At 64.5% G+C, this 57671-nt stretch carries 49 protein-coding genes and 1 tRNA gene (1 of these 50 running past the window's edge); 29 read left to right on the forward strand and 21 right to left on the reverse strand.

Annotated features, from left to right (window positions below; genetic code table 11):
* From J5M67_RS03740 to J5M67_RS03760, 5 genes are all read left to right on the forward strand, one after another.
* Nucleotides 1–3169: Ig-like domain-containing protein (locus J5M67_RS03740; protein WP_207883442.1), on the forward strand; the 3169-nt coding region annotated here is incomplete at its 5' end.
* Nucleotides 3170–3266: 97 nt separating this feature from the next.
* Nucleotides 3267–4154 carry an OmpA family protein gene (locus tag J5M67_RS03745; protein WP_207883444.1) on the forward strand — a complete coding sequence of 296 codons (888 nt, stop codon included), beginning with the start codon at nt 3267–3269 and terminating at the stop codon, nt 4152–4154.
* A 208-nt stretch (nt 4155–4362) separates the two neighbouring features.
* Nucleotides 4363–6552 carry a type I secretion system permease/ATPase gene (locus tag J5M67_RS03750; RefSeq protein WP_207883446.1) on the forward strand — a complete coding sequence of 730 codons (2190 nt, stop codon included), beginning with the start codon at nt 4363–4365 and terminating at the stop codon, nt 6550–6552.
* A gap of 7 nt (nt 6553–6559) precedes the next feature.
* On the forward strand, nt 6560–7861 hold the full coding sequence (locus J5M67_RS03755) for an HlyD family type I secretion periplasmic adaptor subunit (RefSeq protein ID WP_207883448.1): 1302 nt from the start codon (nt 6560–6562) through the stop codon (nt 7859–7861).
* Nucleotides 7861–9498, forward strand: a complete 1638-nt coding sequence (locus tag J5M67_RS03760; protein WP_207883449.1) for a TolC family protein — start codon at nt 7861–7863, stop codon at nt 9496–9498. The genes J5M67_RS03755 and J5M67_RS03760 overlap by 1 nt, the downstream gene beginning before the upstream one ends.
* Before the next feature lie 273 nt (nt 9499–9771).
* Here J5M67_RS03760 and J5M67_RS03765 read toward each other — a convergent pair whose 3' ends face one another.
* Nucleotides 9772–10065 (reverse strand): hypothetical protein, encoded by a 294-nt coding sequence (locus J5M67_RS03765; protein WP_207883451.1) that lies wholly within the window; start codon nt 10063–10065, stop codon nt 9772–9774.
* A 359-nt stretch (nt 10066–10424) separates the two neighbouring features.
* Here J5M67_RS03765 and cyoA point away from each other — a divergent pair, with 359 nt between their 5' ends.
* From cyoA to cyoE, 5 genes are read left to right on the forward strand one after another with little or no spacing between them, the layout of a single operon-like run.
* Nucleotides 10425–11411 (forward strand): ubiquinol oxidase subunit II, encoded by a 987-nt coding sequence (gene cyoA / locus J5M67_RS03770; RefSeq protein ID WP_207883454.1) that lies wholly within the window; start codon nt 10425–10427, stop codon nt 11409–11411.
* A gap of 6 nt (nt 11412–11417) precedes the next feature.
* Entirely contained in the window at nt 11418–13397 is a 1980-nt protein-coding gene (cyoB, locus tag J5M67_RS03775; RefSeq protein ID WP_207883457.1) for a cytochrome o ubiquinol oxidase subunit I, read from the forward strand.
* 3 nt (nt 13398–13400) lie between these two features.
* On the forward strand, nt 13401–14030 hold the full coding sequence (gene cyoC / locus J5M67_RS03780; RefSeq protein WP_015475724.1) for a cytochrome o ubiquinol oxidase subunit III: 630 nt from the start codon (nt 13401–13403) through the stop codon (nt 14028–14030).
* On the forward strand, nt 14030–14392 hold the full coding sequence (cyoD, locus tag J5M67_RS03785; RefSeq protein ID WP_015475725.1) for a cytochrome o ubiquinol oxidase subunit IV: 363 nt from the start codon (nt 14030–14032) through the stop codon (nt 14390–14392). Before cyoC ends, cyoD begins: the two co-directional genes overlap by 1 nt.
* Before the next feature lie 11 nt (nt 14393–14403).
* Nucleotides 14404–15291: a heme o synthase gene (gene cyoE, locus J5M67_RS03790; protein ID WP_207883459.1), complete on the forward strand. Its 888-nt coding sequence runs from the start codon at nt 14404–14406 to the stop codon at nt 15289–15291.
* A gap of 313 nt (nt 15292–15604) precedes the next feature.
* Here the strand turns inward: cyoE and J5M67_RS03795 are convergent, their stop codons facing one another.
* The 3 genes from J5M67_RS03795 to J5M67_RS03805 form a co-directional block, all read right to left on the reverse strand.
* Nucleotides 15605–16903 carry an NAD(P)/FAD-dependent oxidoreductase gene (locus J5M67_RS03795; protein WP_207883461.1) on the reverse strand — a complete coding sequence of 433 codons (1299 nt, stop codon included), beginning with the start codon at nt 16901–16903 and terminating at the stop codon, nt 15605–15607.
* Between the two features lie 53 nt (nt 16904–16956).
* Nucleotides 16957–17127, reverse strand: a complete 171-nt coding sequence (locus J5M67_RS03800; RefSeq protein ID WP_152220482.1) for a DUF3094 domain-containing protein — start codon at nt 17125–17127, stop codon at nt 16957–16959.
* 82 nt (nt 17128–17209) lie between these two features.
* The gene (locus J5M67_RS03805; protein ID WP_207883463.1) at nt 17210–17839 is read right to left on the reverse strand and encodes a DUF1780 domain-containing protein; all 630 of its coding nucleotides are present in this window, start codon (nt 17837–17839) and stop codon (nt 17210–17212) included.
* Nucleotides 17840–17944: 105 nt separating this feature from the next.
* Here J5M67_RS03805 and J5M67_RS03810 point away from each other — a divergent pair, with 105 nt between their 5' ends.
* The 4 genes from J5M67_RS03810 (at nt 17945) to J5M67_RS03825 (ending at nt 19840) form a co-directional block, all read left to right on the forward strand.
* Complete coding sequence (locus J5M67_RS03810; protein WP_207883465.1) at nt 17945–18361, forward strand: GNAT family N-acetyltransferase; 417 nt, start codon at nt 17945–17947, stop codon at nt 18359–18361.
* 2 nt (nt 18362–18363) lie between these two features.
* Nucleotides 18364–18831: an FAD/FMN-containing dehydrogenase gene (locus J5M67_RS03815; RefSeq protein ID WP_368735916.1), complete on the forward strand. Its 468-nt coding sequence runs from the start codon at nt 18364–18366 to the stop codon at nt 18829–18831.
* The gene (locus J5M67_RS03820; RefSeq protein ID WP_207883470.1) at nt 18828–19517 is read left to right on the forward strand and encodes an energy-coupling factor ABC transporter permease; all 690 of its coding nucleotides are present in this window, start codon (nt 18828–18830) and stop codon (nt 19515–19517) included. The genes J5M67_RS03815 and J5M67_RS03820 overlap by 4 nt, the downstream gene beginning before the upstream one ends.
* Before the next feature lie 107 nt (nt 19518–19624).
* Nucleotides 19625–19840 carry a hypothetical protein gene (locus J5M67_RS03825; protein ID WP_207883472.1) on the forward strand — a complete coding sequence of 72 codons (216 nt, stop codon included), beginning with the start codon at nt 19625–19627 and terminating at the stop codon, nt 19838–19840.
* A gap of 173 nt (nt 19841–20013) precedes the next feature.
* Here J5M67_RS03825 and yacG read toward each other — a convergent pair whose 3' ends face one another.
* The 5 genes from yacG to pilB form a co-directional block, all read right to left on the reverse strand.
* A complete protein-coding gene (gene yacG / locus J5M67_RS03830; RefSeq protein WP_015475735.1) occupies nt 20014–20217 on the reverse strand; it encodes a DNA gyrase inhibitor YacG in 204 nt (67 codons plus the stop codon).
* The gene (coaE, locus tag J5M67_RS03835; protein WP_207883476.1) at nt 20214–20822 is read right to left on the reverse strand and encodes a dephospho-CoA kinase; all 609 of its coding nucleotides are present in this window, start codon (nt 20820–20822) and stop codon (nt 20214–20216) included. Before coaE ends, yacG begins: the two co-directional genes overlap by 4 nt.
* A gap of 64 nt (nt 20823–20886) precedes the next feature.
* A complete protein-coding gene (locus tag J5M67_RS03840) occupies nt 20887–21759 on the reverse strand; it encodes an A24 family peptidase (protein ID WP_207883478.1) in 873 nt (290 codons plus the stop codon).
* 5 nt (nt 21760–21764) lie between these two features.
* On the reverse strand, nt 21765–22982 hold the full coding sequence (locus J5M67_RS03845; protein WP_207883480.1) for a type II secretion system F family protein: 1218 nt from the start codon (nt 22980–22982) through the stop codon (nt 21765–21767).
* 3 nt (nt 22983–22985) lie between these two features.
* Nucleotides 22986–24689 (reverse strand): type IV-A pilus assembly ATPase PilB, encoded by a 1704-nt coding sequence (gene pilB / locus J5M67_RS03850; protein ID WP_207883482.1) that lies wholly within the window; start codon nt 24687–24689, stop codon nt 22986–22988.
* A gap of 225 nt (nt 24690–24914) precedes the next feature.
* Between pilB and J5M67_RS03855 the strand changes: the two genes are divergently transcribed.
* From J5M67_RS03855 to J5M67_RS03865, 3 genes are all read left to right on the forward strand, one after another.
* Entirely contained in the window at nt 24915–25328 is a 414-nt protein-coding gene (locus J5M67_RS03855) for a pilin (RefSeq protein WP_207883484.1), read from the forward strand.
* A gap of 168 nt (nt 25329–25496) precedes the next feature.
* Nucleotides 25497–27197: a Wzy polymerase domain-containing protein gene (locus J5M67_RS03860; RefSeq protein ID WP_368735917.1), complete on the forward strand. Its 1701-nt coding sequence runs from the start codon at nt 25497–25499 to the stop codon at nt 27195–27197.
* A gap of 104 nt (nt 27198–27301) precedes the next feature.
* Nucleotides 27302–27377, forward strand: a tRNA-Thr gene (locus tag J5M67_RS03865).
* 54 nt (nt 27378–27431) lie between these two features.
* Here the strand turns inward: J5M67_RS03865 and nadC are convergent.
* Nucleotides 27432–28280 carry a carboxylating nicotinate-nucleotide diphosphorylase gene (gene nadC / locus J5M67_RS03870; RefSeq protein ID WP_207883488.1) on the reverse strand — a complete coding sequence of 283 codons (849 nt, stop codon included), beginning with the start codon at nt 28278–28280 and terminating at the stop codon, nt 27432–27434.
* 285 nt (nt 28281–28565) lie between these two features.
* Between nadC and J5M67_RS03875 the strand changes: the two genes are divergently transcribed.
* The 4 genes from J5M67_RS03875 to J5M67_RS03890 all read left to right on the forward strand — a co-directional run bounded on the left by J5M67_RS03875 (nt 28566) and on the right by J5M67_RS03890 (nt 34577).
* Nucleotides 28566–30857 carry a DUF1631 domain-containing protein gene (locus J5M67_RS03875; RefSeq protein ID WP_207883490.1) on the forward strand — a complete coding sequence of 764 codons (2292 nt, stop codon included), beginning with the start codon at nt 28566–28568 and terminating at the stop codon, nt 30855–30857.
* Nucleotides 30858–30920: 63 nt separating this feature from the next.
* Nucleotides 30921–31484 (forward strand): 1,6-anhydro-N-acetylmuramyl-L-alanine amidase AmpD, encoded by a 564-nt coding sequence (gene ampD, locus J5M67_RS03880; protein ID WP_207883492.1) that lies wholly within the window; start codon nt 30921–30923, stop codon nt 31482–31484.
* Nucleotides 31481–32317, forward strand: coding sequence for a regulatory signaling modulator protein AmpE (gene ampE / locus J5M67_RS03885; protein WP_207883494.1), 837 nt, complete (start codon nt 31481–31483; stop codon nt 32315–32317). Before ampD ends, ampE begins: the two co-directional genes overlap by 4 nt.
* A gap of 226 nt (nt 32318–32543) precedes the next feature.
* Nucleotides 32544–34577 (forward strand): methyl-accepting chemotaxis protein, encoded by a 2034-nt coding sequence (locus J5M67_RS03890; protein WP_207883496.1) that lies wholly within the window; start codon nt 32544–32546, stop codon nt 34575–34577.
* 305 nt (nt 34578–34882) lie between these two features.
* Here the strand turns inward: J5M67_RS03890 and J5M67_RS03895 are convergent, their stop codons facing one another.
* Complete coding sequence (locus J5M67_RS03895; protein ID WP_207883498.1) at nt 34883–35662, reverse strand: TatD family hydrolase; 780 nt, start codon at nt 35660–35662, stop codon at nt 34883–34885.
* 4 nt (nt 35663–35666) lie between these two features.
* The gene (cra, locus tag J5M67_RS03900) at nt 35667–36659 is read right to left on the reverse strand and encodes a catabolite repressor/activator (RefSeq protein WP_207884137.1); all 993 of its coding nucleotides are present in this window, start codon (nt 36657–36659) and stop codon (nt 35667–35669) included.
* A 213-nt stretch (nt 36660–36872) separates the two neighbouring features.
* Here cra and ptsP point away from each other — a divergent pair, with 213 nt between their 5' ends.
* The 3 genes from ptsP to J5M67_RS03915 are packed head-to-tail and all read left to right on the forward strand — an operon-like array spanning nt 36873 to nt 42466.
* Nucleotides 36873–39749 (forward strand): phosphoenolpyruvate--protein phosphotransferase, encoded by a 2877-nt coding sequence (gene ptsP / locus J5M67_RS03905; protein ID WP_207883500.1) that lies wholly within the window; start codon nt 36873–36875, stop codon nt 39747–39749.
* The gene (gene pfkB, locus J5M67_RS03910; protein ID WP_207883501.1) at nt 39749–40684 is read left to right on the forward strand and encodes a 1-phosphofructokinase; all 936 of its coding nucleotides are present in this window, start codon (nt 39749–39751) and stop codon (nt 40682–40684) included. Before ptsP ends, pfkB begins: the two co-directional genes overlap by 1 nt.
* A gap of 36 nt (nt 40685–40720) precedes the next feature.
* Complete coding sequence (locus tag J5M67_RS03915; protein ID WP_207883503.1) at nt 40721–42466, forward strand: PTS fructose-like transporter subunit IIB; 1746 nt, start codon at nt 40721–40723, stop codon at nt 42464–42466.
* Between the two features lie 239 nt (nt 42467–42705).
* On the opposite strand, the gene J5M67_RS03920 is transcribed toward J5M67_RS03915, so the two are convergent.
* The 8 genes from J5M67_RS03920 to arnB are packed head-to-tail and all read right to left on the reverse strand — an operon-like array spanning nt 42706 to nt 51615.
* Complete coding sequence (locus tag J5M67_RS03920) at nt 42706–44088, reverse strand: UDP-glucose/GDP-mannose dehydrogenase family protein (protein ID WP_207883505.1); 1383 nt, start codon at nt 44086–44088, stop codon at nt 42706–42708.
* Nucleotides 44089–44128: 40 nt separating this feature from the next.
* Nucleotides 44129–44572, reverse strand: a complete 444-nt coding sequence (gene arnF, locus J5M67_RS03925) for a 4-amino-4-deoxy-L-arabinose-phosphoundecaprenol flippase subunit ArnF (protein WP_207883507.1) — start codon at nt 44570–44572, stop codon at nt 44129–44131.
* Nucleotides 44569–44913 (reverse strand): 4-amino-4-deoxy-L-arabinose-phosphoundecaprenol flippase subunit ArnE, encoded by a 345-nt coding sequence (arnE, locus tag J5M67_RS03930; protein WP_207883509.1) that lies wholly within the window; start codon nt 44911–44913, stop codon nt 44569–44571. The genes arnF and arnE overlap by 4 nt, the downstream gene beginning before the upstream one ends.
* Complete coding sequence (gene arnT / locus J5M67_RS03935) at nt 44910–46556, reverse strand: lipid IV(A) 4-amino-4-deoxy-L-arabinosyltransferase (protein WP_207883511.1); 1647 nt, start codon at nt 46554–46556, stop codon at nt 44910–44912. Before arnT ends, arnE begins: the two co-directional genes overlap by 4 nt.
* Nucleotides 46553–47437 (reverse strand): 4-deoxy-4-formamido-L-arabinose-phosphoundecaprenol deformylase, encoded by an 885-nt coding sequence (gene arnD / locus J5M67_RS03940; protein WP_207883513.1) that lies wholly within the window; start codon nt 47435–47437, stop codon nt 46553–46555. The genes arnT and arnD overlap by 4 nt, the downstream gene beginning before the upstream one ends.
* The gene (gene arnA, locus J5M67_RS03945; RefSeq protein ID WP_207883515.1) at nt 47437–49461 is read right to left on the reverse strand and encodes a bifunctional UDP-4-amino-4-deoxy-L-arabinose formyltransferase/UDP-glucuronic acid oxidase ArnA; all 2025 of its coding nucleotides are present in this window, start codon (nt 49459–49461) and stop codon (nt 47437–47439) included. The genes arnD and arnA overlap by 1 nt, the downstream gene beginning before the upstream one ends.
* Nucleotides 49458–50468 carry an undecaprenyl-phosphate 4-deoxy-4-formamido-L-arabinose transferase gene (arnC, locus tag J5M67_RS03950; RefSeq protein ID WP_207883517.1) on the reverse strand — a complete coding sequence of 337 codons (1011 nt, stop codon included), beginning with the start codon at nt 50466–50468 and terminating at the stop codon, nt 49458–49460. The genes arnA and arnC overlap by 4 nt, the downstream gene beginning before the upstream one ends.
* Nucleotides 50469–50475: 7 nt before the next feature.
* Entirely contained in the window at nt 50476–51615 is a 1140-nt protein-coding gene (gene arnB / locus J5M67_RS03955) for a UDP-4-amino-4-deoxy-L-arabinose aminotransferase (RefSeq protein WP_207883519.1), read from the reverse strand.
* Nucleotides 51616–51910: 295 nt separating this feature from the next.
* On the opposite strand from arnB, the gene J5M67_RS29735 reads away from it, so the two are divergent.
* The 4 genes from J5M67_RS29735 to J5M67_RS03975 all read left to right on the forward strand — a co-directional run bounded on the left by J5M67_RS29735 (nt 51911) and on the right by J5M67_RS03975 (nt 56374).
* Entirely contained in the window at nt 51911–53980 is a 2070-nt protein-coding gene (locus tag J5M67_RS29735; protein WP_207883522.1) for an aminotransferase class I/II-fold pyridoxal phosphate-dependent enzyme, read from the forward strand.
* Nucleotides 53981–54049: 69 nt separating this feature from the next.
* Nucleotides 54050–54835 carry a transporter substrate-binding domain-containing protein gene (locus tag J5M67_RS03965; RefSeq protein WP_207883524.1) on the forward strand — a complete coding sequence of 262 codons (786 nt, stop codon included), beginning with the start codon at nt 54050–54052 and terminating at the stop codon, nt 54833–54835.
* A gap of 65 nt (nt 54836–54900) precedes the next feature.
* Nucleotides 54901–55611, forward strand: coding sequence for an ABC transporter permease (locus J5M67_RS03970; protein WP_207883526.1), 711 nt, complete (start codon nt 54901–54903; stop codon nt 55609–55611).
* A gap of 13 nt (nt 55612–55624) precedes the next feature.
* Nucleotides 55625–56374 carry an ABC transporter permease gene (locus tag J5M67_RS03975; protein ID WP_207883528.1) on the forward strand — a complete coding sequence of 250 codons (750 nt, stop codon included), beginning with the start codon at nt 55625–55627 and terminating at the stop codon, nt 56372–56374.
* A gap of 52 nt (nt 56375–56426) precedes the next feature.
* On the opposite strand, the gene J5M67_RS03980 is transcribed toward J5M67_RS03975, so the two are convergent.
* A complete protein-coding gene (locus tag J5M67_RS03980; protein ID WP_243434500.1) occupies nt 56427–57044 on the reverse strand; it encodes a TetR/AcrR family transcriptional regulator in 618 nt (205 codons plus the stop codon).
* 95 nt (nt 57045–57139) lie between these two features.
* On the opposite strand from J5M67_RS03980, the gene J5M67_RS03985 reads away from it, so the two are divergent.
* Nucleotides 57140–57671, forward strand: the 5' portion of a protein-coding gene (locus J5M67_RS03985; RefSeq protein WP_207883532.1) for a succinylglutamate desuccinylase/aspartoacylase family protein. 482 nt of this gene lie beyond the right edge of the window; the window shows 532 of its 1014 coding nt (coding positions 1–532); it begins with the start codon at nt 57140–57142; its stop codon lies beyond the right edge, outside the window.

Raw genomic sequence — 57671 nt, forward strand, 5'->3', positions numbered from 1 at the left:
GATCAGCGGTACCGGCACTGCCGGCGACACCATCACCGTGTACGCCAAGGACAGCACCGGCAACCACAAGATCGGCACGGCTACCGTGGGCGCCGATGGCACCTGGTCGATGCAGCCGTCGAACGCACTGGTATCGGGTCTGAACGACCTGACCGCGGTGGAGTCCGATCCGGCGGGCAACGCCACTGAGCCGAGCGCGAAGTACAGCATCACGCTGGATTCATCCGCTCCGAGCAACCTGGCGACCATCACCGGTATCACCGATGACACGGGTATCTCTGACCACGACTTCATCACGCGCGATCAGACCTTGGTGATCAACGGCAAGGTGGACAGCGCTCTACTGCTCGGGCAGAAGGTGCAGTTCTCCGCCGATGGCGGTATTACCTGGAGGGATGCGGTGCTGAGCGAGGATCGTCTGCGTTGGTCTTATGACAACACCGCAGTGACCCTGGCGGCAGGTACTTATACCTTCGAAGCCCGGGTAGTCAGCTTGGCAGGTATTCCTGGTGAGGCCACCACTCAGCAGGTCATCATTGATACTTCAATGCCGACCAACAAGGTGACCTTCGACCTGGATCCAGCCAGTGACAACGGCGTTTCCAACACCGACAACATCACCTCGATCATGACGCCGACCATCAATGGTACGGTGAAGGCGGGCAGTCACAAGTTCGAAGACCTGACCATTACCCTGTTCCACGACAAGAACGGGAACAACCAGATCGACGAAGGCGAGGACATATACGGCCAGGGCATCAAGGTCGATAGCAACGGCAATTGGACAACCGATCTGTGGTCGCTGCACTACGGCGATTACCTGCTCAAGGCGGTGGCTACCACCACGGCAGGGGTCACGGGCTCGGCGAGCTACGTCGGCTCCCTGGATGACAAGAACGCCATCCTGACCATTACCCAGTCGGCTCCGCAGCACTACTACGGTCCAAAACAAGGGAACTTCGAGTTCGGTTGGGACGTGGTCAATATTGGTGACTTCAACGGCGACGGTATTGATGACCTGCTGGTGTCCGCGCGTAACTCCAATACCTTGGGACGTACCGATAACGGTGGTGCCTGGGTTCTGTTCGGCAGCGAGAACGGCTTGCCGGTGCTGGACCAGAACATCATCACCAACCTGACGCCGGAGCAGGGCATCTTCTTTGCGGGCGCTTACAGCAACGACATCATGGGTAGCGGCATTAACGCGCTGGGAGACTTCAACGGTGACGGTTACAAGGACGTCATCATCTCCTCGCACTGGCCGGACAAGATCTATGTGATCTTCGGCGGGCCGAACGGCAGCTGGGGCAATGGTACTGTGGACCTGGCAACTATCGATGCCGGCGACAACACCCATGGCTTCGTGATCCGTAACCCGGGTGTCAACCCCAACAACCCATCCGCGCCGGGCTACGACAGCTGGAACGGTATCGGTGTTGGTGGCGGCGGCGACTACAACAACGATGGCTTCACCGATCTGCTGTTCGGCAACCGCGAGGCGGGTGCTGGTAACAGAGGTGCCGGCTACGTTCTGTATGGCGGCGCTGACGTCAACAAGAACATCGTCATGGACTGGAGCAATCCGGCGACCGGCACGGGCTCCAGCCAGACCTGGGCGCACTTCCCAGCTGGTGTGAACGGCACCACCATCACCAACTCGTTCACGGGTTCGATCAACAAGATCTCGGCGAATGTGAACGGTGTCGACCTGGGCGATTCCATCAACAATATCGGCGACGTCAACGGCGACGGTATCGACGACTTCCTGATCGCCGACCCGCGTGCCAACAACGTCATGTCGGATGGCTATGGCGGTTCGGCCGGTACGGCTTACCTGATCTATGGCAAGCAGGGTGGTTTGGGAGCCTCGCTCGACCTCGCCACCATGACCCCGGATCAGGGCATCCGCATCCACTCGCAGCACTATGAGTGGCTCGGCTCGGCACGTCAGGACTACTCCACCAACACCATCACCGCTCTGGGCGACATCAACGGTGATGGCATCGATGACTTCGCCATCAGCGCGCCCTACTCGGAACCGGGCGATCCGGGCCGTGTGTGGGTGATCTACGGCCAGAAGGGCGGATATAAGAGCGACATCACGCTGGATGCGCTCAACACTGTTCCTGTGCCGGGGCAGTACAACACCAGCCCGATGTTCAACTCCAGCGTCGGCTCGTTGATCCTTAACGAGAAGGCGACCTACAACACGACCACTGGCAAGTGGACCCAGAGTACGGTGGATGAATGGTTTGGTGTGAGTATCCGTGCGGGTGGCGACATCAACGGTGACGGCATCAATGACTTCATTATCGGTGCTCGTTACGCCGACCGTCCCGGCAAGGGCAACAGCGACAACTCGGGCGCCGTGTATGTGGTTTACGGTACCGAAGAGGGGCTGCCGGGCATCTGGTCGATCAAGGATGTGGTCAACGATCCGAGCAAGGGCTATGCACTGTACGGTGAAGGTCCAGGCTTCGAATTGGGTAATGGCGTGGCGATGGGCGACTGGAACGGAGACGGCATGATGGATATCGCCACTGGTGCCTATAACGCCGATTTCACCGCCAGCGACTCGGGTGCGATGTACGTCTACTACTCGGCTTCCGATGCTTTCACCAAGAAATACACCAACGGTGACGATTACCTGGTTGCGGATGGCAAGGACGATCACGGCAATCCGGTGAACGACTATCTCGTTGGTGGTCGTGGCAACGACACCATTGTCAACATCGGGAAGCTGGATTACGCCAACGGCGGCGAGGGTAACGACAAGATCCACATCGTTAGCACCGACTTCCTGGCCGTTAACGGTGGTTCGGGTACCGATACCCTGGTGTTCGACGGGGCCGGTTTGGATGTCAACCTGGCGGTCATGAAGTCCAAGGTGATCAGTTTCGAGAAGTTCGACCTTGGAACCGGTGGCAACAGCCTGACCGTCAAGCTGGACGACGTACTGCGAATGGGTGAAACCGACCTGATGTTCAAGGATGGCAAGAAGCAATTGGTGGTCAATGGCGACTCCAGTGGCACTGTCTCCTTGGACAAGACGAACGTCACCTGGACCCAATCGAGCGCCACCAACGATGGCCATGGCTACAAAGTCTTCACTTCCGGCTCGGGCGAGCTGTGGGTAGAAGACACCGTCAAGGTCAACCTGATCGGCTAAGCACCGGCCGTGGGGCGGAAGACTCCACCCCACGGTACTACCCCCAATTCGTTAGTGAGCTTTGCCAGAAAGGTGGCAAGGCGATGGAGAGAACTTCATGGAATTTTCCATTTCCCAGGCTGTGCACAAAGTAGCCGGTTCGGTTGCTTTGGGGCTGGCCATCAGCTTTAGCGCTTTCGTTTTTGCCGAGCAGAACGCTTCCATCTATGGCGAGACCTACCAGAAGGTGGAGTCCGTCGTTAAGCAGCAGGCGCAGATCGTGATGTTCCGCGGCAATGACGGCGGCAAGCAAGCAGCTCATGTCTACATCGACGGTCAGTTGCAGAGTGCTCTGATGCCAGGCGGGTACACCGTGTTCTGTACGCCTGCCGGAGAGCACTCGCTGGAGACCTACATCGGTGACGCCCCGCTCTATACGGGCAAGCGCAATCCGCAGAGTTACGCCACGCTCAACGGTGGACAGACCTACGTGCTCGAAGCGCCGGTAGGGGCAAGTACGCCGGTCGTGCACACCGGTCGTGATGCTGAGCAGAGCCTGCAGGGCCTGCGTCGTCAGATCCACGTCATCAGCCGCGCCGCCGCCGTGGTGCCGTGCCAGACCGAAACCAAGCTGAGCCTGCGCAGCGACGTATTGTTCAAGTTCGGCAAGAGCGACTATCACGACCTGACCGCCGAAGGCCATGCCCAATTGCGCCAGGTGGTACAGGATATCGAGCAGAAGAGCGCGAACATCACCGCCATCCAGGTGGTGGGGCATGCCGATCCGATTGGCAAGGCCGAGGCCAACCAGGCGCTGTCTCTGCGTCGCGCCGAGACGATCCGCCGAGTGCTGCTGGATGGGGGTATCCAGAGCCAGCTGATACATGCCAGCGGCCGTGGCAGCTCTGAGCCGGTGGTGCAGTGCGGAAGTAAGCGCACCGCGGCGAACATTGCCTGCAACGCGCCGAACCGTCGTGTCGAGCTGATCATCCAGAACGGTCAGTAAGACCGCTCCACCTCGCGGTTCCCGCTTCCACCCAAGCCAGGGGCGTGCCTACACAGCGCGCTCCTGGCTTTTTTGCGACTACCGACGGCAATACGGCCAGTCAGGTGAAGGAAAGGTACGTCAACCCAATCAGGGTTTTCTGATGCCGCCAGAAACGGCGCATTCCTAACATGCGCACAGCTTCTCCCTTTGCCTTGAAGGTGTGCCCATGAATCCCTCTTCTGCGCCCGCGGCTACCATAGTCGATCTGGGTGTTTCCCCCCAAAGCGACAGCCTGCTGGCGGGAGTGCGCTGGTTGTGCGATCACTTCGAGCGGCCGGCCAGCCTGGAATCCCTTTACGCCGGCCTTCCGCGCGACCAGCGCCTGCGGCCGAGCATGGTAACGCGCATGCTCGAGCAGGCCGGCATCGGTGCCGGTTGGGTCAAGCGTCGCCCGGCCGAACTGTCGTCCTACCTGTTCCCGCTGATGCTGCTGTTCCGCAATGGCGAGGCGCGCATCCTGGTCGCCCGTCATGGTGAGTCGTTCGAGCTGCTGGTGCCCGAGGCCGGTGGTGGAACCATCACCATGAGTGCCGAGGAGCTGCAGCAGAACTACCTGGGCTACGCGCTGCTCGCACGTCCCAAGCCCGCCCCGGATGCCCGCACCGAAGTGCCGCGTTCCGAGGGCAAGGGCCACTGGCTGTTCTCCACGATCTGGAACTACCGGCGCTACTACTACAGCGCCGCGCTAGCGACCTTCCTGATCAACATCCTCGCGCTGGCCAGCACCTTCTTCATCATGAACGTGTACGACCGGGTCGTGCCGACCCAGGCCTATATCACCCTCTGGTCCCTGGCCGCCGGTGTCGTGCTTGCGATCGGTTTCGAGTTCACCTCGCGGCAGGTCCGTGCCCACCTGATCGATTCTGCCGGCAAGAAGGCCGACCTGGTCCTCGGGGCGAAACTGTTTCGCCAGTTGATGGAGGTCCGGTTGGAGTACAAGCCGTCGTCAGCGGGCTCCTTCGCCAACCAGTTCCGCGAGTTCGAGTCGGTGCGTGATTTCATCACCTCGGCATCGCTGGCCACCCTTGCCGACCTGCCGTTCTCGATGCTCTTCGTCTTCGTGCTGTTCATTATCGGCGGGCCGCTGGCCATGGTGCCCCTGGGCTCGATGATCGTGCTGCTGGGGGTGTGTGCCTATATCCAGATTCCGCTGTCGCGCCTGATGAAGGAAAACCTTCGCGAGGCATCGCAGAAACATGGCTTGCTGATCGAGGCCATCGAAGGGGTCGAGACCCTCAAGGCGACCCATGCCGAGGGCAGCATGCAGCGCCGTTGGGAAGACTTCAGCGCGCTGTTGGCTGCCTCGGCGATCAAGACCAAGTCCCTGTCGAACATGGCCGGCAACTCGGTATCGCTGATCACCCAGCTGACCACCGTGGTGATGGTGCTGTGGGGCGTCTACCGGATTGGTGATGGCGACATGACCCAGGGCGCCCTGGTGGGCATGGTGCTTCTGAGCAGTCGTGCGCTGGCTCCACTGGCCAGTTCGGTGGGCCTGGCCGTGCGTTACCAGCAGGCGAAAACCGCGCTGACTTCGCTGAACCAACTGATGGAGATCCCTACGGTACGTGACAGCAATCGCCGTTATCTCGAGGCCCCGAAGAACGCGACCCTGTCATTGCGTCGCCTGAAGTTCTCCTACCCGGCGCCGCCGATGCAACCGCGTCCCACGGTGCTGAACAACATCAACATGAGCATCAAGCACGGCGAGCGGGTGGCGATCGTCGGCAGCATAGGCAGCGGCAAGTCGACTCTGCTGCGCCTCATGGCACGCCTCTACCAGCCGGTGGAGGGCCATCTGCAGATCAACGGTATCGACGCCGAGCAGATCGATCCGGCGGACTGGAACTCCACCGTCGGCTATGTCGGCCAGGATGCCCGGCTGTTCTTCGGTTCGCTGCGGGAGAACCTGATCATCGGCAATCCCTCGGCGACCAGCGAGGAGCTGCTGCATGTGGTGCAGTTGACCGGCCTCGACAGCGTGGTGGCGAACCACCCGCTGGGCTTCGATCGCCCGGTGGGCGAGATGGGCCAGGCGCTGTCCGGCGGACAGCGACAACTGGTTGCCCTGGCGCGCTCGCTGTTGCTCAAACCCCAGGTGCTGCTGCTCGACGAGCCCACCAGCGGCATGGACATGCAGACCGAGCGCCTCTTCCTACAGCGTCTGGAAGCCGCCACCCAGGGCTGCACCGTGGTGATCGTCACCCACCGCTTCTCAGTGCTGGAGCAGGTCGACCGCCTGATTGTCGTCGACTCGGGGCATATCGTCGCCGACGGTCCGAAGGACGACGTACTGCGCGCTCTTCAGGCCAACAACACCACCGCGCCGGGCGCTGCACCGGCCACCACCAGGTGAGCAGATCATGACTGATACCCCCATCAAGGTTGACGCGGTTCCGGCCGTGGCTCAGCCCGAAAAGAGCGTGGCGAAGAGCGTCTCACCCTATGCGAAGGAGGTCGCCCGCCTGCGCGACAACGACATCGCCTATGTATCCGACCTGCAGGCTGCGCTGATAGCCCAGAAGACCACGGCGAGCACGGTGGTGCTGCTGCTGATCGCGGCGGTGTTCAGTGGCCTCATCGCCTGGGCCTATTTCGCCCGGGTGGAAGAGATCACCAAGGGCGAGGGCAAGGTGATTCCTTCGAGCCGCGAGCAGGTCATCCAGAGCCTGGAGGGCGGCATCCTCGAACAGATGAACGTCAAGGAAGGCGACGTGGTGGAGGCCGGCCAGGTCTTGCTGAAGATCGACCCGACCCGGGCCGGCGCCAGTTATCGCGAGGCGCAGTCCAAGGCGCTGGCACTCAAGGGCCAGCTGGCGCGCCTGCGTTCGGAGGCTTACGGCAAGCCGCTGGTGTTCCCCGATGACGTGAAGGCCGTGCCGTCGATCGTCGAGGCCGAGACCGAGGCCTACAACGCCCGCAAGCACGCACTCGACGACGGCGTTGCCGGTTTGCAGAAGAGTCTGTCGCTGGCCCAGGGCGAGTTGACTGTCTCCGAGCGGTTGGCCAAGCAGGGTCTGATCTCCGACGTCGAGATCCTGCGCATGCGCCGCCAGGCCAACGAATTCAACCTGCAGATCAGCGAGCGCCGCAACAAGTATCGCTCCGACGCTAACGCCGAGCTGACCCGGGTGGAGAGCGAGCTTGCCCAGTCGGTGGAAAACGCAGCTGGGCGCGAGGACGTGATGAAGCGCACCACGCTCACGGCGCCGCTCAAGGGCATCGTGAAGAACGTGCGCGTCACCACCATCGGCGGCGTGATCAGGCAGGGCGAGGACATCATGGAAATCGTTCCGCTGGAGGACCGCCTGCTGGTCGAGGCGAGGATTCTCCCCGCCGATGTAGCCTTCCTGCACCCCGGCCTGCCCGCGACCGTGAAGATTTCCGCCTACGACTACGCCATCTACGGCGGCCTCACCGGCAAGGTCGAGCTCATCAGCCCCGACACCATCAAGGACGAGGAAAAAACCCGCCAAGGGCGGCCGGACTCGTACTACCGCGTGCTGATCCGTACCGACGAGGCGGAGCTGACCAAGGGCGACAAGCACTTCCCGATCATTCCCGGCATGACCGCCGTTGCGGAGATTCGTACCGGGGAAAAAACCATCCTGGATTACTTACTCAAGCCCGCGCTGAAAGCGCGTGAGGCCTTCCGCGAGAGATGATGAAAATGAAAAACCGCAAACCCTTTGCAGGTGATAAACGCTGGCGTTTCTGTCACTCGGCGTTGGTGCTGGCCATGGCTTCACTCGGCTCCATGGCCGAGGCCGATGACCTGGGCGGCGCACTGAGCTTCTACTCCAAGCCCAAGCAGGCATCCGCCGCGACCCTCACTGGCGGTGCGTTGCAAGGTGAGCTGGTGGCTTCGACTTCCACGCCGGCCACTCCGGCTGCGAGCGTCGAGAAAACGGTTCCGGCAGCCCCAACCCAGCCAGCGGCAACGCTGCAGGCCGCTCCCAGCTCGGTGGCGAGCATGGTCAACTCCGCGCCGTCCGCCCCGTCGCAACCGGCCAGGCAGGCTTCCAAACTGGACCTGAGCCTGCCGGCGGAGCTGAAGGCCGGGACGTCGTCATCGGGCCTGGGCCAGGCGGAGTCCTCGCTGGCCTATATCCGCGAGATGGTGAACACCGCGCTTCGCATCAGCCCGGAAATGAGACAGGCCGACGCCAACTGGCAGGCCGCGAAAGGTGACGTGGACCAGGCCAAGGGCGCGCGCTGGCCCCAGGTGCAGGTCAGTGCCACGTCCAAGCAGTTGCAGAGCGGCAAGAGCGACTACGACAACGACGGCACCACCACGGTGCAGATGGTTACGCCGGTCTATGACTTCGGCGCGATCAAGAACAACATCGACAGCCGCAGCAAGACCGCGAATGCCCAGGAGGAGGCCAAGGCGCAGTCCGAAGTCTCGGTCGCCTACAATACCGCGTCGGGTATCGTGGAATTGGCCCACCAGCAGGACTCCCTGGCGATCAGCGACCGCTATGTGGCGCGCATGCGTGAGCTGGTGGACATGCTGTCGAAGATCGCCGAAGTGGACCCCGGTCGCCGCAGCGAAGTCACCCAGGCGCGCTCGCGCCTGCTGCAGGCGGAAACCGCCCGCGATCTGGTGCAATCGAAGCTGCAGGAGCAGAAGACGACCCTGGCCAAGCTGGTCGGCGCGGATGTGACGGTACCGGCGAACGCCAAGTGGGACTGGACGCCCATCAGTCTGGATCAGGCGCTGGAGCAGATGGGCGACCAGCCCGCCTTGCGCCAGGCGCGCTGGGAGAAGGAGGCGGCACTGGCCAGCGCCGAGTCGGTGAAGTCTTCGCGCATGCCGAAGCTGAACTGGGTGGTGGGGCGCAATACCGGCAACAACATGCTCGACAACAAGGAGCCCTGGTCGACGGGCCTTGCCGTGGAGTGGCAGGCGTTCTCCGGTGGCTCGGCATCGGCGGCGCAGCGTGCGGCCTATGCGCGGGCTGACGCGGCGGAGCAGAAGATGGAGGCGACCCGTCGCGAGTCGGAGTACCGCATCCGTAACCTGGTCGAGCAGCGCGACCTGTCGGCCGCCCGTGTAGGCGACTACAAGGCGCTGCTGGGCGAGTCCGACCGTGTGCGCAAGATGTTCTATGACCAGTGGTACCACCTGGGCAAGCGCACCCTGCTGGACGTGCTGATCGCCGAGAACGAGTACTACACGCACCAGATCGCCGCCTCCGACACCTATTACAGCGCCAAGGCGTCCGATCTGCGCATCCGCGCGGAAACCAGCGGCCTGATGGCCTGGCTGGCACCGGGCAGCGAGTCGGCCATCCGCTGACTGCATACGGTCAGCGTAAAGACCGTCCCCGCCCAGTTCATCCCCTTCCTCCCGGCATGTCCGCTTCGGTGGTCATGGAGGTTCAACTCGTCCCCATGGTGGGCGGACATGCCGAGGAGCGCCTGGATCGTCCCGTACGATCGTCACAATTTGAAGCAGTTCGACCCTTGCAATTGCTGCTGTGCGTCGATGTGTCGCAGGGTGCGCGCAGGGCTCCGGAGACTTTCGCAAAGGTTCTTGATCGTCACCATGGCAAGGTCTTTGCCAAGTGCTTCAACGGCTGCATTCGACCTTCTCCTGGCGTCGCTGAAAGCCGCGTTTTTCACGGATTTGACACAATTCCATGGACGCCACGGGCACGCCTTTGACTGGCAGAAAATTCCCTTTTGTACCCTGCGTGAATTGATCGTTTTCTGAGCGATTTCGGTCGTGACTGTTTCTCAGGCTGAGAAAATATCTTGTTAAAAATGAAAGGCCGGGGCCTTGAAAGGCATTTCTGAAATGCTTTGTAATACCCGCCGTCCATTTCCTACCCCCAAATCGCTGAGTCGCACTGACGTAGATCATGGCCAGTGCTCACCCTCTGGTGCAGCGGCATAACAACAGGGGGCTGCCATCGGTGGGCTCCTGTCATAAGACGAGTCGGGCAATCCGCTCGTGCATCCGGTGTGCGACGCGCGCGTTCTTGCGAACCGCCAGTCCAGACACCACACGCTGAATAATCACGGAACGAATCAGCTGACGAAATCGGTTTCGCATCGCGAAGACCGGGCGACTTCCCTTTGCCCGGAATCCTTGCGGCCGCGTTCGTGAACCCATGACAGCCCTGGCAGGCGGCTTGGAAAAGTCGCGGGTAACGAGTCGTCGAGCGTGTGTGGCGAAGGCTCATGGGCGGTGAAGCGATTTTCATCCACTAAGGCCGCAAGATGAAAAAAGAGCAGTACACAGGAATTTTGAAGAGACTTGCGTGGCTGCCGATGCTGATGCTCGGTGGTTGCAACATGGCGCTGTTCGACCCGAAAGGGCAGGTCGGCGCCGACGAGAAGTCCCTGATCATCACGGCAACCCTGCTGATGCTGATCGTGGTGGTGCCGGTCATCCTGATGACCTTCGCGTTCGCCTGGAAATACCGGGCTTCGAACACCAAGGCCACCTACATGCCGGACTGGTCCCACTCGACCAAGATCGAGCTGGTGGTATGGCTGGTCCCCTGCCTGATCATCGCCGCGCTCGGCTGGATCACCTGGGAGAGCACCCACAAGCTGGACCCGTATCGTCCGCTGGACTCCGAGGTCAAGCCGGTGACCATCCAGGCCATCTCGCTGGACTGGAAGTGGCTGTTCATCTACCCGGAACAGGGTATCGCCACCGTCAACGAAATCGCCTTCCCGAAAGACACCCCGGTGAACTTCCAGATCACCTCGGATTCGGTGATGAACTCCTTCTTCATTCCGCAGCTGGGTAGCCAGATCTACTCCATGGCCGGAATGATGACCAAGCTGCACCTGATCGCCAACGAAGAAGGCGTGTTCGACGGCATCTCCGCGAACTACAGCGGCGGCGGCTTCTCGGGCATGAAGTTCAAGGCCATCTCCACCTCCGAGCAGGGCTTCCAGGAGTGGGTTGCGAAGGTCAAGGCCTCGCCGCAGACCCTCAACCTGGATCAGTACCCGGAGCTGGTGAAGCCGACCGAAAACGTCCCCGCGACCTACTTCGCAACCGTCAGCCCCGAGCTGTTCTCCAGCGTGCTGAACAAGTGGGAACACGCCGGCCACGAGATGGCCAAGGCCCACAAGCTCAAAGAAGAGCAGGCCAACGGCGAGCACGGCGACGCTGCCCATGACGAGACCGCCATGGCGGGCCACGACATGAGCAACATGCCGGGCATGCAAATGAATCCGAGCCAGGAGTAAGCACAGATGTTCGGGAAACTGACTCTGTCGGCCGTGCCGTATCACGAGCCGATCATCGTCATCACGCTGGCCGTCGTCGCCCTGCTGGGCCTCGGCGTGTTCGGCGCGATCACCTACTACCGCAAGTGGACCTACCTGTGGACCGAGTGGCTGACGTCCATCGACCACAAGAAGATCGGCGTGATGTACATCATCGTCGCCCTGGTCATGCTGCTGCGCGGCTTCGCCGACGCGATCATGATGCGCGGCCAGCTCGCGCTGGCTGAAGGCGCCAACCACGGCTACCTGCCGCCGGAACACTACGACCAGATCTTCACCGCGCACGGCGTGATCATGATCATCTTCATGGCCATGCCCTTCATGACCGGCCTGATGAACCTGGCCGTGCCGCTGCAGATCGGCGCGCGCGACGTGGCGTTCCCCTTCCTGAACTCGCTGAGCTTCTGGCTGCTGGTCGTCAGCGCCATGCTGGTGAACGTTTCGCTGGGCCTGGGCGAATTCGCCCGTACCGGCTGGGTCGCCTACCCGCCGCTGTCCGAGCTGGCCTACAGTCCGGGCGTGGGGGTGGACTACTACATCTGGGCGCTACAGATATCGGGTATGGGTACCTTGCTCACGGGTATCAACTTCCTGGTGACCGTGTTCAAGATGCGCACCCCTGGCATGAAGCTGATGCAGATGCCGATCTTCACCTGGACCTGCACCTTCGCCAACATCCTGATCGTTGCGTCGTTCCCGATCCTGACCGCGGCCCTGGGCCTGCTGTCGCTGGACCGCTACTTCGACATGCACTTCTTCACCAACGAGCTGGGCGGCAACGCCATGATGTACATCAACCTCTTCTGGGCCTGGGGCCATCCTGAGGTGTACATCCTGATCCTGCCGGCCTTCGGTATCTTCTCCGAAGTCACCGCGACCTTCGCCGGCAAGCGCATGTTCGGCTACACCTCGATGGTGTGGGCGAGCGCCGCGATCACCTTCCTCGGCTTCACCGTGTGGCTGCACCACTTCTTCACCATGGGTTCGGGCGGCGACGTCAACGGCTTCTTCGGCGTTGCGACCATGCTGATCTCCATCCCGACCGGGGTGAAGCTGTTCAACTGGCTGTTCACCATCTACCGTGGCCGCCTGCGCTTCAACACTCCGATCCTGTGGACCCTGGGCTTCATCGTCACCTTCACCATCGGTGGCATGACCGGCGTTCTGCTGGCCATTCCGGGTGCCGACTACCTGCTGCACAACAGCCTGTTCCTGATCGCTCACTTCCACAACACCATCATCGGTGGTGCGGTGTTCGGCTACCTGGCCGGCTTCGTCTTCTGGTTCCCGAAAGCCTTCGGCTTCACCCTGGACGAGAAGTGGGGCAAGCGTTCCTTCTGGTGCTGGCTGGTCGGCTTCTACATGGCCTTCATGCCGCTGTACATCCTCGGCTTCATGGGCATGACCCGTCGCCTGAACCACTACGACAACCCGATGTGGAAGCCGTACCTGGTGGTTGCGTTCTTCGGTGCCGTGCTGATCTTCCTGGGCATCGCCTGCCAGCTGATCCAGCTGTTCGTCTCGATCAAGAACCGCAAGGCCCTGGCCGACGTGACCGGCGATCCGTGGGGCGGCCGTACCCTGGAGTGGTCCACTTCCTCGCCGCCGCCGTACTACAACTTCGCCGAGTTGCCGCACGTGAACGACATCGACGCGTTCCACGACATGAAGCAGACCGGTACCGCGTACCGCCGCCTGCCGGCCTATGCCCCGATCCACATGCCGAAGAACACCGCCGCTGGTTTCTCCATCGCGCTGTTCGCCTTCATCTTCGGCTTCGCCGCCATCTGGCACATCTGGTGGCTGGTGGGTGTCGGCTTCGTCGGCATGATCGCCTCGGTCATCGTGCGCAGCTACGTCACCGACCTGGACTACTACGTCCAGCCGGATGAGATCGAGCGCATCGAAAACTCCAACTTCCAGAAACTCGCCACTGCGCAGGTATAAGCGATGTCTACGGCAGTACTGAATCAACACCTGGTCGATACGCACGAAGCGGCGCATGACCACGACCACGCCCACGACAGCGGCGGCATGACGGTCTTCGGCTTCTGGCTGTACCTGATGACCGACTGCATCCTGTTCGCGAGCGTCTTCGCCACCTACGCCGTGCTGGTCAACCACACGGCCGGCGGCCCGAGCGGCAAGGACATCTTCGAACTGCCCTACGTGGCCGTCGAAACCGCGATCCTGCTGATCTCCTCCTGCACCTACGGCCTGGCCATGCTGGCCGCGCACAAGGGTGCCAAGGGCAAGGCCATCGCCTGGCTGGGCGTGACCTTCCTCTGCGGCGCCGCGTTCATCGGCATGGAACTCAACGAGTTCCATCACCTGATCGTCGAAGGCTTCGGCCCGAGCCGCAGCGCCTTCCTGTCGTCCTTCTTCACCCTGGTCGGCATGCACGGCCTGCACGTATCCGCAGGCCTGCTGTGGATGCTGGTGCTGATGGCGCAGATCGGCACCCGTGGCCTGACCGCGCAGAACAACACCCGCATGATGTGCCTGAGCCTGTTCTGGCACTTCCTGGACATCGTCTGGATCTGCGTCTTCACCGTCGTCTACCTGATGGGAGCCCTGTAATGACCGCTGCTGCACATCATCACGACTCCCATGGCGCCGGCCACGACAACCACGGCGCCGGTCACGGCAGCCTGGGCTCGTACGCCATCGGCTTCGTGCTTTCGGTGATCCTGACCGCGATCCCGTTCTACATGGTCATCGACGGTGGCTTCTCGCGTCACGCCACCCTGCTGACCATGGTGATCCTGGGCCTGGTCCAGGTCGTCGTGCACCTGATCTGCTTCCTGCACATGAACTTCAGCTCCGAAGGCCGCTGGAACGTCATGGCATTCATCTTCACCGCCATCATCATCCTGCTGGTGGTCGGTCTGTCGCTGTGGATCATCTACACCGCAGACACCCTGATGATGCCGATGCCCTGAGGGCCGATGCCGTGAAATTCAAGCGTTATCTGCTGGTCGCCAAGCCGGGCATCATCTTCGGCAACCTGATCGCGGTGGCGGGGGGATACTTCCTCGCCGCTCGCGGCAGCGTTGACCCGATGCTGCTGCTGGCCACCGTGATCGGCCTGTCCCTGGTCGTTGCCAGTGGTTGTGTGTTCAACAACTGTATCGACCGCGACATCGACCGCTTCATGGAGCGTACCCGCAGCCGTGTCACCGTGACCGGGCAGATCTCGCTCACGGCGGCCCTGGCCCATGGCCTGGTGCTGGGCGTGGCGGGCTTCGGCCTGCTGGCGTGGAAGACCAACGTGCAGGCGACCCTGCTCGCCGCATTCGGCTTCTTCGTCTACGTCGTGCTCTACAGCCTTTGGCTCAAGCGCAGCTCGGTCTATGGCACGCTGGTCGGCAGTCTCTCCGGAGCCATGCCGCCGGTGGTGGGCTACTGCGCCGCCAGCGGTCAGTTCGACATGGGCGCGGCGGTGCTGCTGCTGATCTTCTGCCTCTGGCAGATGCCGCACAGCTACGCCATCGCGATCTTCCGCCTGAACGACTACCGCGCCGCCGGGATTCCCGTGCTGCCGGTGGAGCGGGGCATCGAAGCGACCAAGAAGCAGATCCTCTACTACGTGCTGGCTTTCGGCCTGGCGACCCTGCTGCTGACCGTCACCGGCTTCGCCGGCTACGGTTACCTGGTGGTGGCGCTGGCCGTCAGCGCCTGGTGGCTGTTCATCGCGGTGAAAGGCTTCAGTGCCGAGGACGACCGCCGCTGGGCCCGCCAGTTGTTCGCCTTCTCCATCATCGCGATCAGCGTGCTGAGCCTGATGATGTCCATCGACTTCCAGGCCATCCCGGCCCCGTCGATGCTGGCGGCGTTGTAAGGCTGCTTGGCTGTAACGAAAAAACCGCCTTTCGGGGCGGTTTTTTGTGCCCGGTGTTTGTCCTGGCACCGCTGTATTTGTAGGAGCGCGCCATGCGCGCGAATCGCGGGCATGGCCCGCTCCTACAGGATGACGCCAACCCATCCCACAAGAGCGGACCTTGTCCGCGAAGGCCGTATAAACGGCCATCGGTGTTCCCAGGTGGAACGGGGCAAATCGGTGTTGGATTTCGCGGATAAGATCCGCTCCTACAGGTGAGGTACCGTGTTCGCCTCGCGCGTAGGAGCGGACTCCGTCCGCGATCGCTAGCCGATCAATGCAGCTTCAAGCGCGGCTCGGTACTACGCCCGATGCGGTCCGCGATCATCAGCAGCGCCGTGCGGAACGGTCCGTACAGCGCCATCTGGTGCATACGGTACAGCGACACGTAGAACATCCGCGCCAACCAGCCTTCCAGCTTCACGCTGCCCATCAGGTTACCCATCAGGTTGCCCACCGCGCTGAAACGCGACAGCGAGATCAGCGAGCCGTAGTCGGTGTAGCGGTACTCCGGTAGCGGCTTGCCCTCCAGGCGCGCAACCAGCCCCTTGGCCAGCAGCGAAGCCTGCTGGTGTGCCGCCTGGGCGCGCGGCGGCACGCTGCGCTCGCTGCCATCGCCCATCGGGCAGGCGGCGCAGTCGCCGAAGGCGAAGATGTTGTCGTCGCGCGTGGTCTGCAGGGTCGAGCGGACTACCAGCTGATTGATACGGTTGGTCTCCAGTCCGTCGATTTCCTTGAGCAGGCTCGGCGCACGAATACCCGCCGCCCAGACCTTCAGGCTCGCCGGAATGAACTCGCCGATCGCGGTGCGCAGACCATCCGCTGTCACCTCCTGCACGGCAGAGCCGGTGAGCACACGCACGCCGAGTTTCTCCAGCGTCTGGTGCACCGGGCGGCTGATGCGCTCGGGCAGCGCCGGCAGCACGCGCGGGCCGGCTTCGATCAGGGTGATGCGCATGTTCTGCGGCTGGATACCGGTCAGACCATAGGCCGCCAGCTCCTGTGCGGCGTGGTGCAACTCGGCCGACAGCTCGACCCCGGTGGCCCCGGCGCCAACGATGGCGACGCTGATCTGATCGTCCTTGTCCTGCCCTGCGTGGGCGCGCAGGTAATGGGTCAGCAGCAGCTTGTGGAAGCGCTCGGCCTGCTCGCGGGTATCCAGGAAGATGCAGTGGTCCGCGGCGCCCTGGGTGCCGAAGTCATTGGTGGTGCTGCCGATGGCCAGGACCAGACTGTCGTACTCCAGGCTGCGTGCCGGCACCAGCTCCGCGCCTTGCTCGTCGAGCGTGGCGGCGAGCTGGATGCGCTTGCCGGCGCGGTCCAGCCCAATAAGGCGGCCGAGCTGGAATTCGAAGTGGTTCCATTTCGCCTGGGCGACGTAGTTCAGCTCATCCTCGGAAGAGTTGAGCGAGCCGGCGGCGACTTCGTGCAGCAGGGGTTTCCAGATGTGGGTGAGGTTGGCGTCGACGAGCGTAATGCGCGCCTTGCCCTTTTTACCCAGGGTGCGGCCGAGACGGGTCGCGAGCTCCAGCCCGCCGGCGCCGCCGCCGACGATCACGATACGATGGGACATGTTGCATTCTCATAGCTTAAGGAATCCTGTATCGGCCCGTGGCGGCACGGCGCTCACGCAAGGTAGGCCAGGAGGCGGCTCAGCAGGCCCAGGCCGATGACCACAGCGAGCAAGGCTCCCATCATCAGCCAGGGTTTGAACGGCGCGCGTTCGACCTGGTGGACGGGAGAGCTGAGGTACTGATCGACCTTCTGCTGGTCTTCGGGGCTCAAGCGACTGGGCATGGGCGGCCTCCGTTTGTAATGCCGAGCATTCTAGTAGGGCGCGGGCAGGCCCTCAACGTGCAAAGGGCGAGTGGGCGTGCCTTCAGAGGCCCACGCCCATGTCGAACAGCACGGTGCGGCCGAGGCTGCCGCGCAGGAAGTCCGGCGCATCGGTGTGGGCGAACAGCACGCGGGCGAAGGTGGGGCCGACGATGGACAGCGACCGCCAGCCCTGGCGCAGGTATTCCGTTGGGGGCGGAAAAGGGGTGTTGAAGTCCGCCGTCTCGCGCTTGAGGCTGACGAAGGCGAGCAGGTCCAGGTCGCGCAGGTCGATGCCGCGCTCACTGTAGTTGTGCGCCTTCTTGCGCAGCGTCGGCGCGAGGCGCGCCTGCAGGTCCGCGCAGGGAATCCGTCGCGGGCGCTGCTCGCGGCGGATCAGCTGGTTGATGCTCTGCGCCATGCGCCGGCGCAGTAGCTCCTCCTTCCATTCCTCGTTGAGCCGGCGACCCTGGTCGAGCACGAAGAACACCTCGAAGCTGGCGTCGCGAAACAGCACGTCCGGCGGCTGCTGCGCCGGCGCGATGAAGTCTTCCTGGCGGTAGGGAACCTTCAGCGCCTGCAGCAGGCGCTGGCAGGCCCAGCATTCCCGCTCCCACTTGCGGCCGTTGGAGAGGAAGTCGTTGGCTTGTTCCGCCTGGCGGGTCAGCAGGCGCAGGTAGTCGGACTCATTCATGCCTTCAGCATAGTTGCTGCGCAACGCCCGGGCGTTGCTGAATCGACAGGGCGGCGGAAGGGATGCGCGGTGTAGACTGTCGCGAGCCCTGACACCGAGGTCGCAATGCTGCTGCGCTCCGCCGTTCCCGACGATCACGCCGCCCTGCGCGCCCTGTGGCAGCGCACTCCAGGCATCCAGTTGCGCCGTGATGACGACTACGAGCCTTTCACCGCCTACCTGCGGCGCAATCCTGGCCTGAGCCTGGTGCTGGAAGACGGCGGCCAGGTCATCGGCAGCCTGTTGGCCGGGCATGACGGGCGCCGGGGTTATCTGCAGCATCTGGTGGTCGATGAGGCTTTCCGTGGGCGAGGGTTGGCGCGGGCGCTGCTCGACGAGGCGCTGGCCCGGCTTGCGCGCGAGGGGATCGGCAAGTCCCATGTTTTCGTACTCAGGGATGCGCCCCAGGCGCTCGCCTTCTGGGAAGCCCAGGCGGACTGGGGGCGGCGCGAGGATCTACAGGTTTATTCCGTGGGAGGTTGAGCGTGAAACGATTGCTGAGCGGACTGCTGTTCCTGCTGCTCTCGGGCATGGTGCTTGCGCAGGACGCCGGACTGGCAAGCGGCTGGACCTTGCTGGACCAGTTCGACAATCCCTACACGGCCAACGCCGAGCTGCGGGTGGTGCTGATCGCCCGTGACATGGCCGGCAGCAAGCTGGTCAAGGCCGCACTCGAAGGCCGCCCCGCCGGCTATCTCGAGGCCCGGCATGCGGTGTTCATCGCCGACATCAGCCGCATGCCGGCGCCGATCTCGGCGATGTTCGCCGTACCCGCCATGCGCGACTACAGCTACCGCGTGCTGCTCGACCGCGACGCGCGCGTCGCCAACCGCTTCGCCGCCCAGCCGGAGGGGGTGACCTGGCTGCAACTGGAGCAGGGCAGGGTGGTCGACACCCGCCGTTTCGATAAGGCCGACGCGCTGCGTCAGGCCCTGGAGCGCGGTACACCGTGATTGCCGCACAGCTGCTGTCCGAAGAGACCCTGGAGCTGGGCTGGGCGGTCTATCTGCCCATGGTGGCCTGGGCCGCCTGGCGCGCGCCCTGGCTGGAGCTGATCAGCGACTTCCGCCGCCAGCACCTGGTGTTTGGCACCATGCTCGGGCTGTTCCTGCTCTGGCTGGTGCGCCGGGATTTCGCTTCGGGGGTGTCCTTCCACTTCATCGGCATGACTGCCGTGACCCTGCTGCTGGACTGGCCGCTGGCGATCATCGTCGGCCTGGTGGGGCAGATCGGCCTGTGCGTGATCGGCCGGCAGGATTGGGTCGCCATCGGCATCAATGGCATCCTCCTGGTGCTGATACCGGTGCTGATCACCGAGCTTGCTGCGATCTTCGTCGAGCGCCGGCAGCCGCGGAACCTGTTCGTCTACATCTTCTGCTCGGGGTTCTTTCCCGCCGCGCTGGCGGCCCTATGCAGCCTGATGCTCGGCCTGGGGCTGCTGTGGATGGATGGCCTGTTCCCCATGCCGCCGTGGATCGAGGACTTTATCGGCTACCTGTGGCTGATCATGTTCCCGGAAGCCTTCATCAACGGCACCATCGTGACCGGGCTGGTGGTGTTCTACCCGGACTGGCTGGAAACCTTCAATCGCACGCGCTACCTGCAGGCGCCCTGGAAGGATGATGATGAGTCGCGCTGATGTTCGAACATCGGCCAGGTGCATCGCCTCCGTCGGTTGATCCAGGTCAGTTCGGAGCGGTCCTACGATCGGGGAAGCTTGGCCCCCCATTCGCGAGGAGATTGCCGATGAGCATTCATAGCTGGGCAGAGCAGCGTCTTCAGGAACTGCTGATCGAGGCGGAGGCGTCGGGACAGGACCCGCAGCTGACGGTGCGTGCGCTCCTCAGTGCGGTGGTGCGGGCCAACACCCAGGTTCGCACCGAGGAGGACCTGGGGCACGAGTTGCACTTCCTCGCTGACAATCTGGATGAAGAGCGCGACTACAGCTTCATGCGACCCTGAATGAAAAAGGCCCGCAGATGCGGGCCTTTTCTTTTCTGTAGGAGCGAGCTTGCTCGCGAACGCTTTTTCCGGCGATACCCGCGCTTGGGCGGTTCGCGAGCAAGCTCGCCCTTACATTGGATGGCGATACCGAGCACAAAAAACTGCCCATTAAGGCGGTTTCTATTTCTGCTTCAGTGTCCGCGCGGCTTTTCCAGGTCGCCGGAAAACAGCTCGTCTTCCAGGTTATCGCCAGGGATGGCGTGCTCTTCGGCGGCCCAGGCGCCGAGGTCGATCAGCTTGCAGCGGTGCGAGCAGAAGGGGCGGAATTCGCTTTTTGCGCTCCACTCCACGGGGGCGCCGCAAGTGGGGCATTCCACGGTCATAGGTTGGCTCATGGTTGTCCTCCACGCAGGCCGAGATAGAACTGATGCAGGCGCTCGACCTGCTGGTGCAGGTGCGCGAGATCGCCGTCGTTGAGCAGCACGTCGTCCGCGTGCTTGAGTCGGTCTTCGCGCACGGCCTGAGCCTTGAGGATCGCGCGTACCTGTTCTTCAGGCACCTTGTCCCGACGCATGGTGCGTTCCAGTTGCAGGTGTTCCGGGGTGTCCACCACCAGCACCCGCTGGGTCATGCGGTGCTGCCCGGACTCCACCAGCAGTGGCGAGACCAGGATGGCGTACGGCGATTCGGCGCGCGCGAGGTTCGCGGCGATTTCCTCGCCGATCAGCGGGTGCAGCAGTTGCTCCAGCCAGCGCCGTTCCTCTTCCGACTTGAAGATGCGCTCGCGCAGGGCTGCGCGATTGAGTTGGCCGTCCGGCAGCAACACCGCATCGCCGAAGCGGTCGACGATCTTGGCAAGGGCAGGGCGGCCCGGTTCGACCACCCAGCGCGCGGCATGATCGGCGTCCACCATATGCACGCCTTGTGCGGCAAAGTGTTCGGCGGCGGCGCTCTTGCCGCTGCCGATACCGCCGGTCAGGCCCAGAATCCAGGGTTTCATGGTTCTCCTTCTAGCCGGCCCGGCGGCCGTCAGGGGCGCCGAACGGACTCGGCGCGGGAGAGGGCTAACGGAAACCGGCGAACTGCAGGTAAGTCGCGGTTATTTGATCACCCCAGAGCAGCGCAATCCAGCCGGCAATGGCGAGATAGGGGCCAAAGGGAATCGGCGTACTGGTCTCGGCCTTGCGCAGGCGTAGGGTGATGATGCCCAGCACGGCACCGACCAGCGACGACAGCAGGATGGTCAGCGGCAGCACCTGCCAGCCACCCCAGGCGCCGAGCATCGCCAGCAGCTTGAAGTCGCCATAGCCCATGCCCTCCTTGCCGGTGAGCAGCTTGAACAGCCAGTACACCGACCACAGGCTCAGGTAGCCGAACACCGCGCCCCAGAGCGCATCGCCCAGGTTGGTGAACAGCCCGAAGTGGTTGACGATCAGCCCGAGCCAGAGCAGCGGCAACACCAGCGCATCCGGCAGCAACTGGTGGTCGACATCGATCATGCTCATCGCCAGCAGCCCCCAGCCGAGCAGCAGCATGGCGCCGGCCTGCCAGCCGAAACCGTAGTGCCAGGCGATGAAGGCCGAGAGGGCGCCACAGGCCAGTTCGATCAGTGGATAGCGCTTGCTGATCGGCGCCTTGCAGGACGAGCACTTGCCGCCCAACGCCAGGAAGCTCACCACGGGAATATTTTCCCAGGCCTTGATCTCATGGCCGCAGTGCGGGCACTGGGAGTTCGGCAGGATCAGGTTGTAGGTGGGCTGCGGCTCGCCTGCGGGCAGCTCCAGCGCTTCGCGCGCCTCACGTTGCCAGACCCTCTGCATCATCCGCGGCAGGCGGTGGATGACCACGTTGAGGAAGCTGCCGATCAGAAGCCCGAGGACGAGCGCGCATAAAACAAAGGCCAGCGGGGTGCTGGCCAGGAAGTTGAGGACTGACATGTGGCTTATACGACGTTGCCCAGTTGGAAGATCGGCAGGTACATGGCGATGATCAGACCGCCGACCAGCACACCCAGAACGGCCATGATCATCGGTTCCATCAGGGTGGTGAGGTTATCGACGGCGTTGTCGACTTCCTCTTCGTAGTAGCTGGCGACCTTGTCGAGCATGGCGTCCAGCGAGCCGGACTCCTCGCCGATGGCGGCCATCTGGATGGCCATGCTCGGGAAGACGCCGGTGGTGCGCATGGAGAAGTTCAACTGCGTACCGGAGGAGACGTCCTGCTTGATCCTATTGACCGCGTTGCGGAACACCACGTTGCCGGTCGCTCCGGATACCGAGTCCAGAGCCTCCACCAGGGGAACGCCCGCGGCGAAGGTGGTGGAGAGCGTACGGGCATAACGCGCAACCGATGACTTGTAGAGAATGTCGCCGACGATGGGCAGTTTCAGCACCAGGCGATCGAGTCTGTCCCGGAATTTCTCCGAGCGCCGGTAGGCTTCTCTGAATGCAAAGGCGCTGGCGAACATGGCGATCAGAACGATGAACCACCATTGCTGCAGCATTTCCGAAATGGAAATGACGAAGCGGGTGAATGCTGGGAGTTCCGCGCCGAAGTTGGCGAAGACGGATTGGAACTGCGGCACTACCTTGATCAGCAGAATGGCCGACACGATGACCGCGACGACTACAACCGCGATGGGGTAGGTCATGGCCTTCTTGATCTTGGCCTTGAGCGACTCGGTCTTTTCCTTGTAGGTCGCTACGCGGTCAAGCAGCGTTTCCAGGGCGCCGGCCTGTTCACCAGCGTCCACCAGGTTGCAGTACAGATCGTCGAAGTACAGGGGCTTCTTGCGCAGGGAATTGGCCAGGCTGTTACCCGCGGCGACTTCCTGTTTTATCTCTTCCACCAGCTTGCGCATGTTCGGGTTGTCGAAACCTTCCCCGATGATGTCGAAGGACTGCAGCAGCGGTACACCTGAGCTCATCATGGTTGCCATCTGCCGGGTGAACAGGGCGATGTCCATGGGCTTGATCTTCTTGCCCTGGCTCAGCAGCGACATCCCTTTCTTGCGCACCTTGATGGGGTTGATGCCTTGCTTGCGCAACTGGGCCTTGACCAGCGCCATGCTGGTCCCCGAGAGTTCCCCCTTGATCTTCCCGCCCTTGCGATCAGTGCCTTCCCAGGTAAAGACACTGGTCTTCAATGCTTTTTCCGCCATGGATTAATCCTTGGTCACGCGGTTGATTTCCTCGAGGCTGGTAATGCCCTGCATGGCCTTCAGCAATCCCGAGGTGCGCAGATCGTTGAAGCCTTCTTTGCGGGCTTGTTCGGCGATCTGAATGGAATTTCCTTCTTCCATGATAATCCGCTGTAGCGCAGGCGTGATTTTAACCACTTCATAAATACCCACACGCCCCTTATAACCGTTCTTGCAGTTTTCACAGCCGACCGGTGCATACAGCTTGAACGAGCCGACCCGCTCCTCCGGGAAGCCTTCGTGGAGCAGGGTTTCGCGCGGTACGTCGTGTTCCTTCTTGCAGGACGGGCAGAGTTTGCGTGCCAGGCGCTGGGCAATGATCAGGTTAGTCGAGGTGGCGAGGTTGAACGAGGCAACCCCCATGTTCAGCAAGCGTGTCAGGGTTTCCGCGGCGCTGTTGGTGTGCAGGGTGGACATCACCATGTGCCCGGTCTGCGCGGCCTTGATGGCAATTTCCGCGGTCTCAAGGTCGCGGATCTCCCCCACCATGATCACGTCAGGGTCCTGGCGCAGGAAGGCACGCAAAGCCTGGGCGAAGTCCAGGCCCTGTTTCGGGTTGACGTTGACCTGGTTGATGCCTTCCAGGTTGATCTCTACCGGGTCTTCGGCGGTGGAAATGTTGATGTCCGGCGTGTTGAGGATATTCAGGCCGGTATAGAGGGATACCGTCTTGCCGGAGCCAGTGGGGCCGGTCACCAGGATCATGCCTTGCGGCTGCTTCAGTGCCGCGAGATACAGTTGTTTCTGCTCTTCCTCGTAACCCAGGGCATCGATACCCATTTGCGCGCTGGCCGAGTCGAGGATACGCATCACGATCTTCTCGCCCCATAGCGTGGGCAGGGTGTTGACGCGGAAGTCGATGGACTTGGTCTTGGACACGCGCATCTTGATGCGGCCGTCCTGGGGTTTGCGGCGCTCGGAGATATCCAGGCCGGCCATCACCTTGAGGCGTGCAGAGATGCGGCTGACCAACTGGACCGGCGGCTTGGCCACTTCCTGGAGCATGCCGTCGGTACGGAAGCGAACCCTGTAGACCTTTTCATAGGGTTCGAAGTGCAGGTCGGACGAGCCGCCCTTGATGGCATCCAGCAGCATCTTGTTCACGAAACGCACCACCGGTGCGTCGTCGGCGTCGCCGCCGATGGCTTCTTCCTTGCGCTCGGCGTTGCCGTCTTCGATGTCCAGGCCGTCCAGGTCGACGTCGCCCAGGTCGTCCAGGCCGCCGGTGGCGCTCTCGAAGAACTTTTCGATGGCGTCGCCGAGCCGGTCATCTTCGACCAGGATGGCTTCAGTGGTCAGGCCGGTGCTGAACTGGATATCAGTGATCGCCTGGTGATTGGTCGGGTCCGAGAGTCCGACGAAAAGCTTGTTGCCCCGGCGCCACAGGGGCAGGACGCGGTGCTGGCGCACGAGCTTCTCGCTGACCAGTTCCTTGGGGAAACTCTCCTTGTCCAGGCTGGCCAGGTCGCAGAAGGCAACGCCGAACTGGTCGGCGGCCAACTCCATCAGCGGCCGGCTCTTCACCAGCTTGTTCTGCACCAGGTAGGTCACCAGCGACAGTTTGTTGCGCTGCGCCTGCAGTTGCGCTTGTCGAGCGCTGTTCTCATCAAGCAGTTGAGAAAGCACTAACTGCCGGGCAAGGCCGGACAGGACGACTTGATCGTTCATGGGAGAGTAGCCGGATGGAGAGTTCAAAATCTTATAACGCAGTTAGGGGGAGGTGCCAAATCAGGTGACAGGCGCTGCCAAAATTTGTCACTTCGTGCGTAATTTCGCTGCTGGTTGTCGGAAAGTACCTCTCGGCTCCGTATCCGAGGGCGTTGAAAGTTTGGCATGGAATCTGCTTGATCAGGAATCAGGTCCTTGGGCCGTATCCAACAACTGGAGAGAACTATGAAAGCTCAAAAAGGCTTTACCTTGATCGAACTGATGATCGTGGTTGCGATCATCGGCATCCTGGCCGCCATCGCCCTGCCGGCTTATCAGGATTACACCACTCGCGCCAAAGTTAGCGAAGTTATCGTAATGGCTGCTCCGGCGAAGCTGGCCGTGGCTGAAACCAGTTCTTCGCTCGGCGGGCTGGGATCTCTTACTGCCTCGAACTCCGGGTATGTTTTCCCGGGTGCGACTAAATACGTTTCGGGTGTCACTATTACAGCTGGTACCGGTGTTGTGACAGTAGCTTCCACCGTTCCGGGGGCTACGGGTAACATTGTTCTTACTCCTACCAATGTTGGTGGCGGTCAGCTGAAATGGGCATGCACAACTACTATCAACACTAAGTATGTTCCTCAAGAGTGCCGCTAAGAATTTTGATCCTCGTGGCATTAGGAGGCGACCTTCGGGTCGCTTCTTTTTTTCGATCAGATTCTGGCTTCTGATGTGGTAGGGCTTTATGGGCTCGGCAGCAGAGGCGGTGCTTCCGAAGTTTAAGATCGGTCGCAATTGCGTGGTGGAGGGGCGGTCTTGCATGGCGTGAACGGAGGAGAAGAACAAGGAGCGGGGCGTTCGATGCTTGGCGGGACTCTTTGGGTGGTTGTCGCTTCACTCCCCTGGTTGGTGCCCACGCACATGGATCCGTGGACTACCTTCTACAATGACACTATGGCGGCGGCGGTTTTGCTTCCGTTGGTAGTTCTATTGTTCTTCTCTTCGGCGCAGGGGTGGATTGTCACTCGTGCGGCATTATTTGCTATTTGTCTATCCGCTGTTCCTCTGGTTCAGGCGGTGACAGGGATTTTGCTAATTCCTGAAGAGTCTTTTGTAATCGTGGGCTTTATTCTGGCTTTTGCAGTTGCCTTGTCCTTGGGGCAGCAGAGGCAGTTGATAGAGTCCCATCGAATTGCAGATGGCTTGTTCGCAAGCTTTATTCTGGCTTCGATACTGTCGACCGGGCTGTCCTTGTATCAGTGGCTCGCGCTTGATGGATTGGGAGTCCTGGTGCTTTCTCCTGCGATCGGCGGGGTGAGGGCGGTTGCACTTGTCGGGCAACCTAACAATCTTGCAACACTTCTGGTATGGGGCTGCATCGGAGTCTGGTGGGCCTATAACAGACGTTTTGTCGGTAGTGGTTGTGCCGTCCTGGCGGTCGCCTTTTTCCTGGTGGGTGTGGCCCTGACGGGGTCACGTACTGGCTGTCTCCAGGTTGCTTTTCTTGCCGGAGTTGCTCTCATTTTCTGGTGGCCTCGCAATACAAGAAATAGATTAATTGCGGTGCTACTGCTGGCAAGTTGGTTTGTGACTCTGCTATTGCTTCTTCCTCTGCTGAGCAACTTCCTTTTTGGTGCGACAAGTCGCGAGATGTTAAGTGTCGGTATACGACCGATTTTTTGGTCTATGGCGCTTGACGGTATTGTAGATCGACCGCTGGTGGGGTATGGCTGGAACCAGGTCGTAACGGTCCATGTGGAGTTCGCTGAGAAATACTCAGGCGTGGGTTCGGTTATGGGGCATGCGCACAATCTCTTCCTTGATCTGTTGCTATGGAATGGGGTTGTAGTGGGTGCGGTATTGATTGCTGCCATTGTCTGGTGGGGAGTCGTACAGGTTCTGAAGGTGAAGACAGAGTCGCATGGCATCATTCTGGCCGCCATCGGTGTTTTTCTTCTTCATTCGATGCTCGAGTTGCCCCATCTGTACTTGATTTTCCTAGTGCCTGTCGGATTGCTGGTCGGTATGGCAAGTTCGTTCTTGCCGATGAAAATCATCGCTACGTTGCCACGCTTTTCGATCATCGTGATTGGTGTGGTGATGGCTGCGGCTCTTGTTATTGTATTTCGCGACTACAGGTTGATAGAGGATAGTCTGGCTGCGCGTAAATTCGTGGCTGCGCGAATCTCGGGTGCAGTGAGCCCAAGCTCTCCTGATGTAATTCTCCTCAAGTCGCTCCAAGGCGCTCTTGAGCGCCTTGACGCAGTGCCAAGTCGAAATATGCCGGCCGCGGCTCTCGAGGAAAGGCATCTTACCGTCTTGCGCTACCCGACAACCGGCGGGCTTTTCCGGTATGCCCAATCGGCTGCGTTGAACAATAGAGCAGACGAGGCGGCATGGGCATTACAGCTCATCTGTTACCTCCGGCCAAAGCAGACTTGCAAATCGGTCATTGATGACTGGAGAACCCTGGCGTCGTCGGGCAATCCTGAAATGAACTCCGTGGTTATGCCAAGGGTGGAGTGATTGCTGCATTTATTCGGCCTGATCACTTGGGTGTACGCCAAATGTTGAATGGCGCGCCTGGATGGATTGCTTCGCAGGAAGCAGAGTGCTAGCTTACGCGCGCCGCCGGTGTAGCTCAGTCGGTAGAGCAGCTCATTCGTAATGAGAAGGTCGGGGGTTCGATTCCTCTTGCCGGCACCAGCTTCAACAAAAAGCCCCGCTTTCGAGCGGGGCTTTTTGTTTTCTGGCCGCTATCTATAGGCTCAGCCGCATCGACAGATCCAGCGCCTTCACATCCTTGGTCAGGGTGCCGATGGAGATGTAGTCCACCCCAGTCTCGGCGACGGTGCGCAAGGTCGCTTCGGTGATGCCGCCGGAGGCTTCCAGCTTGGCGCGGCCGGCGGTGAGGGCGACGGCGGTGCGCATGTCGTCCAGGCTCAGCTCGTCGAGCATGATGATGTCGGCGCCGGCATCCAGGGCCTGGCGCAGCTCGGCGAGGTCTTCCACTTCGATCTCCACTGGCTTGCCGGGGGCGATGCGGTGGGCTTCGGCGATGGCCTGAGCGATGCCGCCGCAGGCGGCGATGTGGTTTTCCTTGATGAGGAAGGCGTCGTACAGGCCGATGCGGTGGTTGTGGCAGCCGCCGCAGGTGATCGCGTATTTCTGTGCCAGGCGCAGGCCGGGCAGGGTCTTGCGGGTGTCGAGCAGCTTCACGCCGGTGCCCTCGACCAGGTCGGCGTAGTGACGGGCGCGGGTGGCGGTGCCGGAGAGCAGCTGGAGGAAGTTCAGCGCGCTGCGCTCGCCGGTGAGGAGGGCGCGGGCCGGGCCTTCGAGGGTGAACAGGGTCTGGTCGGCGCTGACTTGCTCGCCATCCGTTACCTGCCACTTCACCTGGACGCGCGGATCGACCTGACGGAAGACTTCGTCGACCCAGGCGCTGCCGGCCACGGTGGCGTTCTCGCGGGTGATGATGCGGGCGGAGGCATCGCGCTCGGCGGCAATCAGCTGGGCGGTGATGTCGCCGCTGCCCACGTCTTCGGCCAGAGCGGCGCGCACGTTGGCCTGGATTTCCCCGGAAAGCTCGGCGAGGGTGAGGTTCGGCATGGAGGGCTCCTGTTCGCAGTGCCGGGATTATACGGGCGGCGGGCCCTTGCGGGTATCGATTGACGTTTGGCGCTGGTCAATCGTCTGTCGGACAAACGGCAGCAGAATCGACGTGAATTTCTTCAAGAATGCGAGAAATGACTCTTGGTTGTTCAAGAACCTTCCCTATAATGACTCCGAAATATCCTACTTTTTGACGCCACGAATTTGACGTTAAGGATGACGCTTCGATGACTGTTGTTACCGCCAGCCAGCCCGGCCAGGGCTGACGGCAGGAGACATGTGATGCAGAAGGACGCGAATGTAGTGCCGCTGAACAAGACGGCAACTTCCGAACAGTCGCCGAATTCGTTCGCCGCGCGTTTGCCGGCGGCGCTGGTCAGTGTGCGCGACAAGGTCGCCGTCCAGCTGCGTCAGGCCATGCAGTCGCTGTTCGATAACGCCGACGACACCCTGTTCGAGATGGCGGATCGGGCCTCCAACAACGCCGAGCAGAGTGCCTATTTCGAGGCCATGCGCGACCTGCGCCTCAAGCGCAAGAGCATCGAACGCGGCTTCCTGCAGAAGGTCTTCGAGCAATTCGCCAGTCTCGGCCAGTACGAGATCGGCAAGCCGTCGCCGCTGGAGTCGGTCTCCTACGACAATCTTTCCCTGGTTCAGAACGATGAGCTGGAAGAGGCCGTGGCGCTGGATGCCATGGTCGCCAAGGTGATGAGCCGGGACGGCGTCGCCCTTGGGCACCTCACGACCCGTTTCAACAAGCTGGTCAGCAAGAAGGTCGAGGACAAGACCAACCCCCTGGGGCCGCGCCTGTTGTGCGAGGCGTTCCTCGAGCCGTGCCAGGGGCTGGGCGTCGAGATCAAGGTCAAGCTGATCATCCTCAAGCTGTTCGACAAATATGTGCTGGCCGAGGCCGAGCACCTGTATGCCGAAGCCAACCAGACGTTGATCGCCCTCGGCGTGCTGCCGGAACTGAAGAATGTGCCGCTGCGCCGTCCGCCGCAGCGGACTGCTCCCAGCCAGGGCAGCGCGGCGGCCCCGGCGGCCGGCGCGGTGGAGCAGGCGGGTACGCAGTACCTGGACAGCGACTCCCAGGCGGCTTTCGCTGCTCTGCAGGATCTGCTCTCGCAGGTGCGTGGCAGTGCGGCCACACCGGCCCGCGCAGTGCCCTCCGACGCGCTGCCGATCACCAGCAACGACCTGATGCGCCTGCTCTCGCACCTGCAGTCGCACCTGCCGGCGCAGACCATCGATGAGATCAATGTACGCCAGCACCTGGACCACCTGCTGAGCCGTGTCAGCTCCAAGAGCGGCCGTTCCCGCGTGGTCGGCCAGGTCGACGAGGATGTCATCAACCTCGTCTCCATGCTCTTCGAATTCATCCTCGATGACCGCACCCTGCCGGACTCGCTGAAGGCCCTGATCGGCCGCATGCAGATTCCGATGCTCAAGGTCGCGGTGCTCGACAAGACCTTCTTCAGCCGTGGCAGCCACCCGGCGCGTCGCCTGCTCAACGAGATCGCCTCGGCGGCCCTGGGCTGGGGCGAGCAGACCGACGGCCAGCGCGACTACCTGTACCAGAAGATCGAGCAGGTGGTGATGCGCCTGCTGAACGACTTCGTCGACGATCCGGCGATCTTCTCCGAGCTGCTCGACGAGTTCATCGCCTTCACCGGTGATGAACGCCGCCGCAGCGACCTGCTCGAACAGCGCACCCGCGATGCCGAGGAAGGCCGCGCCCGCGCCGAGCTGGCGCGCCAGGACGTGGAGCAGGTACTCAATGAGCGCCTGCTGGGCCGCACGCTGCCGGAAGTGGTGGTGCGCCTGCTGCAGGAAGCCTGGAGCAAGGTGCTGCTGCTGACCTGCCTCAAGCACGGCACGGCTTCCCATGAGTGGGAGGCCGCCCTGGCGACCATGGATGACCTGATCTGGAGCGTGGAACTCCACGAAGACCCGGATTCGCGCCTGCACCTGCTGGAGATGGTCCCACAGCTGCTCAAGTCGCTGCGCGAGGGGCTGGCCGCCGCGGCCTTCGATCCGTTCTCCACGGGGGAATTCTTCAGCCGTCTGGAGGGGCTGCACGTGCAGGCCTTCCAGCGCTACAAGCAGGCCGAGGAGCGCAAGGCGGCAGCCCTGGATGACGACCTGCCTCTGCTCGACGAGCCACTGGATGCATCGGCGGAGGTCGTCGCGGCCACGCTGCAGCCGGCGATGGTGGCCGTGGTGGCGGAAATCGTGCTCGCCAGTCCCGATGAAGTCCGGGCGGTGGAGCCCGAAGAAACGCTCGCTGAGGGCGACGAGGCGCTGCGCCGGGTCGACGATCTGCGGGTCGGCAGTTGGGTGGAAATCCAGGAAGACGAGGAGCACAAGCTGCGTTGCAAGCTGGCGGCGGTGATCCGTCCGAGCTGCCGCTACATCTTCGTCAACCGTACCGGCATGAAGGTGCTGGAGAAGACGCGCATGGGCCTGGCCCTGGAGTTCCGTCGCAACGCCGTGCGCCTGCTGGACGACGCGCTGCTGTTCGACCGTGCCCTGGAGTCGGTGATCGGCAATCTGCGGCGCCTGAAGAACGCCTGACCTCGCCACGAGTTCATTTCCCCGTGCAGCTGCTTTAGAGTGGGGTTCTGTCAAGGAGCCCCCATGCAGCTCGACCCCCTTACCGGCTGGTGCCAAGGCGCCCAGCATTGCCCCTCGCCGAACTTCAACGCCCGCCCCGACGGCGAGGTGGTGTCGTTGCTGGTGATCCACAACATCAGCCTGCCGCCCGGCCAGTTCGGCACCTGCAAGGTTCAGGCGTTCTTCCAGAACCGTCTCGACGCCGACGAGCATCCGTATTTCGCCAGCATCGCCGCCATGACCGTTTCCGCGCACTTCCTCATCGAGCGCGACGGTTCGCTGTTCCAGTTCGTGTCGTGTAACGACAGGGCCTGGCATGCCGGCGTTTCGCGCTTCGACGGGCGCGAGAACTGCAACGATTTTTCCATCGGCATCGAACTGGAAGGGACCGACTGCGATCCGTATAGCGATCGTCAGTACGAGGTATTGGCGGAGCTGACCCGGCAACTGATGGCCTGTTATCCGGCCATCACCCCGGCGCGCATCCAGGGGCACTGCGATATCGCCCCCGAGCGCAAGACCGATCCGGGCGAGGCGTTTGATTGGGCGCGCTATTTCGCCGCCATCGGAACGAAGGAGTCGATATGAGTTTCCTGGTGCTGTTGCTGGTTCTGGCGGTGGAGAAGCTCTCCGCCTGGCGAGCGCGGTTGCAGCGCGACAGCCTGTGGTTGGGCTGGCTGGATACCGTGGGTGGCGTGCCCTCGCTGGTGGCCAAACCCTGGCTCGGCCTGCTGGTCGCGGTATTGCCGCCCCTGCTGTTGCTCGCCCTGCTGCTGACGCTGCTGGAGCCCTTCGCCTATGGCCTGCTGGCGCTGCCGGTGCACCTGCTGGTGGTGGTCTGGAGCCTGGGGCGCGGCGACATCCTGCGGGCCATCGGACCTTTCCGTGATGCCTGGCGCCGCGAGGATGCCCAGGGCGCCTACCACGTTGCCGAGCGCGACCTCGGCGTGCAGGCCGACAATGACGACGAGCTGCTGGCGCAGGTGCAGGGCACGCTGGTGTGGCAGGCCTATCAGGCGTTCTTCGCGGTGATCTTCTGGTACGCACTGCTGGGCCCGGTGGCAGCGCTGACCTACCGTCTGCTGGCCATCGCGGCGGAGCAGGGCCGGCAGGCGGAGTTGCGCGAGCGCGCCGTCCAGCTGCGCCATGCGTTCGACTGGCTGCCGTCGCGGGCACTGGTGCTGAGTTTCGCCCTGGTGGGCAATTTCGTCGCCGTCAGCCGCAGCCTGCTGCATGACTTGCTGGCCTGGGACGTGCCCGCCGCCCGCTTGCTGGCGCGGGCAGGTTACGTGGCCGAGGATTTCAACGAGGGTGGATTGGGTGCCAGGGGCGTCGCCAGCCTGGACGCGCTCTGGCAACTGCTGGTCCGCTCGGCGGTGCTCTGGTACGCCGTTTTCGCGATCTGGACCCTTCTGCTTTAAGGCCTTGAACCGGGCCGACTGCCGTCGGTCCGGTGATGGCGTTTTAACCTTAAGTTACAGAACTCCCCGCCGATATCAGGTACACAGAAGCCTGTGCGCGCCGATCCGGTCTGTGATGCCTATCACAAGCCGTTCCGGCGAGCGCGCGTGCGGCGTGTGCCTGTCCTGGGCGCACCTGCCATCCCCGACAAGCAACATAACAATAACGGGAACAGGAGACGTCTTTGTGAGGACTGTGCTCTATCCGGCCATCGCGCTGATGAACCGCCTGAGCTTCGGCATGAAGTTCAGCCTGATCAGCGTGCTGTTTTTCCTGCCGATGCTGATCACCAATTTCTATCTGGTGCGTGATTCCTACCGGCAGTTCGTCAGCACCCGCGCCGAGCTTCAAAGCCTGCAACTGATCGGCGATGGCCAGCAGATCCGTCGCAACGCCGAAGCCTACAACGACCTGCTGCACATCAACGGCATTCTTGGCCAGTCCTCCAGCAAGGGCGCCGGCATCGAAGGGCGCGTCGCCCGCTTGAACAAGGATCTGCGGGCGCAGATCGATGCGCTCCGGCCGGTTATCCAGGGCGCCGAGCAGGTGGCCGAGTTCAACGCCAAGCGCGATGAGCTGCTCAGCTCCCTCAAGGGAATCGAGAGCGAAGGCTCGCTGCAGAGCAAGGCAGCGCTGGCGGCACGCCTGCTCAATCAGGTCCTCGTATTCAACAAGCTGCTGGTGTCCCAGGGCGGGCTGAGCCAGGACGATGCCCGCGATGTCCGCCAGCTTGCCGAGCTGCTCACCGCCGTTACCCCTCACATCACCGAAACGCTCAGCCAGGGGCGCACCCTCGGCTCCAGCGCGCTGGGCCAGGGGTTTCTCAATTCGTCCTCCAGTGACCGCTTCAACGACCTGCAGCAGGAGCTGGAGAAGCTCCATGCCGAGTACGGCCTGAAGCTGCAGGATGCCCTCGGGGGCAGTTCCGCCGCGCAGGTTGCGCTGGCCGCCGACGCCGACGCCAGCCGGGAAACCCTGAAGAGCCAGGGCAGGTTCTTCGAGGACAAGGTGGTGATGGCCGATACCTTCGACACCCCCTGGACCGACTTCTACGACCAGGTCAGCCGGGCGATGGACAAGACCTATCGCCTCGATGACCAGGTGCTGGTCTTCGTCGGTGGTGCCCTGCAGGAGCGCCTGGCCAGCAAGCAGCAGCAGATGGTGTTGCTGGTGGCGGCCCTGCTGGTGGTATTCCTCGCCATCGGCTACCTGTACAGCGGCTTCTACGTCTCCACCCGCACCACTCTCAAGAGCCTGGGGCAGATGATGGAGCGCGTCGCTTCCGGCGACATGACGGTCACCTTCCGCGCCCAGAGCCGGGACGAACTCGGCGAACTCGGGCAGGCGTTCAACCAGACGGTGGGGAAGATTCACGACCTCATCGAGCAGGTCGGCCGCACCGTCGCCGAGGTCGAGCGGCAGACCGTGCGCGTGGAGTCGGTGTCCGCCGAAAGCAACCAGGCGGTGACCGGCCAGCGCAATCAGATCGAGCAGGTCGCCACGGCGATGAACCAGATGGCTGCCACTGCCCAGGAGGTAGCGCGCAGCGCCGCCGTGGCGGTGGGCAGCGCACACAACGTCAACCAGGAAACCGCCAGTGGTAGGGCCCTGGTGGAGTCGCAGGTGGGCAGCATCCAGCGCCTGGCCGGCGAGATCGACGAGTCGGTGGCAGTGATCAACCAGTTGGCGGCCGACAGCGCCTCCATCAGCCGCGTGCTGGATGTGATCAAGGGCATTGCCGAACAGACCAACCTGCTCGCGCTCAACGCTGCCATCGAGGCGGCGCGGGCCGGCGAACAGGGCCGCGGTTTCGCCGTGGTGGCCGATGAGGTGCGCACGCTGGCCAAGCGCACCCAGCAGTCCACCGAGGAAATCGAGCAGATGATCGATCGCCTGCAGAACGGCGTTGGCGCGGCGGTGAAGGCGATGGGCAGCAGCCACCACACCGCCGACGGCACCGTGAGCCAGTCGGAGCAGGTGCAACTGGCGCTGGAGAACATCCTCCAGGCGGTGGGCGCCATCGTCGACCAGAACCAGCAGATCGCCGCCGCCGCCGAACAGCAGACGGCGGTCGCCCACGATATCGACCAGAACATCGTGCAGATCAACCAGGCCGGCGAGCGTACGGCGGAGGGCGCCAGCGAGACCGAGCGTGCCAGCCGCGAGCTGACCGGGCAGGTGGTCGAGCTCAAGCGCCTGATCGGCGCGTTCCGGGTGTAAAGCGTTCATCCGCAGCCCGGTATCCGCGTGAGCGCAAGGACGCTTCCCCATCTCGCGGATACCGGGTTGTCGGTGAATTCAGGATTTCAGTCGAGCGGCTTTTGATCCTGTAGGAGCGAGCTTGCTCGCGAAGCGCCCCAGCCTCGGCGTTACCCGCTAAATCCGTTCGCGAGCAAGCTCGCTCCTATGAAGAGCACCAGAGCGGATCGTGCAACTTCGCTGTTACCCGTTCAATCCCGAGTTTCCCGTAGGAGCGGGCCATGCCCGCGATCGCGCCCATGGGGCGCTCCTACAAGAGCAGCAGCTCAGGTCCAGCCAAACAACTCCATCGCATTGCGCGTGCTGGCGCTGGCCAGCTCTTCCGGGCTGATTCCCTTCAACTCTGCCAGTGCTGCGCAGATTTCCGGCAGGTGTTCGGGGCTGTTGCGCACGTGGGGATACATGGCCGGCGCCATATCCGGCGAGTCGGTTTCCAGCACGATGGATTCCAGCGGAATCTCCGGCACTACCTTGCGCAGGCGGTTGGCCTGCGGCCAGGTCGGCGCGCCGCCCAGGCCCAGGCGGAAACCCAGCTTGAGGTATTCGCGGGCCTCCTCGCGGCTGCCGGCGAAGGCGTGGATGATGCCCTGGCGTTTGGGCTTGAAGCGCTTGAGGGTGGCGATCACCGCCGCGTGAGATCGGCGCACGTGCAGCAGCACCGGCAGTTCGAAGTCGATGGCGGCGCGCAGCTGGTCTTCGAAGATCGCTTGCTGGCCGTCGCGGTCGAGATCCTCCAGGTAGTAATCCAGGCCGATCTCGCCCACCGCGCAGAGCTTCGGATGACCCGCCAGGCGTTCCAGCCAGTCGCGCAGCGCCTTCAGGTGTTCGGGGCGATGGCGCGCCAGGTAGATCGGGTGCAGGCCGAGGGCGGCATACAGGTCGGGTTCCTGCTCGACCAGCGCCCAGACGTCCTCCCAGTTTTCGCGGAACACCCCCAGCAACACCTGACGGATCACCCCGCGCTCGCGGCTGCGCCGCAGCACCGCCTGACGGTCGTCGGCGAAGTCCGGGCAGTCGAGATGGTTGTGGGTGTCGATCAGCTGCATGGGCTTACTCCGTACGCAGTTTCAGCGTACGCGCGACGGGATGAACGCCGGGGGTATAGCTGTTCTGTTCGATTGCGCTCAGCGCCAGGTCCAGCGCACGCTCGGCGATCAACGCATGTTGCTGGGAGATCGCGTTGACCTTCAGCGGGACGAAATCGAGCAACTGGGTATCGCCGAAGGTGGCAATGCGCAGTCCCGCCGGCCAGCCGTCGGGCAGCGCCTGGAGCACGTCGAACACGCCTTCGAGCAGCACGTAGGAGGTGGTGATCAGCGCGTCGGGCAAACGGCCCTGGCTCGCCAGCAATTCTTCCATCAGACGGCGGCCGCAGTCGCGGCTGAAGGTCTCGCCGTGCTCAACCCGGACCTGGCCCTTGAAGTCGCGCAACGCACTGCGGAAGCCCGCCGCGCGTTCCTGACTGATGATCAGCTCCGAGCGCGCACCGAGCAGGGCAATGCTCCGCGGCGCGGGCTCGAGCAGGCTGTCGGTGAGGCGCTGGCAGGCTTCGCGGTCGTCGCTGACCACCGAGCAGAAGCGCTGCGGATCGAGCTGGCGATCCACCGCGATCACCGGCACGCCGATGGCCTGGAGGCGGGCCAGGCTGTCGTCGTTGCCCGGCAGGCAGCTGGCGACGATCAGCGCATCGCAACGTCGCGCGCGGAACAGGTTGAGCACCTGGCGCTCGGTGTCGGGCTCGTCGTCGGAGCTGGCGATCAACAGCTGATAGCCACGGGCCCGGGCGCCCTGTTCGAGCAACTTGGCGAGCTTGGCGTAGCTGGGGTTCTCCAGGTCCGGGAGGATGAAGCCGAGGGTGCGGGTCTGGCCGCGGCGCAGGCTGGCGGCCTGCTGGTCCGGGTGGTAGCCGTGCTCCTCGATCACCGCGCGCACGCGCTCCACCGTGGCGGCGCTGATCCGGCGCTGCACGGCCTTGCCGTTGATCACATAGCTGGCGGTGGTGACCGAAACACCGGCCAGGCGGGCGATATCACTGAGTTTCAGCACGATGGATTGCCGACAATTGGGGGCTTCAAGGATCACGCATTATCGAGTAACGTTCCAGTCTCAATAGGTGAAACGATTCAGCATTGTCTGTGGCCATTGCCTGAACGCCGTCTCGACGGCCGAGAAAACCACAGGTTCTAAGCTGTTCACCATACAAGCGGAATACCGCCCCAAGCGCCGGCGCGCCAGAACGCCGGCGAGGAGATCGCGATGCTCGAACTGAACGCGCAGCAGGTTCGCATGGACCAGCGCGCCGCCGACAAGCAGGCCGCCCTGGCGCTGCTCGGTGCGGCCCTGGAGGACGACGGACTGGTTGCCGCCGGTTACCTCGCCGGCTTGCAGGCCCGCGAAGCGCAGGGCTCCACCTACCTCGGCCAGGGCATCGCGATACCCCACGGCACGCCGGACACCCGCCACCTGGTGCAGCGCACCGGCGTGCGCCTGATGCATTTCCCCGACGGTGTCGCCTGGGGCGACGGGCAGGTGGTGCACCTGGCCATCGCCATTGCCGCCAAGTCCGACGAGCACCTGCGCCTGCTGCAACTGCTGACCCGCGCCCTGGGTGACGGCGAGATGGGCGAGGCGCTGCGCCTGGCCGAGAGTCCCGACGCGCTGCTGCACTTGCTGCGCGGCGCGCCGCAGGCATTGCTGCTGGATAGCGGGCTGGTCGGCCTGGGCGTCGTCGCCGAGGACTTCGACGAACTCACCGTACTGGGCGCGCGTCGGCTGAAAAAGGCCGGTTGTGTCGAGTCCGGCTTTGCCGCCGCGCTGCAAGGCAATGAGCCGCTGCCGCTGGGCAACGGGCTCTGGTGGCTGCACAGCGCCGAGCGCGTGTCGCGGCCGGGCCTGGCCTTCGTCACGCCGCAGCGCGAGCTGAGCCATGCCGGCCTGCCGGTACGCGGGCTGTTCTGCCTGGCCAGCCAGGGTGACGCGCACCGGACCATGTTCGAGCGCCTGTGCGACCTGCTGGTGGACGGCCGCGCCAGCGAGCTGGCGTGCGCCACGAGCAGCCGATCCGTGCTGGAGGCGCTGGGCGGAGAGTTGCCGGTGGACTGGCCGAGCGTGCGTGTTGCGCTGGCCAATCCCCACGGCCTGCACGCCCGCCCCTCGCAGGTGCTGATGCTGCTGGCGCGGGAGTTCGAGGGCGAGATTCGCGTGCGCATCGCCGAGGCGGACAGCGCGCCGGTGTCGATCCGCAGCCTGAGCAAGCTGCTCAGCCTGGGGGCGCGGCGTGGGCAGGTGCTGGAATTCTTCGCCGAGCCGGACATCGCCGAGCGCGCACTGGAAAGCGTGCGCCTGGCGGTGGAGCAGGGGCTGGGCGAGGAAGTCGAGCCGCTGCCGGAAGCGCCGGAGCCGGTCGTCGAGACCGTCGAGGTGGAAACCTGCAGCGCGCCGGAAGCCGGCAGCCGCCTGCAGGCCATCGCCGCGTCCCCCGGTATCGCCAGTGGGCCTGCTTATCTGCAGGTCGAACGCCACTTCCAGTTCGCCGAGCGCGGCGAGTCCGTCGAGATCGAACGGCAGCGTCTGGGGGAGGCGAGCGCAGCGATTTCCGCCGAGATCGAGGCGTTGGTGCAGCGCACCCAGGTCAAGGCGATCCGCGACATCTTCGTCACTCATCAAGCGCTGCTGGAGGACCCGGAGCTGGCCGACGAGGTGCAGTCGCGCCTGGCCGAAGGCGCCAGCGCGGAAGCCGCCTGGAGCCAGGTGATCGAGCGCGTCGCCAGCGAGCAGGAAGCACTGCGCGACGCCTTGCTGGCCGAGCGCGCGGCCGACCTGCGCGACGTGGGCCGGCGGGTGCTGGCGCGCCTGTGCGGCGCACAGACTGCCGCGGCGCCGGAGCAGCCCTACATCCTGGTGATGGACGAGGTCGGCCCCTCCGACGTGGCGCGGCTGGATCGCGAGCGGGTGGCCGGCATTCTCACCGCGCGCGGTGGGGCGACCTCGCACAGCGCGATCATCGCCCGCGCACTGGGCATACCCGCACTGGTGGGCGCCGGCGCGGCGGTGCTGGCGCTGGAGCCGGGGACTATCCTGTTGCTCGATGGCGACCATGGCGAGCTGCGGGTCTCGCCCAGCGCCGAGAGCCTGGCCGAGGCCGAGCGCCAGCGCGACCAGCGCCGTCGCCGCGCCGAACGCGCCGAGGCGCATCGCCATGAGCCGGCGATCACCCGCGACGGCCATGCGGTGGAGGTCTGCGCCAACCTTGGCGACACCTCCGGCGCCGCAGCGGCGGTCGAGCAGGGCGCGGAAGGCGTCGGCCTGCTGCGCACCGAATTCGTGTTCATGGACAACCCCCAGGCGCCGGACGAGGCGACCCAGGAGGCCGAGTACCGCCGCGTGCTCGATGCCCTGGGCGGACGCCCGTTGGTGGCGCGCACGCTCGACGTGGGCGGCGACAAGCCGCTGCCGTACTGGCCGATCCCGAAGGAGGAGAATCCCTACCTCGGCGTGCGCGGCGTGCGCCTGACGCTGCAACGCCCACAGATTTTCCAGACCCAGTTGCGTGCCCTGCTGCGGGCCGCCGCCGGACGCCCGCTGCGCATCATGTTCCCGATGGTCGGGCAGGTGGAGGAGTGGCGGCAGGCCCGCGACCTGACCCGGCAGCTCTGCGCGGAACTGGGCGGCGAACATGACCTGCAACTGGGGATCATGATCGAGGTACCGTCCGCGGCATTGCTCGCCCCGGTGCTGGCCCGTGAAGTGGACTTCTTCAGCGTCGGCACCAACGACCTGACCCAGTACACCCTGGCCATCGACCGTGGCCATCCGACCCTGTCGGCGCAGGCGGACGGTCTGCATCCGGCGGTGCTGCAACTGATCGACATGACCGTGCGCGCCGCCCATGCCCACGGCAAGTGGGTGGGCGTGTGCGGCGAGCTGGCGGCGGATGCGCAGGCGGTGCCGCTGCTGGTGGGGCTGGGCGTGGACGAGCTGAGCGTCTCGGCGCGCAGCATCCCGCTGGTCAAGGCGCGGGTGCGCGAGCTCGATCTGCCGATGGCCTGCGAACTGGCCCAGGCCGCGCTGGCGCTGGGTTCCGCTGCCGAGGTGCGCGAACGCGTCGCCCAGGCCCTGCCGGAGGTGAACTGATGGCCCGCATTCTCACCGTAACCCTCAACCCCGCGCTGGACCTGACGGTGCGCCTGCCCCGGCTCGACGTCGGCGAGGTCAATCGCAGCGAATCGGTACTCAGCCAGGCGGCGGGCAAGGGGCTGAACGTCGCCCAGGTGCTGGCCGATCTCGGGCACTCCCTGAGCGTGACCGGCTTCCTCGGGGCGGACAATGCGTCGCCGTTCGATGCGCTGTTCCAGCGCCGTGGATTCGTCGATGACTTCGTCCGCGTGCCGGGGGAAACCCGCAGCAATATCAAGCTGGCCGAAGGCGGCGGACGTATTACCGATATCAATGGTCCCGGCCCGGAAGTCAGCACCCGCGAGCAGGATGCCTTGCTCGATCGCATCGGCCGTATTGCCAGCGAGCACGAACTGGTGGTGGTCGCCGGCAGCCTGCCGCGCGGCGTCGATCCCGAATGGTTGCGCGCGTTGCTCCTGCGGCTCGGGCAACTGGGGCTGAAGGTGGCGTTCGACAGCAGTGGCGCGGCCCTGCGCACCGGGCTCGAAGCGGCGCCCTGGCTGATCAAGCCCAACGATGTCGAGCTGGCCGAAGCCTGTGGACAGCCCCTCGATACGCCGGCGGCGCTGGCCGAACAGGCCGAGGCGCTGCGGGCTCGGGGCATTGCGCATGTGGTGCTTTCGCAAGGCGCGGACGGAGTGCGCTGGTTCGGCCCGCTGGGCAACTGGCGGGCGGTTCCGCCCAAGGTCGAGGTGGCGAGCACGGTGGGGGCAGGTGACTCGCTGCTCGCCGGCATGCTCCATGGCCTGCTCGCCGGCTGGCCGGCCGAGCGCGTGTTGCGCCATGCCACCGCGGTGGCGGCGCTGGCGGTCACCCAGTTCGAGTTCGGCATCGGCGATGCGCCGCGCCTGAGCCGCATCGAAGACGGCGTGCAGGTCCAGGCCCTGGCCTGACGCGCGCCGCATCCAGAACAACAAGAGGTTATGACGATGAACCTTGCCCTCATTACTGCCTGCCCGAACGGCCAGATCACCAGTGTGCTCAGCGCGCGCCTGCTGCGCGCGGCGGCCGAGCGCCTGGGCTGGTCGGTGTGCGTCGAGCAACGCGATCCGCAGCACCCCGAACGCCAGCTTTCCGAGGCGCAGATTGCGGCGGCCGACTGGGTGCTGGTGGTTAGCGGACAGCCGCTGGACCTCTCGCGCTTCATCGGCAAGCGCCTGCTGCAGGCGCGCCCGGCCGAGGCGCTGGCCGATCCCGCCACCTTCCTCCAGCGCGCTGCGCAGGATGCGACGGTGTGGCAGGGCGACGAGCAACCGGCGGCCGCCACCGAAACCCCACGCACCGCGAAGCTGGTGGCGATCACCGCTTGCCCGACCGGCGTGGCGCATACCTTCATGGCCGCCGAGGCGTTGCAGCAGGCGGCTCGGCAGAAGGGCTACGAGTTGAAGGTGGAAACCCAGGGCTCGGTCGGCGCGCGCAATCCGCTCTCCGCCGAGGACATCGCCGCTGCTGACGTGGTGCTGCTGGCGGCGGATATCGAAGTGAACACCGAGCGCTTCGCCGGCAAGCGCATCTTCCGCTGCGGCACGGGCGTCGCGCTCAAGCAGCCGCAGGCGATCCTCGAACGCGCGCTGAAGGAGGCGACGCAGGAGTCTGCTGCAACGGCCGGCAGCGGCGCCGCGCCGGGGAAGAAGGAGGCGCGCGGGGTGTACAAGCACCTGCTCACCGGTGTGTCCTTCATGCTGCCGATGGTGGTGGCCGGCGGCCTGCTGATCGCGCTGTCCTTCGTCTTCGGCATCGAGGCGTTCAAGCAGCCCGGCACGCTGGCTGCCGCGCTGATGCAGATCGGCGGCGAGGCGGCGTTCAAGCTGATGGTGCCGATGCTGGCCGGCTACATCGCCTGGTCCATCGCCGACCGTCCTGGGCTGGCGCCGGGGATGATCGGCGGCCTGCTGGCGAGCACGCTAGGTGCGGGCTTCCTGGGCGGCATCGTCGCGGGTTTTCTGGCGGGTTATTCGGCGCGCGCCATTGCGCAGTGGATTCCGTTGCCGGCCAGCGTCGCGGCGCTCAAGCCGATCCTGATCATTCCGCTGCTGGCCAGCCTGTTCACCGGGCTGGTGATGATCTACGTGGTGGGCTCGCCGGTGGCGGCGATGATGCATTCGCTGACCGACTTCCTCGCCGGCATGGGTACCACCAATGCCGTCCTGCTCGGGCTGTTGCTGGGCGGGATGATGTGCGTGGACCTCGGCGGGCCGATCAACAAGGCGGCCTATGCCTTCTCCGTCGGCCTGCTCGCCTCGCAGAGCTATGCGCCGATGGCGGCGGTGATGGCCGGCGGCATGGTTCCGCCGATCGGCATGGGCATCGCCACGCTGCTGGCGCGGCGCAAGTTTGCCCAGAGCGAGCGCGAAGCGGGCAAGGCGGCGCTGGTGCTGGGGCTGTGCTTCATCTCCGAGGGCGCGATTCCCTTCGCCGCCAAGGACCCGCTGCGGGTGATCCCGGCGAGTATCGTCGGCGGCGGCCTGACCGGGGCGCTGTCGATGCTGTTCGGCTGCAAGTTGCTGGCGCCCCACGGTGGGCTGTTCGTGTTGCTGATTCCCAACGCGATGAACCACGCGCTGCTGTACCTGCTGGCGATTGCCGTGGGCAGCGTGGTGACCGGTGTGCTCTATGCCGTGCTCAAGCGATCGGAGGCGGCGCCGATGATGGTGATGGGCGAGCCGGCCCGGTAGGGCGTATAACCGTTCGCGGTTATACGCCGATACACCGTATTTCGGCGTTGGCGACAAGGCTGGACCCGGAGCGCCTTGGGGCCAAGGTCAAACGGCGTATAACGTCGAACGTTATACGCCCTACGGGCGGGGCCATTGTGCGGGGGCCAACCCGTAGGAGCGGACTCCGTCCGCGATTTGCCCCACAGCGGAGCTGATCGCGGACGGAGTCCGCTCCTACAAAAGCCAACAGCGGCGCCTCAGGCCTGGCGCAGCTCCGCGTGTTGCTGCACCGGTGCCGGCACCGGCAGGCGGTGCGAGTCGCCGCGGCCCATCGGGAAGTATTCGAAACCATGGCGTGCCATGCGCTCCGGATCGAACAGGTTGCGGCCGTCGAAGATCACCGGGGCTTTCAGGCGGCTGGCCAGCACGTCGAAATCCGGGGCCTTGAACTGCTGCCACTCGGTGCAGATCACCAGCGCATCGGCGCCGCCGAGGGTGGCCTCCGGAGTGCCCATCAGCGTCAGGCGCTCATCGTGGCCGTACAGGCGTTGCGCTTCGGGCATGGCCTCCGGGTCGAAGGCACGTACCTGCGCACCGGCTTCCCAGAGCGCCTCCATCAGCGCGCGGCTGGGCGCATCGCGCATGTCGTCGGTATTGGGCTTGAACGACAGTCCCCAGAGCGCGAAGGTGCGTCCGGCCAGTTGACCGTCGTAGTAGCGGTGGATGCGCTGGAACAGCTTGTTCTTCTGTCGCACGTTCACGGCTTCCACGGCGCGCAGCAGGTCGTTGGAGCAGTCCGCTTCCTTGGCGCTCTGGATCAGGGCTTGCACGTCCTTGGGGAAGCACGAACCGCCATAGCCGCAGCCGGGGTAGATGAAGTGGTAGCCGATGCGCGGATCGGCGCCCATGCCCTGGCGTACCGATTCGATGTCGGCGCCCATGTGCTCGGCAAGTTCGGCGATCTGGTTGATGAAGCTGATCTTGGTCGCCAGCATGCAGTTGGCGGCGTACTTGGTCAGCTCGGCGCTGCGCAGGTTCATGTTGATGATGCGGTCATGATTGCGGTTGAACGGCTCGTAGATCTCGCGCATCACCTCCATCACTTCCGGGCGTTCGCAGCCGATGACGATGCGGTCGGGCTTGCGGCAGTCGGCCAGTGCCGAGCCTTCCTTGAGGAATTCGGGGTTGGAGACGATATCGAACTCCAGCGTGCGCCCCAGCTCGTTCAGGACCTTCTGCAGATGTGCCTTGATGCGGTCGCCGGTGCCCACCGGAACCGTGGACTTCTCGACGATGATCACCGGCTGGTGGCGGTGGCGGGCGATGCTCTCGGCCACGGCGAACACGGCACTCAGGTCGGCCGAGCCATCGGCGCTGGGCGGCGTGCCCACGGCGATGAACTGTACCCGGCCGTGGGCGGTGGCTTCGGAAACGTCATCGGTGAAGTGCAGGCGACCGGCTTCCAGGTTGTCCTTCACCAGCTCGGCAAGGCCGGGCTCGAAGATGCTGATCTGCCCGCGCTTGAGCTTGGCGATCTTTTCCTTGTCGATGTCCATGCACAGGACGTCATGGCCGACTTCCGCCATGACGGCGGCCTGGACGAGCCCCACATAGCCGATACCGAATACGCTGATTTTCATGCTGTGCTCTCCCGCTGAGGGCTCATGACCGGTTCAGGGGTCATTCGTACTGTGTGATTTTGTGGCGGCGAGGGTCGCCGGATTTCATGACGTTTGTTCCGTCGCGGCGGCGCGGCGCGTTGATGGTGATCACACCGGCGATCACCAGGCCGACGCCCAACGTGCGCAAGAGGCTCAACGGCTCGCCCAGGCCCGGCAGCCAGGCGGCGCCGAGGTAGACCAGGGCATAGCTCAGGCTGAGCAGCGAATAGGCGCGGCTCAGCGGCAGATGGTTCAGGGCGATCAGCCAGCAGAGCATCGACAACGCATAGGCCAGCACCGCGCCGGCGAGCACCGCCAGGGCGGCGAGGTCCAGGCTGCCGAGCGAGTCGAGCCATTGCAGGGGCGGCGGCAGGCGCGTCATGCCCCAGCGCATGCCCAGCTGTGCGCTGCTGACCAGCAGTACGCTGCCCAGGGCGAGACCGACGCCGCGCCAGGCGCTCATGACTGCAGCCCCAGCAGGGCCACGCCGGCAACGATCAGCGCCACGCCACACCAGTGGCGGGCGTCGATGTGCTCGCGAAACAGCGCCCGCGCGGCAAAGGTCACCAGTACGAAATTCAGGCTGAGCATGGGGTAGGCCAGCCCCACGTCCAGGCGTTGCAGCAGCAGCAGCCAGAGCAGCAGGCCGCTGCCCAGGCAGGCGACGGCCAGCAGCAGCCAGGGGCTGAGCAGCTGCGTCAGCCAGTCGAGTTCACGGCCCCGCCAGCTTTCCACCGCAAGCTTCTGCGCGATCTGCCCCAGGCAGGTCAGCAGGCACACGCTGGCCAGCAATAGGGCGATCACGGCGCGGCCTTCGGGATCAGCAGCACGACGAGGTAGTTCTGCCGGTAGCTGATGGCATCCTTCGGCATCTGCGCGAGGTCTTCCTCGTCGCTGGCGCCGTTGACCCGCAGCAGCACGCCGACCGAGCCCTTGGCGCGGGCCTGGGCGATCCAGGCCTGGGCGTCGCTCAGCGCGATGCTGCGGCCGGCGCCTTCGGGATAGCCGAGGCCGTACTTCAATTCGCCCACGGTATTGAGCAGATCGACGTCGCTGCGCCCGGTGCGCCAGGCCAGCGCGGTGGCGGCGCCCAGGTCGTTGCTCAGCAGGCTGTCGGCGCTGCGCAGCTCATCCAGGTGTTCGAGGACGAACTGGTCGGGCATCTTGCTGTTGACCATGTGGTTGGGCATGGCCGCGGGCAGCAGCGCCACCAGTATCCACAGGCCGAACGCCGGGGCGGCCCACAGTCGGGTCGGACGCAGCAGTTGCAGGGCGCCGCAGACCAGCCAGGCGATGCAGACGATGCCGACCATCAGCACGCTGGGCGTTTCGTCCTTGTAGATCGGATGACGCAGTTGCGTGACCACCAGCGCGATCAGGGCGAGCAGGCCGATCAGCAGGTTGAGCGCGCCGTTGATGCGCAGCATCCGCTGGCGCCCCTGCTGCAGGGCGTCCGCCAGGCGGTCGGCCATCAGCAGGGCCAGCGGCGCGAAGCACGGCATGATGTAGGTCGGCAGCTTGCCCTTGGCCAGGCTGAAGAACAGGAACGGCATGAGGAACCAGAGCAGCAGGAAGCCCGTGCGCGGATCACGCAGGCGGCTGAAGCCGTTGCGCAGCGCGGGGATCACCAGCACCGCCCAGGGCAGGGCGCTGGCGAACAGCAGCGGTACGAAGAACCAGATGGGCCGGCCGTGCTGCGCGTCCTCGCCGGCGAAGCGGCGGATGTGCTCGTGCCAGAAGAAGAAGTTCCAGAAGTCCGGCTCGCGGGCATGGATCATCAGCGCCCAGGGCAGGCACACCAGCGCCGCCACCAGCACGGCCAGCGGGCCGTAGCGCAGCAGCTCCATGAAGCGCCGGTTGAGCAGCGCATAGGGCAGGCCGACGATCACCGGCAGCAGCAGGGCGAGGAAACCCTTGGTCATCAGGCCCATGGCGCAGGCCGCGCCGAGCAGGCTCCAGGCGGCGATGCGCCCGCGCGGCGTGGCGGCGTCGAAGGCGAACCAGAGGGCGGCGAGGCTGAGGTTCACCCAGAAGGTGAATTGCGGGTCGAGGTTGGCGTAGCCGGCCTGGCCTGCGATCAACCCGAAGCTGGCGTACAGCAGCCCCGCGGCCCAGGTGCGGCGCGGGTCGTTCCACAGGCGCCGGGCTACCAGCAGCACCAGCAGGGTACTGAGGGCGGTGACCAGGGCGGAGGCGAAGCGCACGCCGAACAGGTTCTCGCCGAACACCGCCTGGCTCGCGGCGATCAGCCAGTAGCCGCCGGTGGGTTTCTCGAAATAGCGCAGGCCCAGCAGGTGGGGCGACACCCAGTCACCGCTTTCCACCATGGCCTGGGCGATCTGCGCGTTGCGGGTTTCGTCGGGAATCCACAGGCCGTGGAAACCCAGTGGCAACAGGATACAGAGCACGAATGCCGCCAGCAGCGTCGGGTAGACGAGGCGCTTCATGCCTGCTGCACCCCCAGCCAGCCTTCGCGGCCGGCCAGTTCGCCACGCACCAGGCGGGCGACAGGAAGGGTACAGAGGGTGTCCGGCAGCAGCCGGCCCAGGGGTTTGAACTGGATGTCGTCCTGTCGGGCGCGCCCGAGCAACTGACGGAAAGTCTCGGCCATGAGAATCCCTTCTACCTCGGCATGGATGGTGTAGACGTTGAGCGCGTCCTTGCGGAAGCGCTGGAGGATGAAGTCGTTGAAGTCGGCGGCGGACACCTGCGGGCCCACCACTTCGTCGTAGGTCGGCAGGTCTACCGGGATCTGCGGCGCGCCGATGCGGCCATCGTCGAGCAGCGGGCGGAACAGCGCGCTACCCCGGCAATCGCTGTTGTAGCGGAAGCCGAAGCGCTCCTTGGCCTCTACCACGCGCTCGTCGGCCCGCCAGCCGGCGGCGGCGGAGCATTCCACCGGTTTGCCGATGATGTCGGCGAGGGTGTCGACGCCTTGGCGAATCTGCTCCACCAGCTGCTCCGGACTCCAGCGCCCGGCATTGGCCTGCCAGCCGTGATGGTCCCAGGCATGCAGGCCGATTTCATGGCCGGCTTCGCTGGCGCGTCGCATCAGGTGGCCGAGGTCGCGGCCGATGGGTTTGCCCGGCCAGGCGGTGCCGGCCAGGAGGATGTCCCAGCCGTACAGCCCGGCGGCGTTGGAGCGCAGCATTTTCCACAGGAACTGCGGGCGGATCAGGCGCCACAGGTGGCGGCCCATGTTGTCCGGGCCGACGCTGAAGAAGAAGGTCGCCTTGATGCCGGCTTCGTCGAGAAGATCCAGGAGCCGGGGCACGCCTTCACGGGTGCCCCGGTAGGTATCCACATCGATACGCAGTCCTGCCTGCATTACGCGATGCTTTTGTTTTTCAGCGGCACGGCGTGCGCTGCGCCGCCTTCGCGCTCGGCGAGGGCTTCGCGCAGGAAGAAGTCCAGCGTCTTGCCGATGGTCTCGGACAGCTCGACGGTGGGCTCCCAGTTCAGCAGGCGGCGGGCGTTCTCGATGCTCGGCTTGCGGTGCGACACGTCCTGGTAGCCGTCGCCGTAGAAGCTGCGGCTTTCCACTTCGCGGAAGCCGGCGAAGGGCGGGAACTGGTCGCGCAGCGGGTGGGCTTCGAACTGGCGCAGCAGCTCTTCGCCCAGTTGGCGGATGCTCGCTTCGTTGTCCGGGTTGCCGATGTTGACGATCTGCCCGTCGCAGCGGCCGCCTTCGTTGTCGATGATGCGGGCCAGGGCTTCGATGCCGTCGTCCACGTCGGTGAAGCAGCGCTTCTGCGCGCCGCCGTCCACCAGGCGGATCGGGGTGCCCTCGACGAGGTGCAGGATCAGCTGGGTGATGGCGCGGGAGCTGCCGATGCGTGCGGAGTCCAGGCGGTCCAGGCGCGGGCCCATCCAGTTGAACGGACGGAACAGGCTGAACTTCAGGCCCTTCTGGCCATAGGCCCAGATGACGCGGTCGAGCAGCTGCTTGGAGACCGAGTAGATCCAGCGCTGCTTGTTGATCGGGCCGACCACCAGGTTCGACTTGTCTTCGTCGAAGTTGGCGTCGGTGCACATGCCGTACACCTCGGAGGTCGAGGGGAAGATCACGCGCTTGTTGTACTTCACGCAGTAGCGGACCAGCTTGAGGTTTTCCTCGAAGTCCAGCTCGAACACGCGCAGCGGGTTGCGGGTGTACTCGATGGGGGTGGCGATGGCCACCAGCGGCAGGACCACGTCGCACTTCTTGATGTGGTACTCGATCCACTCGGTGTGGATGCTGATGTCGCCTTCGACGAAGTGGAAGTCCGGGTTGCTGCGCAGGCGCTCGATGGCGTCGGAGCCGATGTCCAGGCCGTAGACTTCGTAGTTGCCGTCGCGCAGCAGGCGCTCGGACAGGTGGTTGCCGATGAAACCGTTGACCCCGAGGATCAGCACGCGGGTCTTGCGCTTGGCCTTGCGCGCGGCGCCGTGCAGGCGCGAGCCTTCCACCAGGCCCATCTCGCGGGCCAGTTGCGGGCCGGCGAGGAACAGGCCGGCGTCGCCCTGCTGGCCGGAGAGGATTTCCAGCGAGTCTTCGCCGCAGGCGATGCGCAGCGGATCGACGGAGAGCACCGAGCCCGGTGCCTGGCCGTTGTTGCCGCTGGCCACGCGGGAGCTCCAGACGATCAGCTTGCGATCGCCCACCGGGGCGAAGGCGCCGGGGTAGGGCTGGGTGACGGCGCGGACCAGGTTGTGCAGTTCGCGGGCCGGACGCTGCCAGTCGATGGCGCCGTCGGCGGCGGTGCGGCGGCCGAAGTAGCTGGCGCGGGATTCGTCCTGCGCGACTTCGGCGAGTTCACCCTTGGCCAGCTTGGGCAGGGCGTCGTCCAGCAGTTCGCGGGAAGCCTGGCGCAGCTTGCCGTGGAGGATCAGGGCGGTGTCGTCCGCGCCGATGGCCACGCGCTGCTGGGCGAGGATGGCGCCGGCGTCGGCGCGCTTGACCATGCGGTGCAGGGTGACGCCGGTCTCGGTCTCGCCGTTGACCAGCACCCAGTTGGCCGGGGCGCGGCCACGGTAGCGCGGCAGCAGCGAGCCGTGGAGGTTGAAGGCGCCTTCGGAGGCGCACTCCAGCAGCTCTTCGCCCAGCAGGTTGCGGTAGTAGAAGGAGAAGATGTAGCGCGGCTGCAGTTCGCGGATGCGCGAGATCCACAGCGGGTGGTTGACGTCTTCCGGCGCGTGTACCGGGATGCCATGACGTGCGCAGAGCTGGGCGACGGAGCCGTAGAAACGGTTCTCCTTCGGGTCGTCGGCGTGGGTGAAGACAGCGTCGATCTGGTAGCCGGCGGCGAGCAGCGCTTCGATGCCGGTGCAGCCGATGTCGTGATAGGCGAAGACGATGGTCTGCTGGGTCATGGCTGGAGAGACTCGAGAGAAGAGGAAGAAGGGGTGGTTGTGCGGGTTTCGAGCGTGGTCCGCTGGCGGACGATGCGCTCGATGAAGAAGCGTGGGCGGGCGCGCACGTCGTTGTACATGCGGCCCAGGTACTCACCCAGCAGGCCCATGCCGACCAGCTGCACGCCGGTGAACATGAACAGCACGGCGAACAGCACGAAGGTGCCGTGGCCGGCCCAGGCGGCGCCGAAGATCACGCGCAGGAAGAGCAGCAGCAGGGCGAAGCCGAAGCCGGCCGCCGCCATCGCGCCGCCCACCAGCGACAGCAGGCGCAGCGGGGTGGTGGTCATGCAGGTGACCAGGTCGAACATCAGGTTGATCAGGCGCATGAAGTCGTACTTCGACTCGCCGTGTTCGCGCTCGGCGTGGGCGACCATGATCTCGGTGGTGTGACGGGCGAAGCTGTTGGCCAGGATCGGGATGAAGGTGCTGCGCTCGCGGCAGGCCAGCATCGCCTTGACGATGCTCGCGCGGTAGGCGCGCAGCATGCAGCCGTAGTCGCTCATGGCAACCCCGGTGGAGCGCTGCACGGCCAGGTTGATCAGCTTCGACGGCCAGCGGCGCAGGGCCGAGTCCTGGCGCTTCTGGCGCACGGTGCCGACCACGTCGTAGCCCTGCGCGGCCTGTTCGACCAGGCGCGGGATTTCCTCCGGCGGGTTCTGCAGGTCGGCGTCGAGGGTGATGATCACGTCGCCCCGGCATTCTTCGAAACCGGCCATGATCGCCGCGTGCTGGCCATAGTTGCGGTTGAGGATCACCGCGACGACGTGGCTGCCGGGAGCTTCGGCGGCTTCCAGGAGCAGGTCGGCGGAGCCGTCACGGCTGCCGTCGTCGATCAGGATGATCTCGTAGTCGCGGTCCAGCTTCTCGCAGGCGGCGCTGGTGCGGCGCAGCAACTCGGGCAGGCTGGCTTCTTCGTTGTACACCGGGATGACGATGGACACGAGGTTGATCGGATAGGCTTTCACGATGGCGTTACCGGGTGATGGTTTCTATAGCTTCCACCACGCGGTCGAGGTCGCCGGTGGTCATGTCGGGGAATAGCGGGATCGAGCATAGGCGGGCCGAGTTCCATTCGGTGTTGGGCAGGGCTACGTCCGGGTAGCGCTGGCGATAGTAGCTGTGCAGGTGGCTGCCGATAAAGTGGATGCCGCTGCCGATGCCGCGTTGCTGCAGCGCCTGCATGAAGCCGTCGCGGTCGATGCCGCAGCGTTCGGCGTCGATGCGCAGGATGTACAGGTGCCAGGCGTGGTGCTGCGGGTAGTCCGGCAGGGCCAGGGGTTCCACCGGCAGTCCGGCCAGGCGTTCCTGGTAGGCCGCCGCCAGTTCGGCGCGGCGCGCGTTGATCGCTTCCAGGCGACCGAGCTGGACCAGGGCAATGGCGGCGTTGATGTCGGAGAGGTTGTACTTGAAGCCGGGCTCGATCACCTGGGCCTGCGGCTTGCGGCCATGGGTCAGGCGGTCGTAGGCGTCCACGCCCAGGCCGTGGAACTTGAGCATGCGCACGCGATCGGCGAGGGCGTCGTCGTCGGTAACGAACATGGCGCCCTCGGCGCAGGTCATGTTCTTGATCGCATGGAAGGAGAAGATCGCGGTGCCGGTCTGGCCGACCGGGCGGCCACGGTAGCGGGTACCGGCGGCGTGGGCGGCGTCCTCGATCACGGCAATGCCGTGGCGCTGCGCCAGGGCGTTGATCGGATCCATGTCGGCGGCGGCGCCGGCGTAGTGCACCGGGATGATGGCGCGGGTGCGCGGGGTGATCGCCGCCTCGATGCGGGCGGCGTCGGTCATCAGGGTGTCGCGGTCGACGTCGACGAACACCGGGGTGGCGCCCAGCAGGCAGATCATGTTGGCGGTGGACACCCAGGTCTGCGACGGGGTGATCACCTCGTCGCCCGGGCCGATGCCCAGCGCGAGCAGCGCAATGTGCATGCCGCCGGTGGCCGAGGCCAGTGCCACGGCGTGCTTGCAGCCGATGGATTGGGCGAAGCGCTGTTCCAGCTCCTGGTTCCGCGGGCCGGTGGTGATCCATCCCGAGCGCAGCACCTCATTGACCGCCCGGATCTCCTCGTCACCGATGCTGGGGCGGGAGAAGGGGAGGAAGTTCATGTCCATGTTATGAGTCCTGATGGGCGGAGGCCGCGCTACTTGAGTGTAGGAAAGGTAGCTGGGGATACGTTAAGAACCCGTTAAGTGCTTGTGGTGAAACTGTAATCGGGCTTGCCAGCGGGGCCGCACAGCCTATCCGACCCCAGGTGGGGGGATGTTGGGATCGTTCTGAAAACGACATGGGAATGTCGGGAATCGCTGTTGAACACTCGTTCATTCCTGGCGTATGTTGGCCCCACGCTCTGACGGACAAAAATTCCAATACCCGTCGGACATGCCGTCATTCGGATGAGGTTCTCGCATGCGTTATTCGTCGCTTGTGGACAGGATGGTCGGGCCCGGCGTCGCCGCCTGGGACATTCATTACGCGGCCATCGCCGCCCAGCGCGAAGGCCGGGATGTGATCGTCCTGAGCGTTGGCGACCCGGACTTCGCCACGCCGGACTTCATTACCGAGGCCGCCGTCACCTCGCTGCGCGCGGGCGATACCCACTACAGCGACGTGGCCGGGCGCCCGGAGCTGCGCCAGGCCATCGCTGCGCTGCATGAACGACGATGCGGGCAGGCGGTGACGGCCGAGAACGTCATCGCCGTCGCCGGCGCGCAGAACGGCCTGTTCGCCGCCGCCATGTGCCTGCTGGAACCGGGCGATGAGGTGATCGTCTTCGACCCGGTCTATGTCACCTACGAAGCCACCCTGAAGTCCACCGGCGCCACGCTGGTAGCTGTACCGACCCGCGCCAGCAACGGCTTCCGCCCCGTGGCCGCCGACCTGGCCGCCGCGATTACCCCGCGCACCAAGGCGATCTTCTTCGCCAACCCGAACAACCCCACCGGCGTCGTCCTCAATCGCGAAGAGCTGCTGGCCATCGCCGAACTGGCCAAGGCCCATGACCTGTGGGTAGTGGTCGACGAGGTTTACGAAGGCCTGACGTTCGAGCGCGAGCACCAGAGTTTCGCCGCCCTGCCAGGCATGGCCGAGCGCACCCTGAGCATCGGCAGCCTGTCGAAATCCCATGCCATGACCGGCTGGCGCACCGGCTGGGTCGTGGCCAACCCGACACTGGTCGCGCATCTGGAAAACCTGGCGCTGAACATGTTCTACGGCCTGCCGGGCTTCGTTCAGGAAGCCGCGCGGGTGGCGGTGGAGCGGCACGACGACGTGGTGTCGTCGATGCGCGAGATCTATCGCCGTCGCCGTGATCTGGTGGTTGCCGCGCTGAGTGATTGCCCGCGAGTGAAAGTGCTCAGCCCCGAGGCCGGCATGTTCGTCATGGTGGACGTGCGCGACACGGGGCTGAGTTCGCTGGACTTCTCTTGGCAGCTGTTCCATGCCACCGGTGTTTCGGTGCTGGATGCGGCGGCCTTCGGCCCGCAGGCGGAGGGTTTCGTGCGGCTGTCGTTCGGTTTGAGCGACGAGAGCATGGCCGAGGCCTGTGCGCGGATCATTCGGTTTGTAGAAGGACTCTCGGCGTGCGCCGATCAACCTGTAGGAGCGAGGGGGACGCCATCGTTATTGCTCGCGAACGCTCTTGATGTTTCTGGTGCGGAGGTTGGTTCGCGAGCAAGCTCGCTCCTACAGAAAGCAGAGCAGCCCGCTGCGAAGCCGGTCATCGAAGTCCGCGACCTGCACAAGCGCTTCGGCGACTTCGAGGTGCTCAAGGGGGTGTCGCTGTCGGCCCGCGAGGGCGGGGTGATCTCGCTGATCGGTGCCAGCGGCTCGGGCAAGAGCACCCTGCTGCGCTGCATCAACATGCTGGAGATTCCCAACCAGGGCACGGTCACCGTCAATGGCGAGACCATCGGCCTGACCCGCAACCGCCACGGCGAGCCGATGGTGGCCGACCAGAAACAGCTGACCCGCATCCGCTCGCAACTGGGCATGGTGTTCCAGAACTTCAACCTGTGGCCGCACCGCACCGTGCTGGAGAACCTGATCGAGGCGCCGACCTTCGTCCTCCACGAGAGCAAGGCCGAGGCCCGCGAGCGCGCCGAGGCGCTGCTGGAGCGCGTCGGCCTGGCGGAGAAGCGTCACACCTACCCGGCGTTCCTGTCCGGCGGCCAGCAGCAGCGCGTGGCCATTGCCCGCGCGCTGGCGGTACGGCCGAAGGTCATGCTGTTCGACGAGCCGACCTCGGCGCTGGACCCGGAGCTGGTGGGCGAAGTGCTGCGGGTGATCCGCTCGCTGGCCGAGGAGGGGCGGACCGTGATCCTGGTCACCCACGAAATGGCCTTCGCCCGCGACGTTTCCAGCCACGTGGCGTTCCTCCACAAGGGCCTGATCGAAGAGGAAGGCACGCCCGAGGAAGTCTTCTCGCGGCCGCGCAGCGAGCGCTGCCGGCAGTTCGTCAACGCGCACCAGAATCGCTGACCGATGTCGCGCTGACGGCGCATCGATGAGCGTGACCCATAACAATCGAAAACAAGGCAGGGGATCACGATGAACAAGAAACGTCTGTGCAACTGGGTGGTGGGTGCAACGATGCTCATGGCCGGCGCGGTCAGCGCGCAGGCCGAGACGATTCGTTTCGCCCTGGCCGCCGAACCCTATCCGCCGTTCTCGCAGAAGCAGCCCGACGGCAGCTGGGTCGGCTTCGAGCCGGACCTGATCCGCAAGGTCTGCGCCGAGATGAAAGCCACCTGCGAGATCGACGAAGTGGCCTGGGACGGCATCATCCCGGCGCTGCTGGCGAAGAAGATCGACGTGATCTTCAACTCCCTGTCGATCACCGAGGAGCGCGAGAAGCAGATCGCCTTCAGCCGTCCCTATTACGACACCCCGGTGGCCGTGGCCGCGCCCCAGGCCGTGGACCTGCAGATCACCCCCGATGGCCTGAAGGGCAAGACCATCGGCGTGCAGATCTCCACCGTCAGTGCCAACTACCTGAAGAAGTACTACGAGAAGATCGCCGACGTGCGCTACTACGACACCCAGGACTCGGTGAACGCCGACCTGGTGGCCGGGCGCATCGACCTGATGATGGCCGACGGCATCGCCGTGGCGACCTTCATCAAGTCGCCGGACGCGCAAGCCGCCGGCATCGTCAACAAGGGCGAGGTGAAGTACGACCCGATCTTCGGCCGCGGCGTTGGCGCCGGCATGCGCAAGGACGACACCGCGCTGAAGGCGAAGATGAACGATGCCATCGGCAAGCTGCTGGCCAGCGACGATTACAAGGCGCTGTCGGACAAGTACTTCGGCATGAGCGTCGCGCCCAAGCAATAACCCCTCGCGTCAGTGGATAGACCTGCGCCCGTCCTGGGCGCGGGTATCCAATTTTGGAGAAGGTCATGCAAAGCATCTTCGACCTGATCGGCTTCGGCCCCATGGGCTGGGGCCCGGCGTTGCTCAAGGGGCTTCTGGTCACCCTGCAGATTTCCGTGGGTGCCTTCCTGGTCGGCCTGCTGATCGGCCTCGCTGCCGCCAGCGCCAAGATCGGCGGGCCCCGCCCGCTGGCGATGCTCGCGCGCGGCTACACCACGCTGTGCCGGGCGGTGCCGGAACTGCTGCTGATCTTGCTGCTGTTCTACGTCGGCTCCATGGGGCTGAACCAGCTTTTCGCCTGGGCCGGCTTCGGCGAGGTGAAACTCAACGGGATGATGGTGGCCATCGTCGTGCTCGGCCTGGTGCAGGGCGCCTATGCCTCGGAGATCTTCCGTGGCGCGATCCAGGCGATCCCTTACGGGCAGATCGAAGCGGCACGGGCCTACGGCATGCACGGCTTCGGCCTGTTCCGTCGCGTGACCCTGCCGATCATGGCCCCTAACGCGCTGGCCGGCATGGCCAACCTCTGGGTCAACCTGATCAAGGACAGCGCGCTGATCAGCGTGGTAGGCACCAACGAGTTGCTCTACACCGCCAAGCAGGCTGCCGGTTCCACCCGTCACTACCTGACCTTCTACCTCACTGCGGCGGCGCTGTACTACGTGCTCACCGTGCTTTCCAACCTGTTTGCAGGCTACCTGGAGCGGCGCTTCCGCCGCTGGATTCCGGCGGTTTGAACGAGGCGCGGCGATGAACGAACACTGGCTATTCATCTACGGTGCCCTGCTGCTCAAGGGGCTGGGCACCACCCTGATCATCCTGCTGATTTCCGCCGTCCTGGGCTTTGCCCTGGCACTGGGCGTGGCGTTGGCGCGGATGTCGCGCAACTTCCTGGTCGCGCGCCTGGCGCTGGCGTACACCAGCGTGATCCGCGGCACGCCGCTGCTGGTGCAGATCTACATCTTCTACTACGGCCTGGGCAGCCTGTTCGCGCAGTTCCCGCTGATTCGCGGCAGCTTCCTCTGGCCCTATCTGCGCGATGGCTTCTGGTACATCGTCATCGCACTGATCCTCTCGGTCGGCGCCTACGTCGGCGAGGTGGTGCGCGGCGGACTGAAGGCCGTGCCGCGTGGCGAGCTGGAGGCCGCTTCGGCGTTCGGTATGAACCGCACGCTGGTGCTCTACCGCGTCTGGCTGCCACGGGCGATCCGCCTGCTGCTGCCGACCCTGGCGGGGGAGAGCGTGATGCTGCTCAAGTCCACAGCGCTGGCGTCCACCATCGCCGTGGTCGACCTGCTCGGCGCGGCCAACGTGGTGCGCGCGCAGACCTTCAACGTCTATGAACCCTTGCTGCTGGTGGCGGCGATCTACATCTGCCTGACGTTCATCATCGAGGCCGGTTTCGCCGTGCTGGAGCGCAGCACGCCGATTCGCGGCGAGGCGCAGGGCAGGACGCAACGCTCCTGGCTGGGCAAGCGGCGTCCGCGTACGGCGGTGTGAGGTTCGGTGCTCGTTTACGATCCGGCGATCGCGGCGGATCGTAAACGAGCCTTTACGCGTAGGCGCCGCGACGCAGCCCTTCCACCCAGCAACGGCTCAGCTCCAGTCCGTCGGCGGCACTGAAGGTGGCCGGGTTCAGACACCATTCCAGCCAGAGTCCGTCGAGCATGGCGGAGAGGCCGATGGCGGCCAGGCGCGGGCGCGCGACCTTGAAGCCCTCGGCGGTGGCAAGGTCGCTGATGAGTGTTTCCAGGAGGGTGAGGTAGCTCTGGTAGCCGCGCTCGTGGGCGTCGTTCACCGGCGGCGAGTGGCGGATCAGGCTCCAGAACACCACCCAGGGGCTGAGCAGGTCGGGGTCCAGGACCTGGGGCGAGAAGGAGCCGGTAAGGAAGGCTTCCATGCGCGCCGCAGGGGCATCGCCGGCGGCGTCGACTTGTTCGTGGAGCGCCCGGGTGACTTCGCCGGCGAGGGTCTCGTAGGCCTGGGCGACCAGGGCGTCGATGCTGCCGAAGTGGTGATTCACCAGGCCCACGGCGACACCGGCTTCCTTGGCGATGCGGCGCACGGAAATACCCGCGTGGCCATCGGCGACCAGGCACTTGAGGCAGGCGCGGACCAGGTGGTCGCGGCGCTCCTCGGAGGTGGCGCGCTGGGCTTTCTGGCGGGGCATATCCACGGGGCGTCCTTCTGGGGTGGCGAGTGGCTCCGATACTAGGAGGCGCCGAAGAAGATTTCCATGGGCAATTCGGACAGAGGAGAGGACATATGATCGAGGACGTTTCCTTCAGCGTACCTGGGGATTCCGGGGCCGAGCTGCGCGTGCGTGCCTGGCGTGTCGATGGCGGCAAACCCGGACCGACGGTGCACCTGCAGGCGGGTGTGCATGCCGATGAAATCGCCGGGATGCTGGTGCTCCATGAGCTGCTGCCGCGCCTGCGCGAGGCGGCGCGAAACGGCCTGCTCAATGGCAGCGTGACGCTGGTGCCACAGGCCAACCCCATCGGCATCGGGCAGTTCCGCCAGGGGCGTATCCTCGGTCGTCATCACGATGCGAGCGCGCGCAATTTCAACCGGGGTTTCCCCGCTTCGGCGGCGGCTACGGGCACCCTGGACAACCTCACCTTCTGGCAGAAACGCCTGGCCGAACTGGCCGCACCGGCGGACATCGTGCTCGACCTGCACACCGACGACGAGGCGCTGCAGTACGTCTACCTGCACGAATGCTTCTGGCCTGCCGGCCGGGACCTCGCCGCGGCGCTGCGCGCGGAGCTGGCGATCATCTGGGAGGGCGACAGCG

Origin of the sequence: Pseudomonas sp. 30_B (assembly GCF_017491605.1) — a bacterium.
Taxonomy (GTDB): domain Bacteria; phylum Pseudomonadota; class Gammaproteobacteria; order Pseudomonadales; family Pseudomonadaceae; genus Pseudomonas.

Bases quoted from the DNA above. Each gene is read 5' to 3' on its own strand.
- ampE (WP_207883494.1), top strand. From the start codon at position 31,481: ATGAGTTTCCTGGTGCTGTTGCTGGTTCTGGCGGTGGAGAAGCTCTCC.
- coaE (WP_207883476.1), bottom strand. From the start codon at position 20,822: ATGAAACCCTGGATTCTGGGCCTGACCGGCGGTATCGGCAGCGGCAAG.
- J5M67_RS03980 (WP_243434500.1), bottom strand. From the start codon at position 57,044: ATGCCCCGCCAGAAAGCCCAGCGCGCCACCTCCGAGGAGCGCCGCGAC.
- J5M67_RS03825 (WP_207883472.1), top strand. From the start codon at position 19,625: ATGAGCATTCATAGCTGGGCAGAGCAGCGTCTTCAGGAACTGCTGATC.
- nadC (WP_207883488.1), bottom strand. From the start codon at position 28,280: ATGCCGAACCTCACCCTCGCCGAGCTTTCCGGGGAAATCCAGGCCAAC.
- J5M67_RS03755 (WP_207883448.1), top strand. From the start codon at position 6,560: ATGACTGATACCCCCATCAAGGTTGACGCGGTTCCGGCCGTGGCTCAG.
- arnF (WP_207883507.1), bottom strand. From the start codon at position 44,572: ATGAGCGCCTGGCGCGGCGTCGGTCTCGCCCTGGGCAGCGTACTGCTG.
- J5M67_RS03810 (WP_207883465.1), top strand. From the start codon at position 17,945: ATGCTGCTGCGCTCCGCCGTTCCCGACGATCACGCCGCCCTGCGCGCC.
- arnB (WP_207883519.1), bottom strand. From the start codon at position 51,615: ATGGACATGAACTTCCTCCCCTTCTCCCGCCCCAGCATCGGTGACGAG.
- J5M67_RS03875 (WP_207883490.1), top strand. From the start codon at position 28,566: ATGCAGAAGGACGCGAATGTAGTGCCGCTGAACAAGACGGCAACTTCC.
- J5M67_RS03965 (WP_207883524.1), top strand. From the start codon at position 54,050: ATGAACAAGAAACGTCTGTGCAACTGGGTGGTGGGTGCAACGATGCTC.
- cyoC (WP_015475724.1), top strand. From the start codon at position 13,401: ATGTCTACGGCAGTACTGAATCAACACCTGGTCGATACGCACGAAGCG.
- J5M67_RS03970 (WP_207883526.1), top strand. From the start codon at position 54,901: ATGCAAAGCATCTTCGACCTGATCGGCTTCGGCCCCATGGGCTGGGGC.
- cyoA (WP_207883454.1), top strand. From the start codon at position 10,425: ATGAAAAAAGAGCAGTACACAGGAATTTTGAAGAGACTTGCGTGGCTG.
- cyoD (WP_015475725.1), top strand. From the start codon at position 14,030: ATGACCGCTGCTGCACATCATCACGACTCCCATGGCGCCGGCCACGAC.
- J5M67_RS03765 (WP_207883451.1), bottom strand. From the start codon at position 10,065: ATGATCTACGTCAGTGCGACTCAGCGATTTGGGGGTAGGAAATGGACG.
- ampD (WP_207883492.1), top strand. From the start codon at position 30,921: ATGCAGCTCGACCCCCTTACCGGCTGGTGCCAAGGCGCCCAGCATTGC.
- cyoB (WP_207883457.1), top strand. From the start codon at position 11,418: ATGTTCGGGAAACTGACTCTGTCGGCCGTGCCGTATCACGAGCCGATC.
- J5M67_RS03840 (WP_207883478.1), bottom strand. From the start codon at position 21,759: ATGTCAGTCCTCAACTTCCTGGCCAGCACCCCGCTGGCCTTTGTTTTA.
- J5M67_RS03895 (WP_207883498.1), bottom strand. From the start codon at position 35,662: ATGCAGCTGATCGACACCCACAACCATCTCGACTGCCCGGACTTCGCC.
- arnT (WP_207883511.1), bottom strand. From the start codon at position 46,556: ATGAAGCGCCTCGTCTACCCGACGCTGCTGGCGGCATTCGTGCTCTGT.
- arnD (WP_207883513.1), bottom strand. From the start codon at position 47,437: ATGCAGGCAGGACTGCGTATCGATGTGGATACCTACCGGGGCACCCGT.
- J5M67_RS03795 (WP_207883461.1), bottom strand. From the start codon at position 16,903: ATGTCCCATCGTATCGTGATCGTCGGCGGCGGCGCCGGCGGGCTGGAG.
- J5M67_RS03750 (WP_207883446.1), top strand. From the start codon at position 4,363: ATGAATCCCTCTTCTGCGCCCGCGGCTACCATAGTCGATCTGGGTGTT.
- J5M67_RS03805 (WP_207883463.1), bottom strand. From the start codon at position 17,839: ATGAATGAGTCCGACTACCTGCGCCTGCTGACCCGCCAGGCGGAACAA.
- J5M67_RS03920 (WP_207883505.1), bottom strand. From the start codon at position 44,088: ATGAAAATCAGCGTATTCGGTATCGGCTATGTGGGGCTCGTCCAGGCC.
- yacG (WP_015475735.1), bottom strand. From the start codon at position 20,217: ATGAGCCAACCTATGACCGTGGAATGCCCCACTTGCGGCGCCCCCGTG.
- J5M67_RS29735 (WP_207883522.1), top strand. From the start codon at position 51,911: ATGCGTTATTCGTCGCTTGTGGACAGGATGGTCGGGCCCGGCGTCGCC.
- J5M67_RS03975 (WP_207883528.1), top strand. From the start codon at position 55,625: ATGAACGAACACTGGCTATTCATCTACGGTGCCCTGCTGCTCAAGGGG.
- J5M67_RS03745 (WP_207883444.1), top strand. From the start codon at position 3,267: ATGGAATTTTCCATTTCCCAGGCTGTGCACAAAGTAGCCGGTTCGGTT.
- ptsP (WP_207883500.1), top strand. From the start codon at position 36,873: ATGCTCGAACTGAACGCGCAGCAGGTTCGCATGGACCAGCGCGCCGCC.
- J5M67_RS03800 (WP_152220482.1), bottom strand. From the start codon at position 17,127: ATGCCCAGTCGCTTGAGCCCCGAAGACCAGCAGAAGGTCGATCAGTAC.
- pilB (WP_207883482.1), bottom strand. From the start codon at position 24,689: ATGAACGATCAAGTCGTCCTGTCCGGCCTTGCCCGGCAGTTAGTGCTT.
- J5M67_RS03855 (WP_207883484.1), top strand. From the start codon at position 24,915: ATGAAAGCTCAAAAAGGCTTTACCTTGATCGAACTGATGATCGTGGTT.
- J5M67_RS03760 (WP_207883449.1), top strand. From the start codon at position 7,861: ATGAAAATGAAAAACCGCAAACCCTTTGCAGGTGATAAACGCTGGCGT.
- arnA (WP_207883515.1), bottom strand. From the start codon at position 49,461: ATGACCCAGCAGACCATCGTCTTCGCCTATCACGACATCGGCTGCACC.
- J5M67_RS03845 (WP_207883480.1), bottom strand. From the start codon at position 22,982: ATGGCGGAAAAAGCATTGAAGACCAGTGTCTTTACCTGGGAAGGCACT.
- pfkB (WP_207883501.1), top strand. From the start codon at position 39,749: ATGGCCCGCATTCTCACCGTAACCCTCAACCCCGCGCTGGACCTGACG.
- J5M67_RS03915 (WP_207883503.1), top strand. From the start codon at position 40,721: ATGAACCTTGCCCTCATTACTGCCTGCCCGAACGGCCAGATCACCAGT.